Origin of the sequence: Spirosoma endophyticum, assembly GCF_900112365.1 — a bacterium.
GTDB lineage: Bacteria > Bacteroidota > Bacteroidia > Cytophagales > Spirosomataceae > Spirosoma > Spirosoma endophyticum.
Window position 1 is genome coordinate 1 of record NZ_FOLQ01000026.1, and the last position, 57,671, is coordinate 57,671.

Genomic DNA, 57,671 nt, shown 5'->3' on the forward strand with positions numbered 1-57,671 from the left:
TGAGTATCCTAAAAAGCTGGCTTGCCATGCGGGCGTAGCTCCCTTTGAGCACTCTTCAGGCAGTAGTGTACGGGGCAAGACCCGCGTGAATCATCATGCCCGAAAATCACTTAAAACGTTACTCCATATGGCAGCCATGTCGGCCCTACAGGTGAAAGGAGAGTTACAGGATTATTATCAACGTAAAGTCGCCGACGGTAAAAATAAGATGTTGGTCATCAACGCATTACGAAATAAACTCATCCATCGGGTCTATGCAGTGGTCAAGCGAGGCAAAAAATATGACAAAACTTATGCCCTCCCCCTTGCTTGATCCATAGAAATCGGCCCGGTCTCGCTCATTTTTTTGCCCATGAACAAATTCATCCGCAGCATAATCACCTTCGCGCTCACGAACCGCTTTGCCGTCTTTTTCGGTATTGCGCTGATCGTTGTCGGGGGCGTAGTCGCTTTTCTGAACACGCCCGTCGAGACATTCCCCGACGTAACGAACACAAACGTGGTTGTCATCACGCAGTGGCCTGGTCGTTCGGCCGAAGAAGTCGAACGGTTCGTTACGTTACCCCTCGAAACGGAACTCAACTCGGTGCCGCGAAAGAGCACCCTACGTTCCGTTTCGCTGTTTGGCCTATCGGTCGTAACCATGATTTTTGAGGATGGTGTCGACAATTTCACCGCCCAGACCAACGTAGCGAATCGCCTGGCTGCCGTAGACCTGCCAAACGGCGTATCGGCCGAAGTAGAGCCGCCTTACGGTCCCACAGGCGAGATTTACCGCTTCACATTAGAAAGCAAAGACAAGGACGTAACGGAACTGAAAACGATTCAGGACTGGGTAATCGAGCGGCAAATTAAAAGCGTGCCGGGCATTGCCGACGTCGTGAGTTTTGGCGGCAAAGTCAAAACCATTGAAGTTAGCCTGAATCCAACGTTGCTGGCTAATTACGGTTTCACGGCTTTAGACGTCGATCAGGCGATTCAATCGAGTAATATCAATGTTGGCGGGGATGTCATCAAGCAGGGAAATCAGGCGCTTGTTGTGCGGGGTATCGGCCTGCTGACCAAGCCCGAGGACGTAGCCGGAATTATCATCGACAACGTCAATGGCGTGCCCATTAAAGTGCGTGACGTAGCAACGGTAAAGGAAAGCTTTCAGCCCCGATTGGGTATTGTCGGGCGCGACAAGCAGGACGACGTAGTAGAATGTATTGTGGTAATGCGCAAGGGCGAAAACCCCAACGATGTCATCCCGGCATTGAAAGCTAAAATTGATGAGTTAAACAATCAGATTCTGCCGAAAGACGTCAAAATCAAGACATTCTACGATCGTACTACGTTAAATAATTACACGTTACATACGGTTGGTGAGAACGTACTGACGGGGATATTTCTGGTTACGCTCATCCTGCTGATTTTCCTGGCCGACTGGCGTACTACACTCACGGTTGCCATTGTTATTCCGCTGGCCTTGTTGTTCGCTTTCATATGCCTTCGTCTGAAAGGTATGACGGCCAACCTGCTCAGTATCGGCGCATTGGATTTCGGGATTATCATCGACGGAGCTGTTGTAATGGTGGAGGGCTTATTTGTGATGCTGGCTCATCGAGCTCAACAAATGGGTATGACGAAGTTCAACAACCGCGCTAAACTGAGCTGGATTGTTCAGAATGCTACGGAATTGGGTAAATCCATTTTTACCTCAAAAATTATCATCATTACGGCTCTGCTGCCGATTTTTACCTTTCAGAAAGTAGAAGGCAAGCTATTCAGCCCACTGGCCTGGACCATTGGTTTTGCCTTAACGGGTTCGCTCATCGTCAGCCTTACGCTGATTCCGTTGCTGTGTAGCTTGCTGCTCAACAAGCAGGTACGTGAACGGCACAATCCGGTGGTAAATGGACTGGAACGCGCCTATGTCCCCGCGCTGAACTGGGCGATTCGCCAGCCCGTTTCCATCATTTCCATTGCGTTGGGAGCGCTGGGCTTTTCGGTCTATCTCTTTCTGTTTCACATTGGGTCAGAATTTTTGCCGCAGTTGAATGAGGGCTCTATTTACGTGCGAGCCAGCCTGCCGTATTCAGTATCACTGGATGAGAGCTATGCCTACACCCGCAAATTTCGGTCAATTTTTGAGGAGTTTCCAGAGGTACGGGGTGTCATTTCGCAGACGGGTCGTCCAAACGACGGCACTGATCCTACGGGATTCTTCAACAACGAGTTCTTTGTGGACCTTTATCCAAAAGAAGAATGGAAGCGCGACGTATCGAAAGACGAGCTAGTGGCGCAAATGCAGCAGAAGCTGGCTCGTTTTCGCGGGGTTTCCTTCAACTTTTCGCAACCCATTTCCGATAACGTAGAAGAAGCCGTGTCGGGTGTGAAAGGCTCGATGGCGATCAAAATCATTGGTCAGGATCTGAACGTACTGGACAAAGAAGCGACAAAGGTGTTCAATGTCATGAAGACTGTGCCTGGCGTGAGCGATCTGGGCGTCTTCCGTAACCTCGGCCAGCCGGAATTTCGCATTCAGCTCGATCCGCAGAAACTAGCGCTCTATAACGTGCCCACCGACGTAGCCCAATCGGTAATTGAAACCGCGATTGGCGGTAAAACCGTAACGCAGTTTTACGAGGGCGAACGTCATTTCGATATCAAAGTTCGTTACGATGAGCGGTTTCGGTATTCGCCCGAATTGATTGAGAATCTGATGGTCCCAACGCGTTCCGGTAGCAAAATTCCACTCAAGGAGCTGGCTGACATTGGCACGCGGTCAGGACCCGCTTTTGTGTACCGCGAAAACAATGCCCGCTTTATTGCCATCAAATTCTCGGTACGTGACCGCGACCTCGGCAGCACCATTGCCGACGCACAGAAACGGGTAGGGAATCAGGTGAAACTCCCCGATGGCTTTCAAATGCGTTGGGCGGGTGAGTTCGAAAATCAGACGCGGGCCGAACGGCAGTTAGCGATTGTCGTGCCAATCAGTATCACGATCATCTTCCTGATTTTGCTCTTCACCTTCGGCAGTGCGCTCGATGCTACGTTGATTATCCTGAATGTACCGTTTGCACTCATTGGCGGGATGCTTGCTCTTTGGCTAACGGGTATCAATTTTAGCATATCGGCGGGCGTGGGTTTTATTTGTCTGTTTGGTGTATCGGTGCAGGATGGGGTCATCCTGATTAACCGATTCAAGGAAAACCTGCATAACAAACTGCCCATTAGCGAAGCCATTCGGGAAGGAGCCCTAACCCGGGTACGACCGGTTGTAATGACGGCCATGATGGCCTCCCTCGGTTTATTGCCAGCCGCTTTGTCAACGGGAATTGGCTCCGAAACACAGAAGCCACTGGCTATCGTCATGATTGGCGGCCTGATGACCTGTACGGTTCTGTCGCTGCTGATTCTACCTGTTACGTACGAACTGATTCACAGTCGGCGTGCACGAAAAGAAATGGCGCGGCATGAGTCCAAGGCCGTTGAGTTACCGCATCATCCGTAACAACCGAAGCGGTCAGGTTGACTAACCTGACCGCTTCTGATTTCCAATTGAGTTCTGTACCTATCGCCAGTAACCCGGCACCCAAACATAGCCTCGTCGGCGGGTTGCCCAGTAACCGGGTACCCATACCGCTCGCGGTCGGGGAGGAGCTACCCAGTAACCGCCGTGCCAACGATAACTGTTGCGGTAGGGTCTCCATTCTTCGGCTACCCATCTGTGACGCGGAGAAGGGGCAGGCGGGTGGGCAATTACTACGTGCGGTCTGGGTACAACGAGTCGTTGTCGTACATACACCTGAGCATTCGTATACGCAACTGAACCGATGAACAGACTAGCGAAAAGCAGACTTTTAAGGGCGGTTTTCATAACGTTTTAGAGGTAAAGTTAAAACTGTTATTAGGTTGCCAATTGACATGCTGAGCATCCACGTCAGCATTGTATATAGAGTAACTATTCTATGCTGCTTAGAGTTAAAAACTGTCATTGAGTTTAAAGTAGAAAACCTTAAACGTGAATGTTACAGTTCAACGTGTCATAGATTATGCCGAGCAGCTTATACTTTTTCCGTAACCTGCTTCTGATTCGCCCGCAACTCCTTCGTTGTTTTTCTGGAGCCGTCGTGACTCCAGCCGGGAGGGCCGAAAATATAGCCCAGCGCAGCCCGGAATGAGTTTGCCCGGCGAACGTCCTGCCCAATAGCGATCCACTCATGAAAAGCAATACGTACTGGATTGTGGGAGCCAACATTTGTGGTTAATCCGTAGGTCGGACGATTGCGTTCCAGCTCGAAAGTGCCGAATAGTCGATCCCAGATGATAAGTACGCCCGCGTGATTTTTGTCTAAATAATTCAGATCAGAACCGTGATGTACCCGATGATGTGACGGTGTGTTGAAAATATACTCAATCGGTGCCGGAAACTTATAGATGTGTTCGGTATGTATCCAGAATTGATATAACAAACTGATAGCCTGCATGGTCATGACGGCAACCGGCGAAAACCCGATCAGGGGTAACCAGATCCAGAAAATAAATGCCCCGGAGATATTGCCTGTCCATGTCTGACGAAGCGCTGTACCCAGGTTGTATTTCATGGATGAATGGTGCACTACGTGCGAGGCCCAGAAGTAGCGGCTGCTGTGACTAATTCGATGGAACCAGTAGTAGCTTAAATCGTCGGCAAAAAACAGAATAACCCATGTCCACCACTGGGTCATATCGGCGGTGAAAAGCCGAAATTGGTAAACCAGCGAATACGTACCCAATACGATAGCTTTCCCGACAACTCCGACAAGTACGTTGCCAATCCCCATCGCCAAACTGCTGGCCGTGTCTTTGGCGTCGTAGTAATCTTTTTGCTGAATCGCTGTGACAATAACCTCTGCAATTAGCAGAATGACAAAGCCGGGAATAGCATACTGAATCAGATCTCTCATAGTTTTTCTGATTTTTGTGCAAATTAATACCTTTTAAACGCAGAGCGCACAAAGAATTATACAAGGCCACAGGTTTTACGTCTCTGTGGACACTGCGTAATCCTTTGTGCGCTCTGTGTTTAACTATATGAATTCTACCGATTCATCGAAATCAGGAACTCTTCATTGCTACGTGTCCCTTTCATATGGCCAAGCAGAAAGTCCATGCTTTCCATCGGATTCATATCCGACATATGCTTGCGTAGAATCCAGACGCGTTGCAGGGTTTCCTTGTCTAACAGCAGATCTTCGCGCCGTGTACCCGATGCCATAACATCGATGGCCGGATAAACCCGCTTGTTCGCCAGCTTACGGTCGAGTTGAAGTTCCATGTTGCCGGTACCTTTGAATTCTTCAAAGATTACCTCATCCATTTTCGAACCCGTGTCGATCAGGGCGGTAGCGATAATGGTCAGCGAACCACCATTCTCCACGTTCCGGGCTGCGCCAAAAAAGCGTTTGGGGCGGTGAAGGGCGTTTGCGTCCACACCACCTGACAAGATCTTGCCCGACGATGGTACGACCGTATTGTAAGCCCGCGCCAGACGTGTAATGGAATCCAACAGAATCACTACGTCGTGACCGCATTCAACCATTCGCTTTGCTTTTTCGAGAACCATGCTCGACACCTTCACGTGCCGGTCCGCCTGCTCATCGAATGTTGATGAGATTACTTCAGCATTGACGCTACGGGCCATATCGGTCACCTCTTCCGGACGTTCGTCAATCAGCAACACGATCAGGTACACCTCCGGATGATTCTTCGTGATGGCGTTGGCAATCTCTTTCAGTAAGACGGTCTTACCGGTTTTTGGCTGGGCAACGATCATACCGCGTTGTCCTTTGCCAATAGGGGCAAACAAATCCAGTACGCGCGACGAGTAATTATCGGGGCGGTTGCTCAGATGAAGTTGCTCTTCAGGGAAAAGAGGAGTGAGGTATTCGAACGGAATCCGATCCCGGATTTCTTCGGTTGTTTTACCATTTACAGTCGAAACACGTAGCAGCGCAAAATATTTTTCACCTTCCTTGGGTGGACGGATAGCACCCCGCACGGTATCGCCTGTTTTCAGGCCGAACAGTTTAATTTGTGAAGGCGATACATAAATATCGTCCGGGCTGGCTAAATAGTTGTAATCAGCTGATCGAAGGAAGCCATAACCACCATCCTGCATAATTTCCAGAACACCTTCATTGTCAATGATACCATCGAACTCACGAATGTGTTGATTATACTGGCGACGGATGCGGTTTTGATATTCCTGCGCTTCCCGAGCCGCTGGTTGCTGAGGTTGAGCTGGTTGCTCAGATTGCTCAGTTTCGGGCTGGGGTTGCTGAGTTCTCTGTGTTTCGGCTGGTGAACTAACAGCTTCAACCTCCGAATTGACAACAGAAACCGGCGTTTCACCCGAAGACTGCATATTAGCTGCGTTGTCTTCCGTTACAACTGTTGGCGTCATGAACTCCTCATCAGCTTGGCCGCCGTAGTTTAGCCCTGTTTCGTCGGTTACTATGCGTTGGGTACGCGGCCGTTGATCACGTCGTTGGGCGTTATCACGCTGACCTGAACTTGCCTCACGGTTAGTGTCTAAACGTTGCCGATTATTGTCCGGCCGAGCGTTCACATCGCGTGATCCTGATTGAGTATTTTCGGGCCGTTGTATCCGTTGCCGGTTATTATCTGGCCGAGCGTTCACATCGCGTGGCCCGGATGGGTTTCCATTCGTACGATTTCGGTCGTTACGTGGATTCCCGGATTGGAATGGCCGTTCCGGACGATCTGTTGCGGGTAAGTTACTACCATTGCGGTTAGGCCGATTCTCCGCACCATTCTGGGCTGGTTGGCTTGCTTCGCTTGGGCGCTCTTCTGGAGCTGTGGTGGGTTCCGTTATGACCGGTGCAGACGTATTTTCAGTCACCTCAGGGACTGCTGCGGCTGGCTGCTCAGGACTAACGGCTGCGTCGGTAGCTGCAACCTCCCGGCGAACACGCTGCCGAGGCTTGGCTGTATCTGGCGCAGCGACTACAGTTTCCACGGGTAGACTCATTTGCGCTGGATCAGACGTAGCAGCCGGTTTTATCCGACGACCACGCTTGGGCGCTTCATCAACAGCCGCGGTTGCCTCGGGTATTTCGGGCCCGGGTTTCTCAGACTGTTGTTTTATAATTTCATAAACAAGTTTTTCTTTCGTGAATTTGGCAATGTTGCGGATGCCAAATTGCTCGGCAATGGGGTGAAGCTCCGAGAGAAGCTTCATATCTAATTCTTCTTTCTTAAACATACAGGTCAGGTTAGCAATAAACCTTGAAAGGACCGCTGGAGCGGCAAGGATGGAAATTGGGGATTGTTGAAATATGAAACAGCCAGTTTGACAGGCAGGCTATCAGGCCATAATATAGGCTCGTGGGGCTTTATGATTGATAAATCAAAGTAACCTCAACTAATTCAAGTAATTACGTGATGAAAATAAAACTATACTATAAACTGGGATGATTTACCTGATCCAAACACAAAGGTCTGGTGGGGCCAGACACGGTGGTTATCAAAACGTTTGGAAAACTGCGGTGCGACGTTTTGTTGGTTCGCCGTTGCGACGGTTTGCCGTAATAGATACAGGCTGTTGCTTTGATGAAAGAACTACCTGTCGACCGGATTGATAGTGACAAAGGTAGTAGTTTGATCTGGTTTTGTCAATAGAACGTTATTCCCTAATAAATGTTTCCAGTTCTGAAATAAAATAATGGAAACAAGAAAAAGGTCGCTTTGATGACAGCTATTCTGGTCTTTTGCTATTTGTCGATCCAAATAGGGACAATTGCGTCGTTAAAAAACCTTAAAACACTAGGTGAGTATAAATTTTGCCTTTAAACCAACGTTCACTCTTTCGTATGGGAATAAATAGGAGCCCTACCCAACTGCCAACTACACTGAATCTGGTTGTAGACTGGGGTAATTCTAGTCTGAAAACAGGTTGGTTCGATGGCCCAATGTTAATTGAAACCGGTCGGTATGGATCGCCGGATGAATTGGCAGGCGATCTTGAAAGTCGTTCAGTGGGCCACATGCTGGTGTCATCAACCAGTCGGCCTGCTGATGAGATCCGTACTCAATTACTAGGTTTAAAAACCAATTTTTGGTTGTTGGATAGCCAAACAGCGGTGCCTATACGTAAAGCCTATGATACGCCCACCACGCTTGGAACTGACCGAATTGCGGCCGCAACAGGTGCGGTAAGCTTATTTCCAGGACAAGATTGTTTGGTACTTGATTTGGGTACGTGTCTGACAGCTGACTTCGTCGATCAGGATGCCGTCTTCCAGGGCGGGCTAATTTCGCCGGGCTTACGCATGCGTTTCCGAGCTATGCATGAACAAACGGCCCGACTGCCGTTGGTTGATATGGCCAGTGAGTGGCCTGGGCTGACCGCGAGGAATACGAAGCAGGCCATGCAGAGTGGCGCAATGAATGGCCTGCTGTTTGAGATACATGGCATCATTGCCATGTATCGTCAGCAAAGGCCGGGTATTGTGGTGCTGGTATGTGGTGGTGATGCGGCTTCCTTTGAAAGTCGTCTTAAACAGCCGATATTTGCAGTGCCTGAATTGGTGCTGATTGGATTGAATCGAATTTTACGCTATAATGTTGAAAATATACAAGCGAATACGCCAGACGTTAACGCATAGTTTGCTGGCCGTTGCCGCGACATCGCCGATTGTGTTGGCACAGGGGTTGGGTAATTCACCTTATTCAGCTCTGGGCGTCGGAGAATTATACAGCCCGGCTAATGTAACGAACATGGGCATGGGCGAAGTGGGTATTAGTAATGCCAGTGCCTTCTACCTGAATCTGCAAAACCCTGCATTACTGGCCCGTCGCACCCGTTTTACGGTATTTGAGGTGGGTCTAATCGGGCAATCGACCGCTATTAGCCAGAACATGAGCAATACGGTCAAAAAACAAAACAACTTTGCTGGTAATTTAGGCTATCTGGCTCTTTCGTTTCCCGCTAATTCGCGTTGGAACATGTCGATTAGTCTGAAGCCGTACACCTACGTTAACTACAGTATTCAGCAAACGGCTGACTTACAAGGTACTACCAACAGCGCGGTGTATAATTATACAGGCCGCGGTGGTTTGAATAAAGCGACGTTTGCGAATGGGGTTCGCGTTACCAAAAATATTTACGCCGGCGCAGAGGCTTCATTCCTTTTTGGTAACATCACGCACTCGTCGTCTGCGCTCACATACGATAAATTCAATCCAAACGCTGATAACGTAACGATAACCCGATTGGGCCGCACAAACTACAGCGATATCGTCTTTAAGTTAGGCGCAGCCTGGCGTCCTAAATTAAGCGACACATGGACACTTAACGTGGGAGCTACGTATGACCCCAAAATGAATATTAATGCGAATCAGACTGATATCTATCAGCAATCCTATGTAGGTGCCGTTCCTGATACGTTGCGATTAAACTCTAAAGGGAAGGCAACGTTACCAGAGCAAATGCGCGTTGGTATTAGCCTCGAAAAGGGCAATTCATTATTGTTTGGTGTGGATGTAGGTATGCAGAAATGGTCACAATATCGCACTGCCGATAACCAATCCGGAGGCTTTGCGGACGCAATGAATATCGCAGCTGGACTGGAATATACGCCTAAACCTACATCCAATCGGTATCGTGATTTAATTACCTATCGGGTTGGGTTCCAGTACAATCGCCTTCCATACCAGGTGAATGGCGCACAAATAAATGATATTAACGGTAGCTTAGGTTTGTCGCTGCCGCTGGGTGCTTATTTCGTAAACCACGTAACGCTCTCACTTGTGGGTGGCCAGCGGGGTGTATTGACAGGTACCCAGATTCGGGAGCAATATGTGCGTATCGCGCTGGGCTTCTCATTGAATGACTGGTGGTTCCGGAAACAGGTTGTTGATTAACTAGTTATTAAAGAATGGAGAATATAGCGTGTAGAATAAAGAATAGAGAAGTGACGAGGATAAAGGCTGTTTTTTATTCTACACTTTTCATTCTTCATTCTTCATATCTATTATTGGCCTGTGAAGAGCCTAAGCAGACGAGAAAAGTAGTCCCCTATAGCGGACCGATTGAAGAAATTAATGATGTGAAACTGCTGTATAGCGAGGCCGCCAAGTTGAAGGTGCGCTTAACAACCCCCAAGCAGTTTCGGTACATTAATGATGATCGGAAGTATCCCAAACCCGTAAATATTGTTTTCTACAGCCCCACAGGTGAGGAAGTAACGACGATACGTTCCGACTCGGGTCGCTACGATAAAGGCAAAGATTTATACGTAGTGATGGGTCACGTGGTTGTTATCAATAAGCAGAAACAGGAAAAACTGCTCACTCCCGAACTATACTGGAAGCCACAGACAAAGAAAGTCTATACAGACAAACGAGTGACGATACTAAGCCAGTTAACAGGCGAAAAACTTTACGGAATTGGGTTGGATGCCAATCAGGATTTTTCGCAGTATTCAATCCGAAAACCATCAGGGGTGTTCAACGTTGAACCAGGAATTTGATCTGCTGGTTGTCAGTTGCTGGCCAGGCGGTAAAACTAGTGACTGACGGCTAAAGACTATTTTACACATGTATCTAAAATGGGTGTGACTTCTTTAACGCCGATTAGTTTTTTCTCTCCTCCCCATTCATTGTAGATATACGTAACTAATTCTGCTACTTCGAGGTCGCTAAGTTGTGGTTGAGCGGGCATAGGGCGGTTGTAAGGCTTGCCATTAACAATAATTGGTCCTTTCTGGCCGTACCGTATCAAACAAATTACACTGTTTTTATTGGCTAAATAATCCGATCCGGCCAGCGGTGGATACAGAGCCGCCAGACCTTCACCTTTATTTTGATGGCAGTTTGCACAATTGTTTTTATAAACCAGAATGCCTTCGGTAATGTATTTCTGCCGCTTAATTTCTTCATCACTCTGACAGGAAACAAGGACAAAAAGGGTAACGAACACAGATAAAATTCCTGTAAAGCGCATCATTGAGTATACTCGGCAAGCAGCCGGTTCATGTCGTTCATTAGTTTGTCAACACCGGCTTCGGTCGTACCGTCGTAGATGCCCCGAATATGTTTGGCTTTATCGACCAGAATGAATGCACCACTGTGGACAACGCCCCCTGGTGCCGATGAATCAGCCTGTGCCGTGACCATATAACTATTCTGGCCAATGTCGTAGATTTTGTCACGGTCTCCCGTGACAAACAGCCATTGGCGACCCGTTACACCCAGGTTTTTAGCAAATTCGTTTAGCACTGCCACCGAATCATGGGCAGGATCAATGGTGTGCGACAGTAACATTACGTCTGGATTCCCTTTAAATTTCTCGTAAACCCGTTTCAATTGCACCTTCATTTTTGGGCAAATGGTTGGGCAACTGGTGAAGAAAAAATCGGCTACGTAGATTTTATTATCAAGCGTTTTAGCTGTTACCGTATCGCCATACTGACTGACAAACTTAAAATCAGGAATTGTCTGATAGGTTGAATCGGTTACTGATTTCCCGTCCACCGTCTTTGTAACGGCCTCCCGCTGGCCCAAGATGGGAAGTTTATCATCTGTCGAAGAGTTACAACTCCACAGAAATGCGGCCAAACTCACCAAGAGCAGATACAGGCTATTTTTTACCAAGATACTGTTTCGCCTGTTCAATGCTGGTATTAACTTTTGTTTTAACATCGGATATTTGATCTTTTTGCGCACTTAAGTAACGCAGAGCGTCGTCGGATGAGAGTTTAGTCAACGTATCTCCATTGTAGTGACTCATCCAATCCATCATTAGGCTATCGGCAACGATAAGGTTACGGCTTAAGCGTGAAGCTTGTTCTTTTTCTTCGTCCGTCCGAACCGCAGCAGTCGCTGAGCCCGTGGTTTTCAAGCTATCGAGTAACGCAATACGTTGTTTTAGTTGCTTCTTCATTTTCATGATGTCGTCGATTTTAGGCATCACTTCATCATGGATAGCAAATACCTCATTCTCTGTTTCTTTAACAGTTTCCTTCCCCGAGTTACAGCCCCAGAGAACTCCACTAATGCCGAGCAACCCGGCCACTATAAGCGTCAATTTATACATTGAAAACGGGTGAAATTAAATGTTACTGGTGAGTCTACCTTCATTTCGCTACCGACGTAGCCCCTTGTTTCAAGATTTCACGAGCATTTTTGAGGGCGCTGGTCGATGGATTTTTACCACCGATCATCTGCGCAATCTCGTTGATACGTTCATCGAGTGTAAGTTTCCTGATTCGGCTTACGGTTTTATCGGCGGAGTGATCTTTATATACAAAATAATGTGCGGTACCCTGCCCGGCTATCTGGTGGAGGTGCGTAATAGCAATGATTTGGTGGCTATGTGCCATATCGCGCATCATGTTGCCCATTTTAATTGCAATTTCGCCTGAGACGCCCGTATCAATTTCATCAAATACAATCGTGGGCAACGATCGTTTACTGGCCAGAATGTATTTGATCGCCATCATCAATCGGGAAAACTCACCGCCCGATGCTACGTTCTTAAGTTGCTGCGGCTTGACGCCCTTGTTCGCGCTGAACAAAAATGAAATCGTGTCGGCACCCGTGGTTGTCGGTTTACTCGTTTCAGCCTGTATTTTTAGCGAAGCATTTGGCATACCAAGCTCCTGAAGCAAGCCACCAATCTCGGTCTCGATGAAGGATAGAACGGCTTGGCGCGAGGCCGATAAAGCGTCGGCACTGGTTTGAAGTTGAGCACGGGCCGTTTCTGTTTGTGCTTTTGCGTCGGCTAAAGCATCATCCAGATTAAGCACTTTACTCACCTTTAGGCCAAGATCATTACGTAGCGCAAGTAAGCCTGCTACGTCTTTAAGCTGGTGTTTGGCCTGAAGTTGGTAAATTAGATTCAGCCGTTCCCGAATGGTTTCAGCCCGCGTATCGTCAATCTCCACGCGATCCTGCTCCGTGCTAATCTCGTCCGCTAAATCACGAAGTTCAATCAAACTACTTTGGGCGCGTTGCAGCAACTGCTCATATTGGTCCGACAACTTACTGATGTAAGCGAGATTGCTAACCGTACCTTTTAAAAAGTCAATAACTGATTGTTCCGTGTTATCTAAATATTCATACGCCAATTGCAAGCGTTCTTTTATTTCTTCCGCATTTTCAAGAATTGTTAACTCTTGTTCGAGCGATTCCTGCTCGTCGGGCTGCAACTGGGCTTTAACCAGTTCTTCGTAAAGAAAATTGTTGTAATCAAACTCCTTACGCATGGCTGACGCTTCAACCTTCAATTGGTCATAATGCGTCTTTTTCAAGCGGTAGGACTGATAATCAACTCGGTAGAGACGTAGCAGATTGTCGTTTTGCGCGTAGACATCCACAATCTCCAGTTGATATTCGTTTGAGCCAAGTAGTACCGAGTCGTGCTGTGAATGGATATCCATCATCTGACTCGTTACGCGTCGGAGCGTTTCAAGATTCACCGGTGTATCGTTGACAAACGCCCGCGACTTACCGCTGACACTAATTTCCCGTCGAACGATGCACGTACTGGAATAATCTAATTCTTCTTCCTCAAAAATTCGTTCGATACTATACCCTGATACGCCGAATGTACCTTCAATTATGCACTTCTTCTCCGGGTTATATAACACACGCGTATCAGCCCGGTTGCCCAACAGCAAGCCGATAGCGCCCAGCATGATTGATTTCCCCGCCCCGGTTTCGCCAGTGATGATATTCAGTTCACGGTCGGGCATGAGTTCGACTTCGTCAATCAGCGCGTAGTTTTTAATTAATAAATGCGATAGCAAAATCAGTGAGTAGTTAGCCGTAAATAGTTATCAGTCGATAGCCGTCAGTCAATAACAATACGCCTGGAGCTGGTTTGTTGCTGACGACTAACAACGGATGACTATTTACTGTCCATCCGTAATTAATTTCCGGTAGTTTTCGGTTTTAGCCGGGTCTAAATAGGAAAGCAGCTCGAACGCTTGTTTACGCTCAGTCGGGGTTCCTTCAAACATAATATTATACAATTCCTGCGACTTAGCATCGAAGAAAGAGTTGAGTAATACTGAATTCGGTAACTGCAGGCCAATGGTGCGAATCGTCGACAACAGATCGAGGGTTTGTTTCCGCACCTGTACCGGGTTAGTCGCAAAAACATCTAATCCCTGGCGATAATAGGTATAGAGGCCGTCGCGAAATGGAATCAATTGCTGATTCTGTAAATTCTCAATGAGCCAGTATCGATTACGGCGATCACCGCCCGTTTGCCAGGCCCCATTGGGCGATCCCTGTTGAGCCAGGTTGACAATCGAATACGCCCGTTGCACAAATGGATTGCCACCCTGCTTACTGAACGTATCATAATCTACAGCCAATATAACATTGGCATAGAATCCCAGCAGAGAGGTAAGATCATCGGAGAACTGGTTTTCCCGAAAATAAACGGGTGTTGTTGGTAAATAGACAAAGTTGAAGGAACGATCAACGTAGCTGAAAGTCGTTGATTCATAAGTAGTTCCATAAACGGGTCTGGTTACCGTAATCTGGGCCGTTGCTTCGAAAGCCCCTTGGGCCAATGACTTGACCAGGTTGATATTCATCGAGCAGTTAATACGCTCAGCAACCGTAAACTGGTCATTGCTCCACCGCCGATTATTCATGAAATCGGTAATAATGCCTTTTAACTGGTTTACATAAGAGAAATCAGTCTTCTGCTGAGCAAACAACTGGTCTGAGTTGATTGTCACCTGGCAGTTCAGTTCCTGCGCCCGTACTGCGCTGGTCAGACAACATAACAGGACTATTACTTGTATCGATTTCATTGGATTTTCTCGGTAGTACTCTACGCTCTGGCACTGACTCTTCTGTAAGCAGGACAACTAATTCACACCGATTTTAAGGCATTCTCAATTAACATTACCAGATCCTGTGCTACGTCCTCTTTCGATTTTAGGGCAAATTCATGGGTTTGCTCATCTTTGTCAATAACGGTAATTTTATTCGTATCGTGCCCGAAGCCCGCACCCGCGTCACGCAGTGAATTTAACACAATCCAGTCTAAATTCTTTGCGTAAAGTTTTTTTAATGCGTTCTCATGTTCATTGTCTGTTTCAAGAGCAAAGCCCATTATTAGTTGCCCACGTCGTTTCTGAGCCCCTAGCGTAGCGGCAATGTCGGCCGTTTTGGTTAACTCAATGGCGAACGTAGTTTCTTTTTTCTTGATCTTGCGGTCTGCGGGATGAGCGGGTGTGTAGTCAGCAACGGCTGCACTCCAAACGGCAATATCGACATCGGCAAAAATGGCCTGTGTGGCTTCGAACATTTCCTGTGCCGACCGAACGTCAATACGTCGAATAGACGGATCTGGAACCGGTAGTGCTGTTGGTCCGCTCACTAATGTGACGTCTGCGCCTGCTTTGGCAAACGCTCTGGCAATGGCATAGCCCATTTTACCGGTCGAATGGTTACTGATATAACGTACTGGATCAATTGATTCCTGCGTTGGTCCTGCCGTAATCAATACTTTCTTTCCAGTCAGTTCTCCAGGCCCCATGCCCGATGCTTCATGCTCAAAGAACGTATCGAGTACCTGTAGAATCGTTTCTGGCTCGGCCAGACGACCTTCGCCAACCAGGCCGCTGGCCAGTTCGCCGTATTCAGCCTGGATAATGTGATTACCGAACGATTTAAGCCGACGTATATTTTCAGCAGTGGTGGGATGAAGGTACATATCCACATCCATGGCCGGAGCAAAAAATACCGGACATCGTGCCGACAGATAAACCGCTGACAATAGGTTATTGCAGAGGCCAGTAGCGCAACGAGCCAGTGTGTGCGCTGAAGCGGGTGCTATCACAACAGCATCAGCCCAGAGGCCCAGTTCAACATGGTTGTTCCAACTGCCATTATCCGTATTAACGAAGCTAGACAGCACTGTTTTCTTCGATAACGTAGCCAGCGTTAGCGGTGTAATGAACATCTGTGCCGATTCTGTCATAACGACCTGCACCTCGGCTCCGGCTTTTAGGAGAAGCCGCACTAATAATGCGGCTTTATAAGCCGAAATACTTCCCGTTACACCAAGAAGAATTCGTTTGCCCGCTACTGACATATGGCGCTGGGAGTAGGCGTATTTGTGAAAGTATGAAGGGACTAAAACACCAAAACCGCATGGTAAAAGCTATACCATGCGGTCCTGAAAATGATGAAAGACTCACATTACTGCTGAGCTTCCTCGTCGTTGTAGCGCCAGTATACTTTGCCTTCCAGAAACTCATCCGTTGCAATGGAGGTTGGTTTGGGCATACGCTCGTAGAATTTCGAAATTTCGATTTGCTCCCGGTTTTCAAATACTTCTTCCAGGTTGTCAACCGCAGAAACAAACTCCGACAATTTGTTGCTCAGCTCTTCTTTATTCTTCGACGCAATTTGTCGGGCGCGTTTCGATATGATCGATACCGATTCGTATAAATTTCCGGTGTGAGCCGCAATTTTGTCGTTGTTGCGGGTAATAATGGATTGATTCGTTGCCATATACTTGGTTTTCAGTACTTGGTTTGTTGTTTACGATTGTGTGTCAGAAGCTATACAATCGTAAATCAGAAACGGTAAACTATTGATTTGCTGCGGTTACTTTTGCCGGGCGAGTGGCGTCTTTAAGCCGTTCTTTTTCCTTCTCGCGCTCCTGTTCCAGTTTGTACAGCCGTTCAATCTCTTTCTGGCTGGTTTCGTACATCTTCTCCGACTGTTTTAAGAATCGGCTACTGGGGTACTTATCAACAAATGCCTGGTGATAACTAATCGCTTCCTGATAGCGTTCCTTCTGCTTGCCTTCCAGGCTATTTTGCGCCAGACTAAATTCGGCATCTACTTTTAGGAAGGCTAGTTCTTCATTGTATTCCGAATCCGGAAAATCTTTCTGGAAGTTGTTAATAGAAATTACAGCCGATTTATAGGAAGCAATGTTAAAACCACTGGTTTTATAATACAACTTCGCTTTCTCGTAGGATTTTCGTTCCAGCTTGGCGCGTAAGTCCAGAATCAATTTGGTACCTTCTTCTTTGTATTTGCTATCAGGATAGGTATTGATGAAATCCTGAAGCGCCGAAGTAGCAGTGAGTGTATTGGATTGATCCAGGTTAAACGAGGGCGTGTCTTTGTATAGCGAGTAGGCATACATATACATCGCTTCCTGAGCGTAATCAGATCGGGCGAAAGTCTCGTAAAACTTCTTGAATAACGTAGCACTCAACAAATATTGCTGTTGCTGATATTGCGTGTAGGCATAATAAAACTGAGCCATTTCAGACTCTGTGCTGCCTTTAAGTACGGGAATCAACTCCTCGAACAGTAAGCCAGCACGGTACCAGTCCCCTTTTTTATAGTATTCAACAGCTCCTTTGTATTTTTCATCGTCGCTTCCGCTTTTCTGTAATTTAGAGAACGGACTACACGATTCAAGGAGAAATAAGACCCAAATACCAAGGAGGGCCTTAACAATATGACGGTGTTGCATAGGGTTGCAAAGATACAAAAAAAATACAGGCTACACCGTTTTAACGACGATGTAGCCTGGCATAGTGCCGGGAATGACCAACCACTGGCGGTATTTATGCTATTTTAACAAACAGAGCCAACTCTTATTGATGGCGAACAAGAAGCCGTTTGGTGGCGACCTTTTTGCCATCGACCGAAAGTTGATACAGGTAATAACCTGTATCCAGATGACGTGTCGCAATACGAACTTTTCGCTCGCCACGATCCAGTTCGTGAGCGGCCACAGATTCACCTAATACGTTCAATAAAACTAATTTAGCTTCATTAACCGGAGCGTTAAACTGATAATCCAGTTCCGCAACGTCGTCGGCTGGGTTTGGGTAGGCATTGGAAACCCATAACTTCTCACTCGAATACAGGCCTCCTTCTTTTTCTTTATTTTCCTGTGTGACCCCCACGCGCGCTTCGCTGGAAACAGCGGGTGTAACCTCGTTGGAAACTGCCCGTGCCGTTGGTTTAGTACCTGACTGGGCCATAAGTAGCGACCGATAGTGCGCGTTGATTGTCGTATTCTTGTTTACCGACATTGCCCGGTCCAACCCCGATAAGGTCGGATTTGGCGCGATCGAAAACCGCTGGGAAGAAAGGCCAGTCGAGCCCGTTTTGCCTGGTGGAGACGTACGACCCAATTCAAGTCGACTTCCTTTACGAGCATCCGAATCCCGCTGGGCGACCTGCGCCTGGAGAGGGATCGTTGCCGCTAGCAAGCCCGTCAATACACCAATAAGTATAATTTGTTTCATGAAAGTCCTCTATGTACACAAATATTCAACACAAACCTATTCAAGATAAAAGACAAAGTCAACGGTTGGTTATCTAAAAAATTGTTAAAAGGGTTAATTAATACCTCTTGGAACCCCTTTTTTAGCTAATGGTTTAATTGTCGATCTATTTTTTAATGGTTTTCTAGTTACTGGCTTCTCCGTTGGTGGTGTTTCTAGCCACAAAACCTGATTCTTGGTTGGTTTTTCTTCCTTCCGCCAACGAAAACCATCCAGTTCTTTAGCATCGTCTGTTATTTCTTTTGGTGGAATCAACTCCGAATCAGGATGTCCATAAAACCGAATTTGCCCGACTTTGTTATCGACAAATTCAATATTCATTTTGCTGGATTCGACGTGATTTAAACCAATCATCTTATTTTTTTCGTCAAGCGCGTAATAAAGACTTTGCCCGTTCCCATCAACGAGTACGCGGTCCAGTACAGTTTGCTCCTGAATCGGAGCAGTGGTTGAACCGGGTTTAGTATCCAATACGCGTTGTGGCGGGGCATTCGTTGCAATCGCCGAAACACTACGTACTGCCGAAGCCATTGTCGACGTTTGTTTACTACCCTTGGGCTTAGACGTTTTGGCGGGAATTGTGTCACTAACAACCGCTTTGGTGGTGAAGTAAGCCGTTATGGTACGGCCCTTTATTTGGTTGAAATTATTGAGCGTATCAAGCGAAATGACGAACGATTTAGTCTTCAAATACATGGTATTGATTCGATTGTTTTTGAGAAATGCCTTCATCGAATCGGCTTCCATCTGGTACTTATTCTGACTCCAGACGATGGGTTTTTTATAGAAATAAATCGTTGAATCGGCCGTATCATAAATGAGCGAGTCGCATTTACTTTGCAGATCCGATTTGTAAATAAATACGTTTTTCTGGCCCAGGAGCCGACGGGTGTTAGTCAATTTATTATCGAAAGAAAATAAGGTATCGGCCCGCATATATAGGGTATCATTCGTGGTTTCATTGGCCAGACTTTTAGCCACCGCATGGCCTGTTACCCGCGAAATACCCGCTTTCCCATTGTATCGAACGTGGTCGCCGGTAATGACGGCTTTTCGGTCTTTAGCAACCATGATGACATTACCCTTTGCAATGCCCAATTCTAATATGTTATCGTAATAGAGCGAATCGCCGGTAAGTCGATATTTGGGTGTATCGATAGTGGCTCGTCGCTGGAAATTTGAGATGCCGGTGATGGTATTGTATTGACCTTCGATAGACGTCAAGACGCCATCTTTATTGACAATGCGCGTCGGTCCCTGGAACGTCGCCATACGAGTCAGTGAGTTATAGAGCAGTGAATCGGCGGTAAGCGTACCTTTGGGATTTACCAGCTTAACGTTCTGGCGGAAAGTAAAGAGTTTAGATCGGGTATCGTAAAAACCTTCGCGGCTGGTCAGTACGTTTTCTTTATCGACAATTCGGCCGGGCACGGGGTAATGCGCTATGCCCGACAGCATGTCGTAGTCAAGCTGGGCCGTGGTCAATGTCATTTTACGGTCGCGCATGATAACGCGGCCCCGAAGATTCGCCTGACGGGTATTGCCGTAGTAAAACATGGTATCGCCCTGAACGTTGATGGTATCTCCCTGTACCAACCGGACGTTACCATAGGCTTCGATCACGTTGGTCGTTACGTTTTGTATGGCGAGATTGCAATACATTAGTACGCCCTTGTGTCGCAATCGAACGTTATTGTATAATTTCCGAACAGCCTGTCCAGGGATGTTCATTACGACCAAACTGTCGGCATGGAACAATTCCACTTTATCTGATGCACCACCAGTTGCCGACGGGCGAGCAGGCGTTGGGCTGCTAACCTGCGCTGAGGCAGAGGTAGATACCAACAGAAAACCAAGCCCTATGGTAATGACAAGAAAGCGGGCAATGAGACGAATCATAGTGACAAAACTACGGCTTCGAGCCGACACCGTATGCTGGAACGGGATTTTTTAGGATTTATTAACGACAGAAAGCTATTCAAACCGACCGATTGTGTATTGTTGGCCGTCAGTGGCGGTATCGATTCAATTGTAATGGCTGAGCTGTTTCATCGTCTTGGCCAACTGTTTGCCATAGCTCATGTTAACTTTGGATTACGCGGCCCAGAGTCAGAAACCGATGCCCTTTTCGTTAAAAACAAGGCTGAAGCGTACGGGGTTCCGTTCCACCTGACTCAGTTCGATACAACTGAGTTTGCGGCAGAGCGCGGCATTTCTATTCAGATGGCCGCCCGCGACCTCCGTTATGCCTGGTTTGCGCAACTTGTTGCGGAACACCATTACGTCGGTGTGGCAACCGCCCACCACCAGAACGACGTGCTGGAAACCATTTTATTTAATCTGACACGTGGCACGGGCTTAGCGGGTTTGCACGGCATTGCTGCCAGTCAGAACGGCATCATCCGACCGCTGCTGTTTGCTACTCGGGCGAGTATTGCTACGTATGCTGACGAGCGAAAGCTAGCCTACCGGGAAGATAGCTCTAACGCCAATGACAAGTACGCCCGTAACCGACTGCGCCACCATGTGGTGCCGGTGTTGGTCGATTTAAATCCGGGTTTGTGGCAAACATTGCCGCGTACGGTTGAGCGATTACGGGCAGCCGACGTATTGGTTCGACTCGAACTTGACCGTTCCTGGCAGGAGATAGCTGAACCAATTGGTGGGGAAACATTCCTGCCGATTGAAAAATTAGTAGCCTTGCCGGAGTTGCCATTCCGATTGGGGGAGTGGCTGAAACCGTTTGGCTTTACAAGTGATCAGGCTGTTCAGCTAGTTGCGTCATTGACACAGGAAATAGGGCAGAGGTTTGAGTCGCCAACGCATCGAATTATCCATGAACGATTATCGTCTGGCGCGACCGGCTTGTTGCTGGAAGAACTTTCAGCAGCACCTGATTACGAAATCAAACTGACAGACTGGCCAAAAGTGCCATTAGACGTAACAGGGCAGTTTACAGTGACTATGGATCGATTTCATAAACCCGAGAACTTCCGGCCGGATACCAATCCTAAGGTAGCGTGTTTGGATGCTGACCGACTAGTATTTCCACTTACCATTCGGCCCTGGCGGCAGGGTGACCGCTTCCGGCCATTGGGATTGAATGGCCATAAATTAGTCAGCGATTTATTGAATGATCTCAAGCTGAGCCGTTCTGAACGAGAACAAACGTGTGTGCTTCTATCTGGTGAGCAGATTGCCTGGGTTATCAGCCGACGGATTGACCACCGCTTCCGGGTAACGAACGAAACGAAGTCTGTAGTGACGCTCAGCGTAATCGTTAAGTCGTAAATTGGACAATAAAAAAGCGAATCGGTTCTCGATTCGCTTTTTTATTGATTCCAAGATTGATCATCCAGCTTTCTTAACGTGCTTGCTATGAGTCGATTTAGTCGATGACGTAGTGGCTTTAACCGGCGTCGATTTCTTCGTTGTTGTCGTCGTTGTTGATACTGGCTTATCCTGCGAAGGAGAGTTGGCCAGCGCGGCATTTCCTGTTAATACGGTTACTGCAATGGCAGCCATCCAAATTAGCTTTTTCATGAGATTAGATTTTATGTAGTGAAACAACTCGCCTAACTAGCGGCCTTTTCGTAGAAAAGGTCAGATGCTATTGTTAAAAGCACATGAACTATAACTTAAAAAAAGGTTAATCTGTTATGAGCCTCGTCGTTACCGATAACTGACCCACATGGCGCATAGTATGCTCGGCCGAGTGAACCAGTAAACCAATGACGGTTGAAGGCAACTGCGCCCGCCCAACCCCCCGCACCTCTGTAAGCGTCTGCTCGTTGGTGATACGTAGCTGAGCCAGCGCCAGGTCAACCTGCTCATCGAACCGATCAATCAATTCCTGAATCGACGGAAATGGTTCGGTCGGCTTTCCTTCAGCGGCTAGGGCAGTCAGTTGGTTGGGTGAAAGAGTCTCTCCACGAGCGTAGGTAAGGAGACGATCCAATACGCCAGTCAAATGCTGTAAATGAAAACCAACTGAAGCGAGCGCTACGTTGCTTCGATCCAGGGGGCGTTTCCAAAGCAGATTTTCCGGGAAGTCCTGCAACAAGGCATTCACTTCTTCGCGGGCTTGCAGTAGCGCATGAGCAACCGGTTGTACCAGAGCCGGTACGTCGGGTAACGGGCCACGTAGCCAGACTTCGCGGGTGTCGAGAGGAGGCATAGGAATGGGTTAGATTACGGTTCCACCATCGGCATAAAACAGACTGCCGGTGCTATAGGTGGATGCATTGGAGGCCAGGTATAAGGCCAACGGGCTAATTTCATCGGTAGTACCCATGCGGGCAATGGGCAGTCTCTTCGTGAAATGATCCAGCATCTTTTCATCCTGCCAGAGGGCCTGGCTGAATTTGGTTTTAATCAGACCCGGACAAATAGCATTGACGCGGATACCGTCTGGTCCCCATTCTTTCGCCAGCACCTTGGTGAGCATGTTGAGTGACGCCTTACTCACGCTGTATATACCCAAGCCGGGATCGGGCGTGTGACCGGCAATGCTGCTCATCATGATGATGCTGCCTCCGCCCCGGGCTTTCATGATGGGGTAACATAGTTTGCTTAACTCAAAAGGAGCCTTCACGTTGGCCTGCATGATCTTATCGAAGGCCAGGCCGTCGCAATCAAGTGAGGGGCCAAAGACGGGATTGGAGGCTGCGTTGTTGACCAGAATGTCAATGCCGCCGTATGCTTCGATGGATTTATCGACTAGCCGCTGAAGCTGGTTCATGTCACCCACGTGGGCGGCAATACCCGTAGCATCACCACCCTGTGCTTTGATGTCATTCGCCAGGGCATCGCAGGCATCCTGTTTACGACTACTAACGACGACTTTCGCCCCAAATCGAGCGAATACTCTGGCCATGTCTTCGCCCATGCCTTTGCTGGCTCCGGTGATAATGGCCACTTTTCCTGTGAGATCGAATAGCGCTTTTTCCGCTGCTGGATTCATAACGTCGAAACGGTCTTGGTGATCGGTGAAAGGTGCTGCGAAGTTAACCGATCCCGGCGTATATAAACGCGTACATTATCAAGCGTTGCGACTAACGAATACTGATTTTGAATAATGGCATTAACGCTGGCAAATTGTTCGTGTTGCTGACTCCGTTTGGTCAGAATCAAGCTGGAAGGACCAACCGCATCCAAAAAGACAACAGGCTTGTTCGTTTCTAACTCATGCGTATATCGACTCAGGTACTGGTCACGCATCCCGTTGGGAACAATGCTACGTTGCGTGTGATTTTCGCTAACCCCCTGCGCCAATTGAGCTTCCACATAATACCGGCAGTTCCATCCCCAAACGGCCATTTTGTCTGAATCTTTTACGTACTGTTTTATGATGTGAGCAACGGGCGATAGTACAACTTCTGTTCTGGTTGGAAACCAATACAAAGGTGGATTTCGAGTCAGCAAACTGGTTGGATCAGGTTGGGCAGACAAAGCGATGGTTGGCTTTACTGAGCGGTAAGCAAGCTGCTTGATATGGGGCAACAAAACGTGGTTTGACAGAGTGATGTCGCCTATCAATAACCCGAGGACAATTGCTGCCAGACGAGTTTGAAATTGAGCTGGCTGATGGTTTAGCACAAATTGAAGACATAATCCAATGACCCACCCAAAAGGAAACACGAGTAACAGTAAGTGATGACCAAATTCGGTGCCCGGCGTGACAACGGCCCAGAAGGCACTCAGAGCGGTCAATAATACCAGCGCGGTTGTCCAGGAAGGTTTTTTCCATATACTTTCTCTCTTTCGGATCGACCAGCTAAAAATGATTGCGGCCAGTATAATGAAAAAACTGTTGGACAAAATAAAAATACTGAAATCGGGGTGATGTAGCGTAAAAATTGGGAATTGCAGCAGCTTAATAAAGAAATTCCGATGGATTAATGGTTCATCAGCATAAATCTGGGCATAGGTTGTTAAGTTGCCAATGAAGTAGTAATCAATGAAATACCGCTCAACATTAAACCAATACGCCAGACTGAACACACCTATCGTGGGCAGCAAAAACGCTATAGACAAGGTGATGAATGGCCTAATTGCCTGTTGCCGTTTTGTCTGGAATAAATACCCCGCGACTAGAGCGAGCATCATTCCTATAAGTGGCAAAGTCTGTAGTTTACAGTAGGGCGTTAGGCCCGCCACGATGCCTAATCCCCACAATAGGCCTGTCGATACGTTTGTCGATTGAAGTATCCTGATAGCAAAATAGAAACAGGCCGTAATGATGGGTAACGAGCTTAGTTCACTACTATAATGCAGGTAATCGTTTTCAGTAGCCCAGGCGAAAAAGACGAGGATAATGACTAAACTTAACCGACTGGCGGCTGGTAAGATCAGCCTGATAAGGCCAAAATAAAAAAATGCGAGGGCCAGGCCAATCAGTATTAGGCTGGTAAGATGGGCTGCTATATAGTCGGTAGGTAAGCCAATCAGGTGAGGTAACAACAATAAGTAACTGTTAATTGGGCCGATGGACGTGCCATCCACCGATCGGCCGAATACCGGGTCCTGTAGGAGTGTGATAGCCTGAGTTACTAGCTGGCCTTCGTCGGGATTGAGTTCTTCATTGTGAAATAAACTCGGTAACCGCATGAATGTGAGCGTAATGAGCGACAGACTCACAAAGAAAAAATCAGATTGGAACCAATGTTTAACCGCTTTTGGGTGATCTTCAGGTTGGCACTGAAGGATAAGTATCACCAGTAATCCTAACGAGATAACGTAGTAAAACCAGGGAAACATGATGTATGTTTATTTTATAAATGTTTCATGTATATCTATTATGTGGTTAATATAAATTAAAAAGAGATACGTAGTTAATCGTATTTAGCGTACGGCTATCTTTTTTGTTAGGCTAATAAGGTTGAATAATATACTATAGATGCGTTCCTGCAAGTTAGTTTCGAAGGCTAATGTCCCAAAAATAGTTCACGCAACTTGTTGCATGTCTGGTAGTTAGATCATGCCGCAAGTTGCGTGAAAGAGTTAGTTTATATTGGTTTATAGCTTTATTTGAATTAATATATGATTATCTATTTCTCAAAAAAGCAAACAGAGCCGCCAACCCAGTCTTTGTTTTTATTAAAATTGACTCCGATCATTTCGCCCCGACTCAGGCGGCTGAGGTTAGTCAGAAGGGTAGGTTTAGCATCACCTTTTGGCCAGATAAACAGCATTCGTATCTCGCATTTAACCAATCCATCGGGCGATTGAATAACCGGCTCATATTTAACCTTGCGCTGAAGTAAATAACCCGCGCGCTGGTCGGTCGGAATGATGTCGAGATCAGCAGCGTTGATCGTCAGTTTAACGCCACTACCGGCAAACGAAAACAGCGGTTTTAGTACGTAGTTTTCCAGATCGGCCGGGTATTCCGTCAAATCGGACAGGTAATAACTAGCCGGAACGAATGGACTTTTCAATAGGGGCAGCGTGTACTTGCTGATTCGGAAAAACCAGTTTGGATGGCCGATCCACTCAACATCTACATCGTCGGTCAGGTGGAAATCGGTTCTAAGGTCTGGAAAGTTTTGTAAATCGTCGAAAATCAGCCGATTGTATAACCGTTTGATACGTATCTGACGGCCATCTTTTTCGTAAAATAAAGCTCGTCCCTCTTTTTTTATTTTGGTCAGGCAAACGGGTGTAATACCAAAGTATTTTTCCGTCAGGACAAAGTCGATACGAGTTTTTTGTTTTTCTGGATAAATTTCCAGTAAGACAACTTCTTCGGGCTGACAATCGCCCACCAGCATCTGACGCAATTGCTCTATGTACTCGGCGTTGGAATCAACCGTGAACAAGTGCGAAAGATTATCGGGAATTGGATATGTAGTACGGAAGAGATTCGCTACGTATGGCTGAAATCCGTAAAGCGATGGAAATCCTTGTAGTTCGATCAACTGTGGCTTTAATTCGCCGTGCGACGGACCGCCAGACTCATCCGTGCAGACCGCAAAATCTACCGCCATAAACTGCGTGTGATCATCTTCATTTGGCACACGCTGCCCAGCCGGAATCGCCTGCTCTGTCAACGTTTTAAAATCCGCCTGAGTAATGACCTCTATAATATCATCGCAGGCTTGCAGAATCTTATCCGTCAGCACTTTCGGCACAAAAATGGGCGTTTCGGCCACGCGAAAGTCTAACTGACCCGGAAAGTCAGCATCAATTTTAGCTAGAAAAGTCTGATAGCCTTCTGGGCTAAAAGCTTGGTTATAGGTTTGGCGGGCGGGCTGGATCATAAATGGTTCGGGAACTCCCGGTAATGAAAGATCACCGGGAATTCACTTATTGTCTGACTGCTATCGGAACGACGTTAAAAGCTAGTATAAAAGTTCTGACTCTTCGGCAGTAACGGGAGAGGCTAATGCCTGAATGGCCTGCCGCAGGAAACCGGGCAAAATTACCGATTCAGTCAGGGCAATTTTGGTTGGATCTTGTAGATACGCCACCATGTCGTCATACTTTTCCTGACCGAAATTCCTGACAATGTGGTCTCGCTTTTCCTGCGTCATAAAGTAACGTAGCATGCCCTGATTGTCGGCTTCGGGGTGAAACTGCGTGCCAATAATTTCAGGAGAAAAGCGCATCGCCATAATGGCCCGGTCGAGGGCTACATGCGGCCGGATTTTCTCCAGACACAAAATGGATGCACCCATAGCCTCCATACGTTCAACGGTGGGTTCCGTGATCTGATAACTCCGCGAATCAACGGCATAGAAAGGGTCTGGCAAGCCTTGAAGAAGGGGTTCCGAATAGCCTTCGTCCGTTTTATGGACCGGAAAAATTCCGAAGGAAGTCGATCTCCGCAAGCTCAACGTACCCAAATCCAGATGCCGGACAACTAACTGGAACGAGTGGCAGATCAGGAAGACAAATTTCTTACGTTCGTTATGGCGGTTCCAGTCGAAAAGCTGATCGATCAACTCGAAATAGCGTTGTTCCCATTCGTCGGATGAAGCCATCGGACTGCCGGGACCTCCCGAGGAAATATAAACGTCGTAGTCTAAATCAGGAACTTCATTGTTGGCACGAACATTAAATACGTCGAACGACAGTTCAGCGTGATCATTGCCCTGTACGTTCCGAATCAACTGTATAATACAGCGCATGCCTTCGTTGGCATGCCCGTTGTTCATATCCAGAACGGCAATTTTTAGTAAGCTCATAGAGTGTAGAGCGGCTGGGGAGCCGCGGATAATTAATAGAAATAGCGGCTTCTCAGCCGCTCTACTTTTAACTATACGATACCGAAAGAAGTTTCCTCGATAATGTAATCCATGACACGTTTTAAATCGTTGTGCTGCTGGAATACAGCTAATTGACGATCGGCACCGGTACCCATTTCCAGAATTTTCAGTACGTATTCACACTCGGCACGGCTATCGAGTTCGTCCACTACGTCATCAATGAAACTGAGTAGTTCCAGAATCAACTGGTGTGTCGGTACTTCCTCTTCTTTACCGAAATCGATCAGTTTTCCTTCAATACCGTAGCGAGCCGCCCGCCACTTGTTTTCGTTGATAAGAATACGTCGGTAGGGGCGGAAATTCAGATTCTGCTTATGTAATTTATAAATTTTCGCGACCAACGCCTGCATGATGGCAGCCAGACAAATCGTCTCGTCTACACGCATGGGCACGTCACAAATGCGGAACTCAATCGTGTCGAAGAAAGGGTGCAGTCGAATGTCCCACCAGATTTTTTTTCCGTTATCAATACAGCCAGTTTTGACCAGCAAATTGATGTATTCATCATATTCATTGGCCGACGAAAAGAAGTCAGGAATACCAGTGCGTGGAAATTTATCGAATACCTTCGAGCGATACGATTTGAATCCTGTATTGCGACCCCGCCAGAACGGCGAATTAGTAGAAAGGGCGTAAATATGGGGCAGGAAATACCGCACGGCGTTCATGATCTGAACGCCCTCGTTGCGATTTTCAATGCCAACGTGTACATGTAAACCAAAAATCAGGTTCGAGCGAGCTACATCACGCAACTCTTCAATGAGCTGATCATACCGTTCGTTGGGCGTAATCAACTGATCCTGCCAATCGGAGAAGGGGTGCGTACCGGCAGCGGCAATCTTCAGATTCTGCTTCTCGGCCAGTTCAATGATCATCTTGCGGAGGTACGTAACCTCTTGGCGTGCTTCGTGGATGTTATGGCAGATGTTTGTACCCACTTCCACAACAGCCTGGTGCATTTCGGCCTTTACACGTTCGTGAAGGACAATTTGACCCCCATCAACGATCTTGGACATGTGCGAACGTAGCTCGCCCGTGTTTGGGTCAATAGTCTGAAACTCTTCTTCTATACCAAGGGTGAAAACGGGCATCGGCGTTCTAAGTTAGATAAGTGCGGGTTCGTATTAGTTGATAAACGAAAGGGGAATATACTTGTTTTTGGCTTGGCGCACTACGGGTTGCCCAGGTAAGTAACTTTTTTTGTTGGTTGGACCGAAACGAATTTGATTACTCAGGTGATTGGAGGAGGCATTAAATCAGACCAATGGAAACAATCATTACCAGAAAGAACGTCACTTATGAGAAGGGTAATTGCTTCAGAACAAGGGAATTAATTTATACGTCTTATCAAGCGCGTATCGCACCGTATCGTCGGTCTTTACGTTGCCATTCGTTGCTTTGACGTATGTTTTTGAATAATAATAGTCTTGTGGATCTCGCCATCTGTTCGTGATTTGCAACGTAGTAAGCGAATCCAGTTTCATGTAATAGTCAGCCGAGTCTCCATACGCTTTGGCGTTTGCTCCAGCGGTCTGCTGAAGACGTATGAAAGACGCTATCTTTTTAGTGTAATACTCCTTACTCATTGAGTCGATCCGCCCTGCACCGATCATGTCAAAGTCGGTTGTTTTCAATGCATCGATCGTCAGTTCCTTCTGCTCTTTATCGGCTTTACGTTCCATATAGTGACGAATACTATCGTCGATTTTTCCGCAAACCTTCTCTTTATAAGGCTTGCAGGAAAACAGGGTAAAGAAAAAAGAGGTAAGCAAAATATACTTCATAATAGTCTGTGAATCAGTAAGCCGATTTGCGTGTTGAAATGATTTGAAACAGATAAATGTAGCGAAAATCCAGTACGGCGAATTGTACAATGGATTGGTAAAGCGCAGGGTGAAAAGGACATTTCTTCACATCCAAATGCTCATCAAATGAGAGAATAAATACCTTTAAAGGGTACAACTATGGGGTAAGGTACAGTTTTTTTGTGAACCGGATGCCGCTAGTATAGTTTTCTCTGAAGAATAAGAAATCAAACTATAAGCACAATGAGAACACAACGTGAAAAAAAACTGATTACCAAATATTGGCTGTTTGGTGGGGGAGGGGCCATGCTGCTGGGAAGCGGACTGGCTGTATTGCTGCATGGTTCGAAACTCAAAGAAATTAATGCTGATTCCTGGTTCTGGGTGAGTACAGGCGGGTTTTCCTTAATTATGTCGGGCTTGAGTTTTATTGGCGATGCCAACCGTTTTCGTACATTGGCTGACGTATTACAGGAGTTGGATAACCGCGCCCGACTGTAACGTAGTGCTGATACTACGGCTGTTCAGTTAAGCTGGCATTACATAGTGAGCACCGATAGCTCACTTTTTTTGTTCCCAAACGCAGATAGATTTGACCGACTGAACAACATAGAGGATGACAGCAAAACAGGATTGATAAGCTAACTCATGCTAGCTACGTATTGCTGTTACAATAGCTTAAGTATTCAAGTCTTTTCCTGGTAAAAATGAGCGTATTATTGTTTAGATCTGTGACTCACCCGACTTGTTATTGTCTATATCTCTAAGCTCATTCGCTTTGCGTCAGGGAGCCCAGGCGCGTATGTTCGATGACTAGTATAAGCACTACAAAAAACGATTTTATAAGGATCAAGTGTAGCGATGGCCCGGCAAAACACTCCAGACTTATTGACAGGAATTTACCGGACAGCACTCATTAGTCAACGCAACAACACGAGTATAGTCAGGATATTTGACACTTTCAACCGTCTGACATCGGGCCAGCAGGGTGGAAAACCCTAATGGAATCTCCAAATGGCTGAATTGCCCAAACGAAATATAATCGAGACAGTTAAGCAGTACGGAAATCGGCTGTCGCGGTTTATTCGTGGACAAGTAAAATCAGACGAAGATGCCGAAGATATTTTGCAGGACGTTTGGTTCCAGCTCAGTAAAGTAGTGGATCTCGACGGCATCGAAAGTATGAGCGGGTGGCTTTTTCAGGTGGCGAAAAATCGAATAACCGATACGTATCGCAAGAAAAAGGAAGACAGCCTTTCCGATTTGATGATCGAAGATGAAGAAGGCGAAACGCGCTTTCGGGATATTCTGATGTCGGATGCCGAAACGCCGGAAGATCAGTTTTTTAAGGATATTTTTTGGGAAGAACTGATGCGTGCGCTGGATGAATTACCTGAAAATCAACGAACGGTTTTTGTTCAGAATGAACTGGACGATCTAACCTTGCAGGAAATTGCCGACCAGACCGGCGAGAATCTAAAAACTATCATTTCCCGAAAACGATACGCTGTTCAGCATTTGCGCAGGCGATTACAAAATTTGTACGACGAACTCGATAAACTATAACGCTATGAGAAATTCCTACGGTCGAAGACGATTCTTCTTCCCGTTTTTTATCCTGATGGCATTGTTTGCCTTTTCGTTTGCGGTGTATTGGCTGTGGAACAACGTATTGGTGGCGGTCGTACCGGTCAAGGCTGTAACGTTCTGGCAAGCGATGGGTTTACTGATCCTGTCGCGAATTCTGTTGGGCGGTTTTAAAGCGGGCGGACCCGCTGGCCGTCCAAATTTTGGGGGACCAGGGAGACCGCCCTGGCGGGAAAAATGGCGTCAGATGAGCGAAGAGGAACGGGCGAAGTTTAAAAATGAATGGCGCCGACGGGGTGGTGATAATTCTTAGTCATTGACTTTCTGAAACTTATAGCCAATCCAAACCTCATGGGCCTTGTCCCGTGAGGTTTTTTTGTGAAATGCTACGTGTAGTGAAGACGCGCACAGATTTTTCGAAAAATTTTCGCTATTCGTAAAGTAATTTTTCCGCTTGCCCGTCATCCTTTATAGAACAACAGTAAACTATAAAGACAATGAACAACAATCTTTTAAGATCCATTTTAGCCGGTCTGCTTCTGGGTGTCGCTTTATTCGTCATGCCCTTTTTTCTTATCCGATTGGTCTTCTTCTTCGTGATCATCGGCGTCCTGTTCCGGCTTTTCGGGGGTGGACGCTTCCGGGGCCGCTGGGGTCGTGGCCGGAGATTCGGCTACATGCCCGCTTTTGCTGACCGAATTCGCCAGATGAGTGACGAAGAGTACACCACTTTCAAGCAACGGTACGATCAGGGCCCTGGCCAAACGGGCGGTGCACAGAAACCGACTGAAACTACCGACACAACTAAACAACAGAACTAATGAGAAGACGCTTAAACCCCTGGGTCGTGGTTCTTACGGCGGCCCTTACCTTCGGTAGCCTGATGGCTTTCGTTGGTCCCCGTTCCTTCGGACATCACCGTGGCTATTGGGGCCACAGACACGGTTATTATCATGGTTACGGCCATAATCGGGATGGTGCATACGACGGTGATGGTCCGCATGGCAGGAGGCTGGTGCCCCAATCCGATTCGGCTGACAGTCAATAATACTAGCTTAGTCATAATTTGATAATACAAAAGAAGGCGATCCAATACGTTGGGTTGCCTTCTTTTGTATTATCTGTGAATATCGATTTGCAAGTAGACAAACTTCATTTCCGCTCTTTAAAAAGACGTATCGATAATTAGTAATCATGCGAAACCAAATCTTTCTGGTGAAGACCGCCGTGCTGTTGTTTATGGTTGGCTCTGTGCAGTCCTTGAATGGGCAGGCATTGCATCAATTACCCATAAAGACGGTTCAGAATCTACACGCATTTTTCAAATGGTCTGCTCAGAAAAAACCTATTATCAGCGGGCATCGGGGCGGAATAGTCAAAGGGTTTCCCGAAAATTCTATCGCTACGTTTGAAAATACGCTTAGGTACACCCCCGCTTTTTACGAAATTGATCCACGACTGACAGAAGACAGTGTGATCGTGCTGATGCACGACGAGACGTTGGACCGCACGACAACCGGACATGGAAAAGTGGGTGACTACACCTGGGCTGAGCTAAAAACGTTACGGCTGAAAGATGGCCAGGGGAACGTAACGGATCATCGGATTCCGACGCTGACCGAAGCTATTGACTGGGCGCGTGGAAAAACCGTTTTAAATCTCGATAAAAAAGACGTGCCTTTTTCGATGATTACTGCCATCATCAGGCAGCATAAAGCGGATGCTTTTGTGATGCTCACGGTACATACCGCCGAGCAGGCCCTTTACTATTACAAGGATAACAAAGATCGCATGTTCTCGGCTTTCGTGAAAACTCCGCAAGCCATGGCAGACTACGAAAAGGCGGGTATTCCCTGGGGACAAATGATTGCCTATATCGGGCCGGATATAAAGCCGGAAAATCAGGAAATGTATCGGCTATTGCATGCGAAAGGTGTCATGTGTATGATTTCGGCGGCTCCAACCTACGACAAACTCGGTAGCAGCAACGAACGGGCAGCTGCCTATCGGGCTATTATTAAAGACGGAGCCAGTGTGCTGGAATCGGATTTACCAATCGACGTGGCCGAAGCATTACGTTCGTCAACCAGTACCAAACAGTAGGCGCGTGTATTAAGAAAGTTTTATCAATGTAATTGGCCGGTAAAGTGAGCGGTTCCGCCCCTTAACTTTGGCGAATGTAATTCTCCTGTTTTATTCATGAAATCGATTACTATTCTAGCTGCCAGCCTTGTTACTGCCTTTTGGGGTATTGCACCTGCCTGGGCTCAATCTGCTTTTTCGCTCACAAATTATACGTACACGCCCACTAAATTAACCATCGGCACCCTACAGGCAGAAGAGACTGCCAGTCGCTACACGTTGCAGGGGCCAAATGCTAAATTATTCTCGCTGGATAAGACGAATCAGCTTTCGATCAAAGCTGATGCCGCTCGTTCCGACAAACCCTGGTACGATATTGTGGTGGCCGGTGGCACGAAGCGAGATACGTTTCGGGTGGTGAATGATACGTTTATTCGTAATCAGGTGATTGCGCACCGGGGGGCCTGGAAGCAGTCGGGAACGAGCGAAAATTCGATCACTTCGTTACAAAATGCGGTCAAGTTAGGCTGCATGGGGAGCGAGTTCGACGTGCATATGTCGGCCGACTCGGTACTTTTTGTCAATCATGATGGGACGATTCAGGGGCTGGCGATTGAGAAAACGCCCGCTGCCGAACTGGCAAAAATCAAATTGAGTAATGGGGAAGCGTTTCCTACATTAGCCGCTTATTTGCAGGAAGGTATGAAGCAGACCAAAACACGCCTGATCCTGGAAATAAAAACCTCGACGTTGGGCAAAGAGCGGTCACTAGCGCTAACAGAGCGGGTCGTGAACATGGTACACCACCTGAAAGCTCAGGCATGGGTCGATTACATTGCCTTTGACTATGATGTCTGTAAAAAAGTAAAAAGCCTGAGTCCCGAGGCTGCCGTTACGTATCTGACCGGAGACAAATCACCGGCTCAGTTAGCTGAAGATCACCTGAATGGACTTGACTACCACCTTAGCATCGTCAAGAAAAATGAAGCCTGGATTCGGGAAGCCCAGCAACTCAAACTCACCACGAACGTCTGGACAGTAAACAGCAAAGATGATTTAAGCTGGCTGTTGGGTCAGCATGTAGATTTTATCACGACGAATGAGCCTGAATTGCTATTAACGATGGTACGTCAGTAGGAGGCTAGAGCCGTGCCACGGTTCCAACCCGTGGCACGGCTCTTTCATTAAAATCGTTCGTCTATTGAATTTTAGGCTCTACCCAAAGGGCCGTGAAACAGGCGATTATAATCAGTAGCCAGGCCCAGTTTGGTAATTGGGCCGTGACGTTTCGTTCAAGTCGTTCCTGCATCAACTGATTTTGCGAGTGCGTCAATAGAAACCGACTAACGATCGCCTGACCTGCCATAGGATCGGTCGGCTTTAATGCATTAACATACATAGCGAGCGAATCCTGAATCGGTTGCCAGCCCGCTTGTCCGAATGAAGATATCCCCTCTGCTGACCGGGCGTTAATGGGTGAGTAACTTAACCGGAGCGTGTCCTTGCCGACCCGTATAGTCCGCGCTCGCGTATCGGCATTGTTGACGTAAATCCGTTGCTGAAGACCACTATATACGGGTGCGTTCACCTGAACTGTATTCTTGTCTGACTGAGATAATTGGGCCAGAACAGCCATCCACACTCGGTTATACGTAAGACTATCACCACTGAGCGAAAGGGGAAAGGTTTCGCTCAGCAAACTGACGCCGATACGTCCGGTGGTGCGCTGAACAGCCATCGGATAGCCCGAAACGGGAAACTGGTTCAGGTTGTCAACCAGCCGATAGGGTAGGGCGTTTAGTCCGTTACTAATTGGCACCAGGGCTTCGTTTGCTGTTTTCCGGGCCTGCCATTTACTCCCCAGCGCTTGGTTGATAGCCCGCAACTCAATTTCAGGATTGGTCAGGTTAATGAACAGCACGGCCTTCCCATCGGCAACGGCTTTTCGAACGATAGCATTACCGGCATTGGCGGGCTCAGCCACAATAAGATCTGGCGTAGACGTCGCTGACTTACCAGCTTTATTAATATTGACACTGCTGCTTACATTCTTCGAAAGCGTTGCTGATAACTGAACTGTATGCCCATGTTTGCCCAACCAGTCGGCGAGGGTTTTACTTTCAAAATCAGGGTTGCTGAGCACAAATTGCACTTTGAGTGGCTCGGTGGCTCGGGTAAAAAAACGAATTGTATCAAGTGTTGTCGACGCGCCGAGCACTAAATCGGTCTGACTACGTCCTCGCGCAAAGGCTGGAAATTGGAGATCAAACGTATTATTTCCTTCATGCAACGCAACGCTGTCCAGGGTTTGGCGACCAAACCGAATTTTGAGCAATTGTTCCTTCGCTGATCGAATACGGCCCGTTACGTGTTGCATCTCCCCTTGCCGAACGATTCCTTTCCATTGAATTTCCTCCAAGTGATCGGGTTGATTGTAGGGCACCCACTGCACGGCTGAATTACTCAATTGGGTAAGTGTTTCCGTTGGGAAATCCTGTCCCAAGAGCGTTACTGAATCATAGGCAGCGGTCAGCGCACGACTTGTGAAGCTGTCTTTAATATGTAAGCTATCTTTTATTTGCCGGGCAAACGTAGCAGGAACCTCATCGCCAATTAGTAATGCGTGGTTAGTCGGTTGAGCTATTGGCCAATGAATTTGCAGGAAGTAGCCAGTCACAACCAGCCACAGAAGTACATTTAATCCACCTTTGACCCATTTTCTTCCAATCGACAGCGATTGATTGCGCGCAAGAAGCCAGAGTTGAGTGATCAGTAAAATCAGCAACGCAAGCGCGATAAGCCAGGTAATCGAATTGGTCCAGTTTACAGTTGTTTGCATGAGAAGTGTTAATGGGCACGTACCGGGCTGGCGCATCAGTCAGAGACTATGCCGAACAAGGCCGAGCTGTCTATTTCAACTTCCGCCAGAAGGTCTGTTGCAGCGTGCGGTCACTGACGTAGGCCGGACCAGTACGTTCCGCTGCACCCGCCAGGGCATATAATTTCGTTTTCAATTGTGTTTTTTCTGTAACCGAAAGCGACTTGCCGCCCGCCAATTTTTGCAGTGAGGCCAGCACCGCCCAGTTTTGAAGGCCACTATTCACTACGTTATTCGCCAGCGCGTTACCAAGTTGTTGTAGCGTAAGTCGTTGCCTGTTGTTGAGGGTAGGCAAATCCACATATCCCAAAGATTCGGCAGCCAATAACTCGATTTGATGCTGGCTGAACGTCCGCTCCTGACTAAACGTCGGGCTTACGTTAGTCAACTCACCCGTAAGCCGTGTTTCCAATTCCTTGATTGGCGGGGGATCGAAGCCGGTTTTCTTGACATACGACCGGGCTTTCTGCTGCGATAATTTCAAGTATTCCAGGGCTTTCTGCTCAAACGGAAGGGCTTTTTCCGGTTCGTACATCCGCAGATTTAACTCCGATTGCCACATATTTTCGAGCGCCATTTTCAATAATGATCGTGTAGACTGCTCATGGAACGTATTTGTTTCGGCGTCATCGTGCGAGTGAATGTATTGCTCCATCAGAGCTGCCACAGGATCTTTGCCATCATTTGAGCCTCCTCCGCTCCCGTGGCTATGACCAGCATGGTCGTGTCCTCCCGTGGTTGCAGCAGCCCTTGTACTTGGGTCACCTTCGCCTTCATCGTGCTTGTGCATATACTGTTGCATAGCCGCAAAACCCACCACGGGGTCTCCGTCCCGGTCGGTTGGGAGCGCATCCCCTCCACCAATTGATTTCTCAAACTCTTCACCCAGGAATTGTCCGTACCGTAGGCGCAGCGCTTTCTGGTCGAAACCAATTTCGTTCGATTGACTCTTGAAGGCATGAGTGGTATTGCCTCCCTTCTCGGTCATTTTTTTACGGCCCGCGATCAGTTTCTCCGTATCAATAATTATCTGGCGCTGGCTTCGGAAGTACTCGGGCATGATGTTCACGGCCATTGTTGCCAACTCACTTTCTTCAACCTGCGTCGTGTCTTTGTATACCACGAAATACGTATCCGATTTCGTGAAATTTGGCTCGGGCTGGCGGTTATCGAACGCGGCCCAGTAGTAATACAGCTCGTCGCCGGGAGCAAATTTCAGCTCTTTCAGATCAAGGGTTTTGGTAACCCGGGATTCTTTGAAATTTGCCTGACTTAAGGGCATTTTGATTTCCCGAAACTTGACATTCTCGCCTGAGCCACGTGCTACAGTGGCTACAATAAAGCACTGCGAGACGCTGAAATCGTCGGACATCTTAGCTGCGATATTTAACGTCTTTGGGTCTTTCAGGTAATGGTAACGGTATAACTCCTTCGACTCCGGTTCAATTTTAGGCGCTAGATCAGGTTTGGCTTCTAGTCGGTAAAAGTCTGACTGATAGACGACTGAATCTTTTTCGTTCTTTCGATGCCAATACGCTTTGATGGCATACAGCCCGGAGTTAATCAGCTTGTCCTGATACGTAAAGCCATCGCCTGTTGACCGAAAGGCTAATTCCTGCCCCTTGCTATTCACTAACCGCACCAGCACCTGCTGATTGGTATTGAACCGCACGTTCCACGAAAGATCCGAGCCAACAATAGTCGACGCATTTAAATTGGCCGAATTAATGACCGGAAGACGTGTGTAGGCCGGCGGTTGAACTTTTAACTCCGCCGATTGGAAAACTGGAGCCTGAGGTTTCGCTTCCGGGATAAATGCCGCCAGAAAACCTTTCTTTTTGGGACTTTCCAACGTATCGTTTTGCAGCAGAGGATACCCGTAATGAATCCCCAGTGCAGCCAGCAGAACCAGACTATATAAGCCCACTTTCGATAGGAAAACGAGCGGAATACTGACATGACTTATCTGGTCATTCAGCCGGTCGAGTTGTAATTGTTCTGCCAGATTGAGTTGCGGCTTCGTCAGTAGGGGCAAGCTGTATTCCACATCGCCAACGGTTTTGTGGATAAGTTGAATGGCCTGCGGTTTTTTGTCCTGATAAAGCCGGTTCAAAAAGGCAACTAGTCCAAACCCAAGCAAACCCGCAACAATCGGCCAGATGGAGGGGCCTGTAAATGTTGCGGTTAACAGGTATAATGATGCAGCTACCAATACGCAGCGCAGCAGCGCGTTGGCGTAGAGTTGATACGTAACCGACGATATAAGGCGCTTCAGTTCGTTCATGCGTTTTTAGTTAAAGCAAGCCAGCGTTCGAGTACTAATAAAACGACAAATGCCAGCAACAGCGCATTGTTCAACCCCGCCTGTTGCTGCGTAGTGGGTTTCGTTGAGGTCACAAATAAGGTTTTTAACCCTTGCTGACTCAGCGGTTGGTAGATTGTTTTCAGGCCGTAATGGCGGATGAGCTGTTCGCCCAGCCACTCCGGCAACTGCCCGCTTTCAACACGTTCCGATGTTTGGGGCGTCAACGTTTCGTTGGTGAAAATGACGTTGGAACTAGCCAGCGGTTGCTTAACGCCCGAAACAACATAAAGAGTTTTTGCAGAGGTTTTTGTGGGTAGTTGATCCGTTAAAACCCAGCTATATTGCTGATCTGGCGACGATTTTTCGCCACTAGTTAGGTCGAGATCATATACATCCGTTAAGGCTGCGAGCGCTGCTTTAACGGTTTGTCGCTCCTGAGTGTTTTTGTATGCGAGCGACGTAGGGATCGGGCCCATTTGTACTGGGGCAGACTGAAACTTAAGTGCTGGGTCTAATGCAACACTACTCGTCAGCTTACCTGCCTGATTAACAAAAAGTTTTTTGTTGTTTTTTACGGCCAGGTAGGGGCGTGGCTGCTGGGTTGAATCCAGTAACGTATGAAGCTGGAATCGCGCAGGCACCGTGATGGCCGGTACGTTGGCTAATGCCTGATTATTGATGAGGTACAGATGCAGATCCGTGTTTTTCGTATCCAGCGTATTGATTGCCGTTTGTAAGCTGAGCGCGTTAAACGTAGCAGAATTCTGGCCAGGCGTAAATTGATCAGTTACCGGCTCCATTTGATTATCAGCCCAAATAACACGGTCGCCTTTTTTGAGGGCTTCAGCTAGCTCAAACCTGAAGTTATTGGCAACGGACGTACTGGGCTGCACCAAGTGCACTTTCTGAATCGTGGGTGGTTTATTGAACCAGTTCAGGATGGGTTGAGCGAGTAAAATCGCGAGTAACACCAGCAGCAAGCACCGAACAAGTAACAGGAAAATATTATCAAGTCGCAAACCACGGCTCTGCTGCTGTTGCTTTTCGATGAGCCATTGAGTAGCTGCCCAGGGCAGGAGTTTTCCCTGCTTCTGGTGCCAGAAGTGAATGACCACTGGAACTATTACGGCCAGGGTACCCCACAACAATAAAGGCTCGATAAATTGCATATTAACTCAACAAAAACTTTTTCAAAACAAGGGCCATCGGGTCGCTCAGGCGTGTCCGAATGAGCCGTACATGCGGGATACGTAAATTTTCTTCTAACGTAGCCAGATAATCCGTTGCCCGTTGCCGAACCGTATCCCGAATAGCCTCGGCCTGTAATTCAATTTCCTTGCCGGTTTCCAGATCCTGAAACCGGTAGAATCCATTCATCGAGAAATCCATTTCCTGATCACCCAATAGTTGGAAAATAACGATTTCGCGTCGCGGACCGGCTATACTCTGAATGAGATTTACCCATTCGTCGTTGACCTGTAGAAAATCGGATGCGATAACGAGCATTTCGGCCTGCTTGCGGCTAAACTCCGGAACAGCCGCTCGTTGACTCGTCCAGGCACCAGACGCCTGGGCATTTTCCAGCGTAGCCACGATCTTCTGAAAAGCTTGTTTTCCCGCTGGTACGGCCGTTTGTACCGCTCCATCTTGCAAGGTATACAGGCTCAACTGATCGCTTTGACGATTGCCCAGATAGGCCAGCGATGCTAGCAAAATCTTGGCATACTGCAACCGGCTAACACCCGCTTCGGTGTAGTTCATTGAACCTGACAAATCGAGCAGAAACCGAATCTGCTGGTTGCTTTCGGTGGCCGATTCACGTACCAGATAGTGGCTGGTTTTGGCAAATAATTTCCAGTCAATACGTTTCGGATCGTCGCCCGGTGCGTAGTGCCGGAACTGCTCAAACTCCGTCCCGATGCCCGACCGCCGACTGGTTTGAATGCCCAACAACGACTCATCGCTGACCAGTTTACCAGCCAGTTGCAGGTTGTTGAGTTTGATTAGTTCAGTGATGAGCATAAGCTTCGTGGTGACTGGTTCTCAGTGAACTGATGCTACGGTAGATCTCCGTAAACCAACTACCGAAAATGAATACAGTAAACCTATTTCACCGTATTGAGTAACTCCTGGATCACCCGATCAGTCGTGATGCCCTCGGCTTCTGCCCGGAAATTGAGCGCAATCCGGTGCCGTAAAATCGGGTACGCCAGCGTCTGGATGTCTTCAGGAATAACCGAGAACCGTTCGCTTAATACGGCACGGGCTTTGGCGCATAATACCAACGCCTGCCCGGCACGGGGTCCCGCTCCCCACTCGCCCCATTGCTTGACAAAGGCTGAGGGTGAACCATCCGGGCGCGATGCCCGAACAAGCCGGTTGATGTAGTCAATCAACTCTTCGCTGATGTGAACCTGCCGGGTCAAGGATTGCAGTTCGATAATGTCCTTATCTGAAAGGATAGTTTCCAACACCGGCCGCGACGTACCCGTTGTGCTTTTCAGTACGTTAAGTTCTTCCTCCTGCGATGGGTAACTGAGCTTGATATACAGCAGAAAACGGTCTAGCTGCGCTTCGGGCAGCGGATACGTACCGGCCTGCTCGATGGGGTTCTGCGTGGCGATAATCAGGAAAGGTTTGGGCAGGGCGTAGTCATTTCCGCCGTAGGTAACCTTGTACTCCTGCATGGCTTCGAGCATGGCGGCCTGCGTTTTGGGCGGAGTCCGGTTAATCTCATCGGCCAGCACGACGTTTGCAAAGATTGGTCCCTGGTTAAAAACGAAGACTTTACGACCTGTTTCATGATCATCTTCCAGAATCTCCGTTCCAACGATGTCGCCCGGCATAAGATCGGGGGTGAACTGAATGCGTTTGAAACGCATGGCCAGCGCATCCGACATGGTCTTCACCATCAGGGTTTTAGCAAGGCCAGGCACCCCTTCGAGCAGGCAATGGCCACCGGCCAGGAGCGAAATAAGCACCTCATTGATAGCCTCCTGCTGCCCGACGATTACTTTGCCAATCTCTTTCCGTAGCTGGGGCAATTTCGCTACCAGCGCTTTGTAGTGGGTTAAATCTGTTGATTCCAAACGTGTAATTTTTCAGGTTGTAGATGTTGATATGTGAAGTAGGATATATGAAGTGTGTATTACTGACCAAATCATACATCTTATATCATACTTCATATATTAAGCTGTGAGCGCATACGTTACAATGTTGACGCCGAATTTGGTGTTGTCCTCGGCGAGAAATCGTTTATTTCGGAAATCGTAGTCCCACTCGCAGCCATAGTCTTTATTGCTGTAGAGCACACCAATACGGCCATTCACCATGATTGCTTTCAGATAGTCATGCACAAGGTCGTCGCCCCAGCCGTTCAACTCAAATGAGGTAGTCGGCGGACCTTCGTCAAACTTGAAAAAGCAGGTATAAATCGGGTGGTTATTCGGGATTTTCTGTAGTGCTTTCGGGCCAAAGGTGCGGGCCATTTCCTGCTCGAACGATTTGGCGAATAAGCCGTCAACATCGTGGTTACAGTCATCCACGAATACGAAGCCACCATTCTGAACGTAGCGTTTGAAATGATCGCGCTCCTGCCCCGAAAATTCAACTAATTTATGTCCGCTGAGGTAGCAGAATGGACTCTTGAACAGATCGGGGCTGTTCAATTGCACTACTTTTTCCTTCTGATCAATGGGTAGGGTGGTATACTCCACCAGTGAATGCAGGATGTTCGCTGGCATCCGCTGGTCAGTGTCCCAGTCGCCGGAAGTATATTGGATTCGAGTGAAAATAAATGGTTTCAAAAGAGGTTCGTTGAGAAGTGTTACTTGCGTACTGCACGCAAAACGTCAGGTCACGTTCAATGGTTTCTCCATGACGAAGTCTTCCATTAAGAAGCCATCACCAATATCAATTGTTTCATTATCAATCACGTTGAATCCCATACGTTCGTAAAACTGAATCGCTTTATTATACCGGTTTACGTTCAGGGAAACTGTTGAATTTCTGTGCTCAGCGGCTAACTCGGCCACTTTGTCAATCAATAACCGACCAACCCCTTTTCCCTGGCTGGCGGGCAGCAGGTATATCTTGTGTATCTTGGTTTTAGACTGACTTTTATAATCGAACTCGTACGAAACATAGCCTAAATACGCCTTACTATCGGTTTCCTGAGCCAATAGGAACACGTGTTTTTGCTCACTAATCTGCCTTTTCAACGAATCAAGACTATACATCATGTCCAGCATATAACGAATCTGTGCAGGCGACAGAATTTCCCCGAACGTAGTAGGCCAGGTTTGGTACGCTATATCCCGAATAATCGGTAACTCCTGGTCAGTAGCTTGGATAACTGTAATCATTGATTGTTACTCAATAACGTATCGGAATCAGCTGCTGTAGCCAAAACCGGGCTTGGTCCAGGCCATGAGCAGGCTATTCTCAAAGGAGCCGTCCACATTCCTGGTTTTATTTTTCATTCGACCTTCCTGTACAAACCCCAGGCTATGATAAAGCCCAATTGATTTTTGATTGGATGCTCTTGATTCAAGTTCTATTCGGCCTACCTCTGGAAACGTTTGCTGCACTTCTTCCAGAAATGAACGAAAGAGCATTTTGCCGACGCCTTTCCCTTGATAGTCAGGATGAACGGCAATCGTTAGTCCTGTCAATACGTGGTCGAAAATGAGTAACCCATATTTCGAAGCATGTATTCCGGCAACGATTTGATTCGTCACATCCATCGCAACCAGCATCAATCCCTGACTCTCGATTGTACAGAACAGGTTGTCAACGTATTGCTCTGTTATTTCAGGTTCTGTACGGGCAATCCCCTGACTAACCCGAGCAACGTGCCGATGTAATTCAATAATCGCTTTTTTGTCTTCAACGACTGCCTTCCGAATAATGACCATATCAATTCGCAATTATTGCCATGGCACGTTTTATAGGGAAAAACATTGCAGAGAAAAGCTTCATTAGCTGACTGCTTGCTAGACTTTTAGACCTAAAAATTCATGTTATTTTGGAATATGGCCTTTTTGTTTAGCTAAAGTCAAACTCATTGTTAACAAATCTTATTCCGCCAGAACTCAATTTTAGCCAATAAACAAGCACTGAAAGGACCTGAACCCTAAGTTAAATATTCCTTATGTGGTAATTTTATATTTGCATTAATATTATAAAACTTTATTAAAATCATCCATAAAGTAAGACATATCCAATACTGCTTAAATTCATGGATGATTGTATCGCTATTCCTTACACCGCATCGGATAAGCTGGTGAATGTAAATTCCCTAATCTTCATGGGCGGAATCAGGTAATTCTGATCCGACTCAGTGCTAACGACTCGCTCTGATTTTCCCAGGGCTTCAAGGTTATTGAGCATGATAATCGGGCTTTCGTTGAAGCGAAAATTCTTCACCGGGTGCTTAATCTTGCCATTCTCAATGTAGAACGTACCATCGCGGGTAAGGCCTGTGAGAAGGATGGTCTGTGGGTCGACTTCCCGGATATACCAGAGTTTAGTGACCAGGATTCCACGTTGCGTGCTTTTGATCATGTCCTCCAGCGAAGATGTACCACCCATAACGATTACATTGTTAGGGTTTGGAGTCGCCTTTTTACCTTGCTTTTGAGCCCAATACCGGGAATAGGCCAGGTTTTTTACAACACCCTTCTCAATCCACATCGTCTTTTCCTGCGGGCGCCCATCGCCCGACCAGGGTGATGCTGGTAATTCGGGGTTAGTTGGATCGGAGTAGATGGTAATACGTTCATCCACGATCTTGTCGCCCAGCCGCGATTTGCCTCCCGACTTGCTAAAATAGGAGCGGCCTTCGTCGGCCGAGCGGGCATCCATGTTGAAGAAGATGTTTTCGAGCAGTACAGCAGCCGCTGTGGGCTCCAGAATAACGGTGTATTTACCTGGCTCGATGGCGCGGGCCTCCGCCGATCCCTGCGCTTTCTGAAGTGCAATGCGGGTAGCCGCGGCCGTATCTAATTTGGAGAAATCGCTGTAGCCCCGTGCTACGTAGCCCGAGCCTTTTCCATCGTTCGTGCGGACGGTCAGGGAGAAGTTGACGTTGGTGCTGGGGTGATAGGCAAAGAGTCCCTTTGAATTCATCATGGCCGAATAGCCATACGTATCTTGCAGGAATCCGGCACCCACCAGATTCTGTTCCCGCGAAAGCTGTAGACTTTTGATAACGGCATCAGCCCGGATATCGGGTGTGATTTTAGCCGTGGAATCAAAAAAACCGTTCGATTTTAGATACTGTTGTGGGCCCAATACACCCACATGCTCAGGGTTTTCTGGAGCCAGTTGAGCCAACTCTTCCGCCCGGCGCACTACCTTTTCGAGCGATGCATCGTCGAACTCGTCAATGGTGGCAATGCCGACTTTTTTGCCAAATGATGATTGAACCTGTAAGTTCTTATTAATCAACGAGCCACTGGTTGATACTTCGTTACGAGCGTAGCGGAGGTTACCACCTGCCTGGCCTGAAAGGTTAACTTCACATTCGTCGGCTTTAGAATAGGAGATAACCTTTGTAAGCAGTGCTTTGGCCTCTGCTTCGGTGAGTATGATTGCCATAATTTATAGTCAATAGTCAACGGTCGATAGGTAACAGGTAGTAGTTGCCAGCACGCTTACTGATGATTACTACCTGTTACCTATCGACTAATTTCTATATTTTTCTTGCCGTATTGATTACATTGACGCCATTAAATCGGGCGGTAGAGCTGCCGTGGGAAACCGCGCTCGACTGCGAAGGCTGGCCTTTACCGTCGAAGAACGAACCGCCAAGCCGATAGTCTTTCTCATCGCAGACCTGCACACACGAATTCCAGAACTCCTGGGTATTTGACTGATAGGCAACGTCTTTGAGCATACCGGCAATCTGACCGTCCTTGATTTCGTAGAACAATTGCCCACCAAACTGGAAATTGTAGCGTTGCTGGTCAATCGAGAACGAGCCGTCGCCGATGATATAAATGCCTTTTTTGACATCCTTGATCATATCCTGCACCGACAGGGGTGTTTTGCCCGCTTCCAGCGATACGTTGGCCATGCGCTGGAACTGCACCGAACTCCAGTTGTCGGCATAGCAGCAGCCTTGGGATTCTTTCTCGCCGATGATGTGGACCTGATCGCGGATGGCCTGATAGTTCACCAGTGTACCATCCCGTACCAAATCCCATTTCTTGGTTTTTACCCCCTCGTCGTCGTAACCAACAGCACCTAGTGAGCCTACCTGCGTTTTGTCGGCAATGAGGTTCACCTGCTTGCTGCCATAATTAAAGTTTTTCGACTGCCATTTATCGAGCGTTGCGAAGCTGGTTCCGGCAAAGTTGGCTTCATAGCCCAGCACGCGGTCGAGTTCGAGGGGGTGCCCCACTGATTCGTGGATGGTGAGCCACAGGTGTGAGGGGTCAAGAACAAGATCGTATTTACCAGCTTCCACCGATTTTGCGCTGTGCTTGGCACGGGCTTGTTTAGCGGCTGCTGTTACGTCCTCCAGCATGTCGTAACCCATGTTGTAGCGAGTCGTGACCCCGGTTATTTTATCAGAAGGATTTGCCTGGAGATATTCATAGCCCATGCCCATGGGCGCGCTCAAAGCGTTGCGGGTTTCAAACTTTCCCGTCTTGGGATCAATGGCCGTTACGTTGAAAATTGGCCAGATCCGGTGAATATCCTGATCGGCATATGTCCCATCAGTCGAGGCAAAATATTTCTGCTCGTTCACCATGAACAGCACCGAATTAACGTAGTTAGCGCCGTTTTTCATAGCCGCCCCGTTTACCGACATCAGCAGATCTACTTTCTCTTTGATGGGTACCTCGAAGGCATTTTTCTTGATCGGCGCTTTCCAGCTCACTTCACCAAAGCCTTTCTGTGGAGCCAGTTGTACCGGCTCTTTCATCAGTTTAGCATTCGCTTTGGCAATGGCCACAGCCGTTTCGGCAGCTTTGGCCAGATCAGCTTCACTTTTGGCATCAACCACAGCGGCAAATCCCCAGCAACCATCGGCAATCACTCGAACACCAACCCCATAGGACTCGGTATTGACAATATTCTGGACTTTGTCTTCGCGCGTAATGACAAACTGGTTCAGGTAGCGGCCAATACGTACATCGGTGTAGGTTGCTCCTTTGCTTTTAGCTGCGTTCATAGCGGCATCAGCCAGTCGTTTTTTTAGTGCTACGTCCATACCCTTTTCGAGCAGGGCTTCGGGGGCAACGTTACGGGAAAAAGCGGGGAGATTTGGCAATAGGATACCAGCGGTACCCATGCCTATGAGTTGATTAAAATTGCGACGATTCATGAAAATTAGTCCATAGTGGTGGGAAGTCACTAGTCGTTAGTCAGGAGTCGATAGTTGTTATATGCTATCGACTCCTGACTAACGACTAGCGACTATTAAACTGCATCTGACAAACTCGTGAACGTAAAGTCCCGAATCTTCATAGGTGGGATCATATTGCCACCTGCCCGAACCGGTTTTCCCAATGCTTCAACATTGTTAAGCATGATGACCGGACTTTCGTTGAAACGGAAGTTTTTAATAGGGAATTTGATCTGACCGTTTTCGATATAGAACGTACCATCGCGGGTCAGGCCGGTGTACAACTGCGTTTGTGGGTCAACGGCACGGATATACCAGAAGCGAGTGACCAGGATGCCTTTGTCCGTACTTTTGATCAGATCGGCCAGTGATTGGGTACCGCCCATCATAATGAATCCACCAGCAGGAGGTATTGGCTTAACGCCTTTTTTGTCAGCCCAGAAGCGAGAATAGAACATATTTTTGACCACGCCATTCTCGATCCAGGTTCGTTTTTCTTGTGGCAAGCCCAGGCCATCGCCCCCTCCACCGAAGCGGCCACCGCCACCTCCTCCGCCCCCGCCACCAAAGGGCGACAACGGTAAATCGGCATTCATTGGGTCCGTTATGATGGTTACCCGTTCGTCGAATAACTTCTCGCCAAGACGCGTACCGCCCCCTTTTTTGCTCAGGAAGCTACGTCCTTCGTCGGCATTACGGGCGTCCATACTGCGCATCATATTTTGCAGTAGCTCGACAGACGCCGTCGGTTCCAGAATGACAGTGTATTTGCCGGGTTCAATAGCCCGTGCACTCGCCGATGCCTGCGCTTTTTGCATGGCAATCTGCGTGGTGGCTTTGGTATCGAGTTTGCTAACGTCGTTTACGTCCGGATTGGCGTAGCCTGATCCCAGGCCGTCGGCTGTACGGACGGTGATCGAAAAATCAACGTTTGTCTCCCGATTATAGCCGAATAATCCTTTACTATTGCCGATGGCTACGAAGCCCGTAGTGTCTTCCATATAGCCAGCCGCCGTCAGATTATTTTTCCGGCAGGGATCGATGCTATCGAAAGCCGCATTTGCCCGAAATTCCGGGTCGATTTTAGCTGTACTTTCCGAATACGTATTGGTTTGAAGGTAATTTTGCGGCCCCAGCATCGGCATGTACTCCGAATTCTCGGGAGCCAGCCGGGCAATTTCCTCCGCGCGTCGAACGGTTTTTTCCAGCGCTGCGTCGTCAAACTCGTTGATCGTTGCCGTACCGGATTTTTTGCCGAAAACAGCTGTCACGGACAATCCAAGGTTATTGGATTCGCCACTGGTTGACACCGAGTTACGAGCGTATCGGATATTTCCTGTGCGATTTCCCGATAGACTGGCGCTCATCTCATCGGCTTTCGAATAGGACAGTACTTTGTCGAGTATCTTCTTTGCTTCTTCTTTGGTTAAGATTGCCATTTTTTTAGTCGTTGATTGGCAGAAGTCGACAGTCGTTAGTCACTAGAAATTTACAGATGACTAACAACTGTTGACCAACTCTTATATTTTTCTTGCTGTATTGATCACATTAACACCGTTGAAGCGGGCTGTTGCACTACCGTGAGAAACCGCGCTCGACTGCCCAGGCTGGCCCTTGCCATCATTAAAGGCACCGCCCAGACGGTAATCGCTCTGATCACAAACGGCTACGCAGGAATTCCAGAATTCTTTCGTGTTGGCCTGGTACGCTACGTCCTTGAGCATGCCCGCAATCTGACCGTCCTTGATCTCGTAGAACAATTGCCCACCAAACTGGAAATTATAGCGTTGCTGGTCAATCGAGAACGAGCCATCGCCAATGATGTAAATGCCTTTTTTGACATCCTTGATCATGTTCTGCACCGACAGGGGTGTTTTGCCCGCTTCCAGCGATACGTTGGCCATGCGCTGGAACTGCACCGAACTCCAGTTGTCAGCATAGCAGCAGCCCTGGGATTCTTTCTCGCCGATGATGTGGACCTGATCGCGGATGGCCTGATAGTTCACCAGGATGCCGTCTCTAACAAGATCCCATTTCTTGGTTTTCACACCTTCATCGTCCCAGCCAACGGCCCCAAGTGAATCGACCTGCGTTTTATCGGCTACGATATTGACTTCTTTACTGCCATAGGCAAAATTCTTCGACTGCAATTTATCGAGTGTAACAAACGACGTACCGGCATAATTGGCTTCATAGCCCAGCACGCGGTCGAGTTCGAGGGGGTGCCCCACTGATTCATGGATGGTGAGCCAAAGGTGCGACGGATCGAGAACGAGGTCGTATTTGCCTCCTTCCACCGACTTCGCAGATAATTTCTCTTTGGCTTGTTTAGCCGCTGACGTAATGTCTTCCAGCATATCGTACCCTTTGTTATAGCGGGTAGTAATACCAGTCGATTTGTCTTTCGGATTGACCTGCAGGTAATCGTAGCCCATACCCATAGGCGAACTCAGCGAGTTACGCGTAGCAAAGCGTCCGTTCCCCGGATCAACGGCTGTTACAGTGAAGCTTGGCCCGATGCGGTGAATATCCTGATCAGCATACGTACCGTCAGTTGAGGCAAAATACTTTTGCTCGTTAATCTGGAACAATACGTTGTTCACGAAATTGGCGCCGTTTTGCATAGCTGCCGAATTGGCCGACAATAGCAAATCCACCTTTTCTTTGACGGGTACTTCAAACGCATTGCGTTTGATAGGTGCTTTCCAGCTCACTTCACCAAAGCCTTTCTGCGGAGCCAGTTGTACCGGCTCCGTTAATAAGCGGGAGTTCGCTTTCGCGATCGTTACGGCCGTTTCGGCCGCTTTCGCAACCACGGATTCATCCCGGGCATCGCCCACGGAAGCGAAACCCCAGCAACCATTGGCAATCACCCGAACGCCGACACCGTACGATTCGGAGTTGATGATAGCCTGCACTTTGTTTTCGCGCGTGAGGATGAATTGATTCAAATATCGGCCAATACGGACATCGGCATACGTAGCGCCTTTCGATTTAGCTGCGTTCAGGGCAGCATCGGCCAGGCGTTTTTTCATGGACACATCCAGACCGGGCTCCAGCAGGGCTTCGGGCGTGACAGTCCGGGAAAAGGCAGGGAGGGCGGGCATCATGATCCCGGCGGCTCCCATGCTTATAAGTTGATTAAAATCGCGACGATTCATGAAAATTGGTCAATAATGATTAGTCGATAGCCAAGAGTCGTCAATTGATAGTCAAAAGTCGTCAGTCGATAACTTGTTGTGTTACTGACTCTTGACTATCAGCTGACGACTATCGACTTTTATACTGCGTCTGATAAGCTCGTAAAGGTAAAGTCCCGGATTTTCAGGGGCGGAACAAGGTTACCACCGATGCGGACGGGTTTACCCATCGCTTCGAGGTTGTTGAGCATGATGATTGGACTTTCGTTGAAACGGAAGTTCTTCACCGGAAATTTAATCTGACCGTTTTCGATGTAGAACGTCCCGTCGCGGGTCAGGCCGGTATAGAGCAGCGTTTGTGGATCAACGGGTCGGATGTACCAGAACCTCGTTACTAAAATGCCTTTCTCTGTGCTCTTGATCATGTCAGCGAGCGATTGAGTTCCGCCTTCCATGATAAAATTCGCTGGTGGGGGAGTCGCTTTTACACCTTTCTTATCCGCCCAATAGCGCGAGTAATACATATTCTTGATGACGCCTTTTTCAATCCAGGTTATTTTTTCCTGAGGGCGTCCATCAGCACCGCCACCACCAAAACGACCACCGCCCCCGCCACCAAAGGGTGAAGTTGGGATTTCGGGGTTCGTCGGGTCCGAATAAATGGTTACACGCTCATCCATTAACTTTTCACCCAGACGTGTGCCACCCCCTTTTTTACTTAAAAAGCTACGGCCTTCTTCAGCATTGCGGGCATCCATCGAACCCATCATGGCCAGCAGGAGTGAGGCATCGGTATTGGCAACGAGCGCGGCTGGCTCCAGAATAACGGTGTATTTACCGGGCTCAATAGCGCGCGCACCAACCGATGCCTGCGCTTTTTGCATCGCAATTTCAGTTGCTTCCCGCGTGTTAAGTTTCGACGTATCTGTTACGTCGCGGGTGGCATAACCCGATCCCATACCATCGGCTGTGCGAACGGTAACGGAGAATTCAACACTTGTCTCCCGGTTATAGGCGAACAGTTCTTTACTATTGCCAATTGCCGTAAAACCGGTTGAATCTTCCATATATCCTGCGGCTGTTAGGTTTTGCTTGCGGCAGGGGTCAAGACTATCAAAGGCAGCCTGCGCCCGATAGTCAGGCGTAATGTTCTCGGTGTTACGTGAAAAAGGATCAATGGGCAAATAGGTTTGCGGGCCCAGCATCGGCATGTACTCTGAATTTTCGGGAGCCAGCCGGGCAATTTCCTCCGCGCGTCGAACGGTTTTTTCCAGCGCTGCGTCGTCAAACTCGTTGATCGTTGCCGTACCGGATTTTTTGCCGAAAACAGCTGTCACGGCTAGGGAGAGGTTTGTCGATTCGCCACTGGTCGAAACCGCGTTCCGGGCATATCGGATGTTCCCTCTGCGGCCACCCGTAAGACTGACGCTGGTTTCGTCGGCTTTCGCGTAGCTGAGCACTTTATCGATAATCTTTTTTGCTTCTGCTTTGGTTAAAATAGCCATTTTTTTGAGGTTCATGGTTTAGGGTATTCGGCAGGCTGACGCATCAGTAAGTTTATGCGTCAGCCTGCCGAATACCCTAAACTATTTTAAATCTTCCGTCCGGTATTAATAACGTTCACGCCGTTGAAGCGAGTGGTAGCACTGCCATGCGAGACGGCGCTAACCTGCGAGGGTTGACCTTTGCCGTCGAAGAACGAACCGAACGTTCGGTAATCGTCTTTGTCGCAAAGCTGAGCGCAGGAGTTCCAGAATTCCTGAGTGTTCGACTGGTAGGCTACGTCGTCGAGCATGCCCACGATTTCGCCGTTCTTGATTTCGTAGAACAATTGTCCACCAAACTGGAAGTTATACCGTTGCTGATCAATAGAGTAGGAGCCACGACCGATGATGTAAATGCCTTTGTCAACGCCTTTGATCATATCGGTAACAGAGCGTTTTTCTGTGCCGTGTTTCAGTGATACGTTCGGCATCCGCTGGAATTGAACCGAGTCCCAGTTGTCAGCATAGCAGCAGCCGTTCGACTCCTTTTCGCCCAGAATGGCCACCTGATCGCGGATAGCCTGGTAGTTGACCAGAATCCCGTCCTTAATCAGATCCCACTGCTTGGCCGGCACACCTTCGTCGTCGTAACCGACTGTGCCAAGCGTGTAAGGTTGGGTTTTATCCGCCACGATGTTCACCAGCTTGCTGCCATAGTTGAAGCTCTTAGTCTTCCACTTGTCAAGCGTCGCAAAACTGGTTCCGGCGTAGTTGGCTTCGTAGCCCAATACACGGTCGAGTTCGAGGGGGTGCCCCACCGATTCGTGGATAGTCAGGCCGAGGTGATTTGGGTCGAGTACCAGATCATACTTACCTGGTTGAACTGTTTTGGCCGTAAGTTTTTCCTTGGCCTGCTTGGCCGCCAATATGGCATCTTCGACCATGTCGTACGAATTACGATAGCCGATCAGCCCATTCAGAGCCATAATTTTTTCGGATGCCAGTCCGTCAAGGTATTCATACCCCATGCCCATCGGCGAGCTGAGCGCGTCGCGGGTTTTGAATTTCCCTACTGCCCGATCAACGGCCGATACGGTGAAGGTAGGCCAGACACGGTGGATGTCCTGATCGGCATACGTGCCATCAGTTGAGGCAAAGTACTTCTGTTCGTTTACGAAGAACAGGTTCGAGGTAACGAATGTAGCTCCGTTTTTCATCGCTTCGCCATTCACTTTCATCAGCAGGTCAATCTTCTGCTGAACCGGAATCTCGAAGGCATTTTTCTTGATAGGTGTTTTCCAGACTACTTCTCCGACTCCCTTTTGTGGAGCCAGGACAACTGGCTCCGTTAGAAGTTTAGAGTTGGCTTTGGCAATGGCTACGGCGGTTTCGGCACATTTGGCAATGGCGTCGGGCGTTACGTCGCTGGTCGCCGAAAATCCCCAGCAACCGTTGGCCAACACTCGGATACCTACCCCATAGGATTCGGCGCTTACGATGTTCTGCACCTTGGTTTCACGAGTAAACATGAACTGTTGCAGATACCGGCCAATGCGAACGTCGGTGTAGGTGGCGCCTTTACTTTTGGCTGCATTCAGCGCAACGTCGGCCAGCCGTTTCTTGGCGGCTGTATCAATACCTACACCCCGGCCGGCTGCGTCAATGAGGTATTCGGGCGATACAGAGTTGCCTAATACTGGAATTCCAGCCGTCAACAGGCCACCAATGCCCAGACTCGACAACTGGATAAAATCTCTTCTTTGCATGTACTGATTAAGTAGTTAATGAAGTTACTGGTTGATGATCGGGTAATTGTATTGATTGGAAAATACGAAGATGGCCAAAAATAGTGGATACACCAGCAAGGGTATTTTTTTTTGTGACGAATGGTAAATTGGTATTTAAGGATAAATACCCAATATTATTTTGGCTAGGTAGCCAGTCGCAGTTGACTCTGTAGGGCAATTAACCATGAAAATAGGCCGATATATCGCTACTGTACTAGGTAGTTTATACAGAACGTGCTGATTCTCATTCCTACCATTATGTATAAAGAAATAGTATTGGAGAGGATGATTCAAGACGACTTGGCATGAATCGTCTTGAGAGACTATCTCAGAACTCTGAATGCTGATGCTCCGAAAACACAACTGCCGTGATGGATTATTTCTCCATCACGGCAGTTCAATATATAGAAAAACAGCCGTTCCTATTTCTTGGCTTTTTTGGGATTAGCTTCCTTCGTTTCCTCCTTTTTTGCAGGCGCAGTTTTTGGGGCTTTTTCAGCCTTATCCGCAACGGCCGCTTTGGTCGCAGGTATTTCTTTTTCTGGAGCCGGTGTCGTATTCGCCACAGAACCTTGCACGAATGTCCCCCAGGTCAGGTTAACTTTTCCCGGCTGTGCTGTTTTAGCACGCTCAATGGCCATGTTAGCCGCGGCTTCAACAACCCAATCGAAATTCTCCTGACCAACCGAATGCACATCAGCGTCGGGGGCCGGGTTGCAGAAGTCAATGGCAATGGGGATACCATCGCGTACGGCAAACTCTACTGTATTAAAATCGTAGCCGAGACCGTGGTTCAGTTTCAGTACGTAGTCTTTAATGGTATCCAGCAGTTTTTTACCTGCGTCGCCGGTCGCTTTTAGCTCAGATGCGTAGCGGAGATGATGCGGATTGCGGGGCTCGTAGGGCATAATGAGCACATCTTTGCCGCCAATGCAGTAGCAACGAACGTAATCCGTGAAATCAATAGCTTCCTGATAAAGCATCACCAGTTGGCCCGTCTCATCATACGCATTGAACATTTGTTCCGGATTGTCCACTTTATAAACACTTTTCCAGCCACCTCCCGCATGGGGTTTCATAAACGCGGGGAAGCCGATGTGCGCAAAAATGCCTTCCCAGTTCATGTGGTTCAGGTTGCGGAACGAATTGTGCGTCGTGTCGTCGGGTCGTTCTTTAGAGGGAAGCAGAATAGTTTTCGGCACCGGAACGCCCAGTTGAACGGCCAGGGCATTGTTAAAAAACTTTTCGTCGGCACTCCACCAGAAGGGGTTGTTGATAACGGCTGTGCCGGTCAAGGCCGCATTTTTTAGAAATGCCTTATAAAAAGGTACATCCTGCGAAATACGGTCAATAATGACCGCGTAGTCGGTTGGTACACTTTGTTCGACCTGATCGATACTTACAAACTCAGCCTTAAACTTACTTTGTTTCTCATTGACCCGGTCTACAAATGCCTGAGGAAATGTATTTTCCTGCCCGAATAGAATGCCTATTTTTGTTTGTTTGCTCATAATGAGGGAGTTAAGTGTCGAGTAAAATAGCCTATGACAACAGGCTGCTAGTCTCCTGGTAAATTTATAGGAGCAAGTTGCAGTCCATTTTTAACTAAAACAAAAAAAGCCCGGCTTTAGTCGGGCTTTTGTCGTGGGCAGGAACGATTATACTACCGTCCGGTCAAGAAGGCGGATATGCGCCGTACAGGACGTGATACTGTTGATCCCGTTCCCAGCAATCGTGAACGCTCAATACGTAGCACGGTTCGGATGTGTTGTGTGGATTTCATCGTATTTGTTGTGTAGATAGTCAATGGAATGAGTGATGGATTAAAACTTTGCCGTTAAGCCCAGTTTCAGGGCTGATACGCCATAGCCTAACTCGGCAAAAGCGCCGACTTTAGGGCTAAATAGGACGCGTGCACCGGCATGGATACCAATAAATAAGCCACTATTATAGGAACTTGAGTAACCGTCGTAATAACTATAGCCGTACGAGTCACTATAACCTGCATGACGGAATCCCAACGTAGCCCCTACATATGGATCAAAACTACTGTTCTGTACATTTAAGGCTTCACCTAAGTGATAGGAGGCTCGTGCCCCCGCGTAAACGAATGTATAACCACTTGAATAATAACCATTGTTGTAGCGGAAATAATCGATTGAGCCACCTACTGAAAAGTTATTTTTACCCGCTACTTCTACGGATATTCCTATGGGTACACCGCCACCGTAGTAGGTTGCCAGGCCAATACCGGCATTCAGATACACATCGTGTTTCCCTGTAGTCCGGTGGCGTGTCATTGGAATTGGTCTCGTAACGGGCTGTGCTTGAGGCTGTGACTGATGAGCAGCCGTCGGGGCTGAGTTTGCTACAGGAGCTGGTTCTTGTGTCTGAGTTTTTAGGGTGGCTGTAGCAGCAGCGACTGGTTTTCTGACTGGTGTTGTTGCGACTTTGCCCGTTGATGCGTGGGGCCGGGGAGCTGCCTTTACGGCTGTTTTTCGAACAGGTTGTTGTGCCAGCGTTGTGCTGATCGTTAGGGCAAAGGTGAGGGCAAAAGCGCCTAATTTGGTAATGGTTTGCATAGATGACATTGTAGTTGTTGTTTATGGTTGTTTCTGAGGAACGGGACAAACCTACGGATGGAAGGGTAGGGTAGAACAGACTGTCCTACATGAATTGCATAAAGCACTACCTGAATTGTGAAGGTAGTCGGGTGAAGCGACTTCATTGAACATATAATGGAAGCTGACAAGAAGCATATGAGTGACGTAGCGCCGTTACGGTCGCCACTCAACCAAACCTTGGTGGTACCACGGTATGTATGCAACTAATCTGATAAAAGTGTACGACGATCTTAATTCCGGCCACAAACAGGACGTTGTACTGTAGTGGTACGGACGGAATCGGTACGCAAACTACTGTGAGTTTTGATTCGGCTAAATTGACACTCAATCCAGCAATGAGCGCTACCGCATGGGGTAGTAGGAACTTTTCCTGATCCAACGGTTGCCTACTCAATGTTAGACAACACAAGTATTTCTTTAAGTCCGGTTAGGGTTCTATTCGGTTATGATTCTATTACAGTGGAATTCCTAACTGTGATTATATACATTATATATATGCGCTATTAACCAACCTATATGGTACGTCTATTTCACCCTGATCGCCGATGTGTTTATCTAATACCGCCCACTTCCACAAAAGGGGTATGCGAACCAAAGATTCACTGGTGGGTGTAAGCTTCACGCCTGGCTCGGTCTTTGTTGAAGTAAGTTGGGTGAATTACATCTAGACACAAACGATAAGCTTTACAACTGAAGTGATTGTAGGGAGAAGTATAAGTCGTTTGGACTAACGAGAATGTTAACACCGGACAATACAGGAAGGAACGTTACCCCCATCATCGTGGGCAGCAGTGGAGTCGAAGTTCGGATCGATAACAACTCGTATGCTAACAGTATAAATTATTTTAATAAACAAGCTCAAGCTATTGCGAGTTTAGTAAGATAAAATCCACAAATGGATCGAGTTCGTTTATTATTTCCTCAACTTAAAGCAAGTTTGTCTGTAGCCATCTCACTGTGTATCAAGGGATGTTATGAGCATAACAATATAATAGGCTTTGGGGAGAAATAAAAGTGAAATTCGGATTGACAGGAATTCGAATGCAGAAAAAATTAGATTATTATAAAAAATAATGCTTATCATTGCAGTCGTGGATTAAGTAAGATGAAATCCTCGACCGCTTTAGCATTTATCGTTGCATCCATAAACTTTACTATCTTCCATTTATGAACATGAAAAAATTTACTTTTCTCTGGGCCCTAATCTTAATGGCTGCCTTGAGGAGCTATGGACAGCCTGATCCGGCGGTCACTGCAGCTAGTGTGTTGCCCAATCCAGCCGCAGGTGTTGGCGGTCCCATAACTATCAGTTTCTCCATTGGTAATAATGGCTCAGTGCCCATCACCGGCGCTGATGACATTAACCAGATGGGTTTTTCCATCTCGCTGGGGAAAGCGGGTGCTGTACCTAATAACGTAAGTGCCTTGTCGGGTAGTATCCTGACCTATTTCAATGTCTCATATGTAGCGTCAGGTAATGGCTACTATGCCTTTGTCGGTCAGCAGAAAACGGGGGTTGCTATCCCCGCTAACACCTTGCTGAGCGCGGTAATCTCAGCAACCGTGGCGGTAGCAACGGATTATTCAGGTCCTAATTCAGCGGTGGCTGATATTGGAGCTTCCTGCAACATTGCGCCTAGTCCAACTTCGTTAGGAGTTCAAGTACCAGGAAACGATTTTCTGTCTAGCTACACCCGCACGGCGGCTCCTATGCCAGTCTCGTTGGTGTATTTCAAGGCGGATGCCCAAGCCAACAAGACAGTGGATGTGAGCTGGCAGACCTCCATGGAGAGCGGTAACAAAGGGTATGTAGTCGAACGAAGCAAGGATCTGAAGAGTTTCGAGCCTATTGGGGAGGTAAATGATGTGGCGGTGAACAGCACCAGTCTGAACACCTACAAGTTCACGGATGCCAATCCCTATCGGGGTACCAGCTATTACCGCTTGAAGCAGTTGGATTTATCGGGTACTAGCCGGACCTACTCAGCCGTACCGGTTACGCTTGATGGGGTGTAT

At 47.8% G+C, this 57,671-nt stretch carries 51 protein-coding genes (1 of these 51 running past the window's edge); 14 read left to right on the forward strand and 37 right to left on the reverse strand.

Annotation, left to right across the window (positions count from 1 at the left end; translation table 11 throughout):
* Both BM202_RS31560 and BM202_RS31565 read left to right on the forward strand, forming a co-directional pair.
* Nucleotides 1-313: transposase (locus tag BM202_RS31560; RefSeq protein ID WP_143100701.1), on the forward strand; the 313-nt coding region annotated here is incomplete at its 5' end.
* 39 nt (nt 314-352) lie between these two features.
* Nucleotides 353-3,499, forward strand: coding sequence for an efflux RND transporter permease subunit (locus tag BM202_RS31565; RefSeq protein ID WP_093833775.1), 3,147 nt, complete (start codon nt 353-355; stop codon nt 3,497-3,499).
* A gap of 60 nt (nt 3,500-3,559) precedes the next feature.
* Here the strand turns inward: BM202_RS31565 and BM202_RS31570 are convergent, their stop codons facing one another.
* The 3 genes from BM202_RS31570 to rho form a co-directional block, all read right to left on the reverse strand.
* Nucleotides 3,560-3,865: a YXWGXW repeat-containing protein gene (locus tag BM202_RS31570; RefSeq protein ID WP_093833777.1), complete on the reverse strand. Its 306-nt coding sequence runs from the start codon at nt 3,863-3,865 to the stop codon at nt 3,560-3,562.
* A 187-nt stretch (nt 3,866-4,052) separates the two neighbouring features.
* Nucleotides 4,053-4,934 (reverse strand): sterol desaturase family protein, encoded by an 882-nt coding sequence (locus BM202_RS31575; RefSeq protein ID WP_093833779.1) that lies wholly within the window; start codon nt 4,932-4,934, stop codon nt 4,053-4,055.
* 134 nt (nt 4,935-5,068) lie between these two features.
* Nucleotides 5,069-7,255 carry a transcription termination factor Rho gene (gene rho / locus BM202_RS31580; RefSeq protein WP_093833781.1) on the reverse strand — a complete coding sequence of 729 codons (2,187 nt, stop codon included), beginning with the start codon at nt 7,253-7,255 and terminating at the stop codon, nt 5,069-5,071.
* Nucleotides 7,256-7,862: 607 nt separating this feature from the next.
* Between rho and BM202_RS31585 the strand changes: the two genes are divergently transcribed.
* From BM202_RS31585 to lptC, 3 genes are read left to right on the forward strand one after another with little or no spacing between them, the layout of a single operon-like run.
* Entirely contained in the window at nt 7,863-8,657 is a 795-nt protein-coding gene (locus tag BM202_RS31585) for a type III pantothenate kinase (protein WP_177236761.1), read from the forward strand.
* Nucleotides 8,614-9,915 carry a BamG family beta-barrel-assembly machinery protein gene (locus tag BM202_RS31590; RefSeq protein WP_245776871.1) on the forward strand — a complete coding sequence of 434 codons (1,302 nt, stop codon included), beginning with the start codon at nt 8,614-8,616 and terminating at the stop codon, nt 9,913-9,915. The genes BM202_RS31585 and BM202_RS31590 overlap by 44 nt, the downstream gene beginning before the upstream one ends.
* Before the next feature lie 14 nt (nt 9,916-9,929).
* A complete protein-coding gene (gene lptC / locus BM202_RS31595; protein WP_093833783.1) occupies nt 9,930-10,523 on the forward strand; it encodes an LPS export ABC transporter periplasmic protein LptC in 594 nt (197 codons plus the stop codon).
* Nucleotides 10,524-10,579: 56 nt separating this feature from the next.
* Here the strand turns inward: lptC and BM202_RS31600 are convergent, their stop codons facing one another.
* From BM202_RS31600 to BM202_RS31645, 10 genes are all read right to left on the reverse strand, one after another.
* Entirely contained in the window at nt 10,580-10,999 is a 420-nt protein-coding gene (locus BM202_RS31600) for a c-type cytochrome (protein WP_245776873.1), read from the reverse strand.
* Nucleotides 10,996-11,694, reverse strand: coding sequence for an SCO family protein (locus tag BM202_RS31605; RefSeq protein WP_093833785.1), 699 nt, complete (start codon nt 11,692-11,694; stop codon nt 10,996-10,998). Before BM202_RS31605 ends, BM202_RS31600 begins: the two co-directional genes overlap by 4 nt.
* Nucleotides 11,633-12,088 (reverse strand): viral A-type inclusion protein, encoded by a 456-nt coding sequence (locus tag BM202_RS31610; RefSeq protein WP_093833787.1) that lies wholly within the window; start codon nt 12,086-12,088, stop codon nt 11,633-11,635. The genes BM202_RS31605 and BM202_RS31610 overlap by 62 nt, the downstream gene beginning before the upstream one ends.
* Before the next feature lie 40 nt (nt 12,089-12,128).
* Complete coding sequence (recN, locus tag BM202_RS31615; RefSeq protein ID WP_093833789.1) at nt 12,129-13,802, reverse strand: DNA repair protein RecN; 1,674 nt, start codon at nt 13,800-13,802, stop codon at nt 12,129-12,131.
* A gap of 105 nt (nt 13,803-13,907) precedes the next feature.
* The gene (gene porD, locus BM202_RS31620) at nt 13,908-14,822 is read right to left on the reverse strand and encodes a type IX secretion system protein PorD (RefSeq protein ID WP_093833791.1); all 915 of its coding nucleotides are present in this window, start codon (nt 14,820-14,822) and stop codon (nt 13,908-13,910) included.
* A 62-nt stretch (nt 14,823-14,884) separates the two neighbouring features.
* A complete protein-coding gene (coaBC, locus tag BM202_RS31625; RefSeq protein ID WP_093833793.1) occupies nt 14,885-16,111 on the reverse strand; it encodes a bifunctional phosphopantothenoylcysteine decarboxylase/phosphopantothenate--cysteine ligase CoaBC in 1,227 nt (408 codons plus the stop codon).
* Nucleotides 16,112-16,218: 107 nt separating this feature from the next.
* A complete protein-coding gene (locus tag BM202_RS31630) occupies nt 16,219-16,533 on the reverse strand; it encodes a DNA-directed RNA polymerase subunit omega (protein ID WP_093833795.1) in 315 nt (104 codons plus the stop codon).
* 79 nt (nt 16,534-16,612) lie between these two features.
* Nucleotides 16,613-17,515: an outer membrane protein assembly factor BamD gene (locus tag BM202_RS31635; protein WP_093833796.1), complete on the reverse strand. Its 903-nt coding sequence runs from the start codon at nt 17,513-17,515 to the stop codon at nt 16,613-16,615.
* Nucleotides 17,516-17,639: 124 nt separating this feature from the next.
* On the reverse strand, nt 17,640-18,299 hold the full coding sequence (locus BM202_RS31640; RefSeq protein WP_093833798.1) for a T9SS type A sorting domain-containing protein: 660 nt from the start codon (nt 18,297-18,299) through the stop codon (nt 17,640-17,642).
* 93 nt (nt 18,300-18,392) lie between these two features.
* Nucleotides 18,393-20,237, reverse strand: coding sequence for an OstA-like protein (locus BM202_RS31645; RefSeq protein ID WP_093833800.1), 1,845 nt, complete (start codon nt 20,235-20,237; stop codon nt 18,393-18,395).
* A 33-nt stretch (nt 20,238-20,270) separates the two neighbouring features.
* Here BM202_RS31645 and tilS point away from each other — a divergent pair, with 33 nt between their 5' ends.
* Entirely contained in the window at nt 20,271-21,629 is a 1,359-nt protein-coding gene (tilS, locus tag BM202_RS31650; protein WP_093833802.1) for a tRNA lysidine(34) synthetase TilS, read from the forward strand.
* Nucleotides 21,630-21,689: 60 nt separating this feature from the next.
* On the opposite strand, the gene BM202_RS31655 is transcribed toward tilS, so the two are convergent.
* From BM202_RS31655 to BM202_RS31690, 8 genes are all read right to left on the reverse strand, one after another.
* Nucleotides 21,690-21,881, reverse strand: coding sequence for a hypothetical protein (locus BM202_RS31655; protein WP_093833804.1), 192 nt, complete (start codon nt 21,879-21,881; stop codon nt 21,690-21,692).
* 106 nt (nt 21,882-21,987) lie between these two features.
* Nucleotides 21,988-22,515 carry a DinB family protein gene (locus tag BM202_RS31660; protein ID WP_093833806.1) on the reverse strand — a complete coding sequence of 176 codons (528 nt, stop codon included), beginning with the start codon at nt 22,513-22,515 and terminating at the stop codon, nt 21,988-21,990.
* Between the two features lie 9 nt (nt 22,516-22,524).
* On the reverse strand, nt 22,525-23,301 hold the full coding sequence (locus BM202_RS31665) for a glucose 1-dehydrogenase (RefSeq protein WP_093833808.1): 777 nt from the start codon (nt 23,299-23,301) through the stop codon (nt 22,525-22,527).
* On the reverse strand, nt 23,298-25,097 hold the full coding sequence (locus BM202_RS31670) for a hypothetical protein (protein WP_093833810.1): 1,800 nt from the start codon (nt 25,095-25,097) through the stop codon (nt 23,298-23,300). The genes BM202_RS31665 and BM202_RS31670 overlap by 4 nt, the downstream gene beginning before the upstream one ends.
* A gap of 290 nt (nt 25,098-25,387) precedes the next feature.
* A complete protein-coding gene (locus BM202_RS31675) occupies nt 25,388-26,599 on the reverse strand; it encodes a hypothetical protein (RefSeq protein WP_093833812.1) in 1,212 nt (403 codons plus the stop codon).
* 81 nt (nt 26,600-26,680) lie between these two features.
* Nucleotides 26,681-27,526 (reverse strand): type 1 glutamine amidotransferase, encoded by an 846-nt coding sequence (locus tag BM202_RS31680; RefSeq protein WP_093833814.1) that lies wholly within the window; start codon nt 27,524-27,526, stop codon nt 26,681-26,683.
* Between the two features lie 71 nt (nt 27,527-27,597).
* On the reverse strand, nt 27,598-28,698 hold the full coding sequence (locus BM202_RS31685) for a carboxylate-amine ligase (protein WP_093833816.1): 1,101 nt from the start codon (nt 28,696-28,698) through the stop codon (nt 27,598-27,600).
* A 225-nt stretch (nt 28,699-28,923) separates the two neighbouring features.
* Nucleotides 28,924-29,391 (reverse strand): hypothetical protein, encoded by a 468-nt coding sequence (locus BM202_RS31690; RefSeq protein WP_093833818.1) that lies wholly within the window; start codon nt 29,389-29,391, stop codon nt 28,924-28,926.
* A 264-nt stretch (nt 29,392-29,655) separates the two neighbouring features.
* Between BM202_RS31690 and BM202_RS31695 the strand changes: the two genes are divergently transcribed.
* The 7 genes from BM202_RS31695 to BM202_RS31720 all read left to right on the forward strand — a co-directional run bounded on the left by BM202_RS31695 (nt 29,656) and on the right by BM202_RS31720 (nt 34,218).
* The gene (locus tag BM202_RS31695) at nt 29,656-29,913 is read left to right on the forward strand and encodes a hypothetical protein (RefSeq protein WP_093833820.1); all 258 of its coding nucleotides are present in this window, start codon (nt 29,656-29,658) and stop codon (nt 29,911-29,913) included.
* A 513-nt stretch (nt 29,914-30,426) separates the two neighbouring features.
* Entirely contained in the window at nt 30,427-30,978 is a 552-nt protein-coding gene (locus BM202_RS31700) for an RNA polymerase sigma factor (RefSeq protein WP_093833822.1), read from the forward strand.
* A 4-nt stretch (nt 30,979-30,982) separates the two neighbouring features.
* On the forward strand, nt 30,983-31,312 hold the full coding sequence (locus BM202_RS31705; protein WP_093833824.1) for a hypothetical protein: 330 nt from the start codon (nt 30,983-30,985) through the stop codon (nt 31,310-31,312).
* A 184-nt stretch (nt 31,313-31,496) separates the two neighbouring features.
* Complete coding sequence (locus BM202_RS31710) at nt 31,497-31,820, forward strand: hypothetical protein (protein WP_093833826.1); 324 nt, start codon at nt 31,497-31,499, stop codon at nt 31,818-31,820.
* Complete coding sequence (locus BM202_RS37575) at nt 31,820-32,047, forward strand: hypothetical protein (protein ID WP_177236762.1); 228 nt, start codon at nt 31,820-31,822, stop codon at nt 32,045-32,047. The genes BM202_RS31710 and BM202_RS37575 overlap by 1 nt, the downstream gene beginning before the upstream one ends.
* A gap of 146 nt (nt 32,048-32,193) precedes the next feature.
* On the forward strand, nt 32,194-33,102 hold the full coding sequence (locus tag BM202_RS31715; protein WP_093833828.1) for a glycerophosphodiester phosphodiesterase family protein: 909 nt from the start codon (nt 32,194-32,196) through the stop codon (nt 33,100-33,102).
* Nucleotides 33,103-33,198: 96 nt separating this feature from the next.
* Nucleotides 33,199-34,218 carry a glycerophosphodiester phosphodiesterase gene (locus BM202_RS31720; RefSeq protein ID WP_093833830.1) on the forward strand — a complete coding sequence of 340 codons (1,020 nt, stop codon included), beginning with the start codon at nt 33,199-33,201 and terminating at the stop codon, nt 34,216-34,218.
* Nucleotides 34,219-34,279: 61 nt separating this feature from the next.
* On the opposite strand, the gene BM202_RS31725 is transcribed toward BM202_RS31720, so the two are convergent.
* The 16 genes from BM202_RS31725 to BM202_RS31800 all read right to left on the reverse strand — a co-directional run bounded on the left by BM202_RS31725 (nt 34,280) and on the right by BM202_RS31800 (nt 55,622).
* Nucleotides 34,280-35,920 carry a hypothetical protein gene (locus BM202_RS31725; protein WP_093833832.1) on the reverse strand — a complete coding sequence of 547 codons (1,641 nt, stop codon included), beginning with the start codon at nt 35,918-35,920 and terminating at the stop codon, nt 34,280-34,282.
* A 70-nt stretch (nt 35,921-35,990) separates the two neighbouring features.
* Complete coding sequence (locus BM202_RS31730; protein ID WP_093833834.1) at nt 35,991-38,243, reverse strand: DUF4175 family protein; 2,253 nt, start codon at nt 38,241-38,243, stop codon at nt 35,991-35,993.
* The gene (locus BM202_RS31735) at nt 38,240-39,433 is read right to left on the reverse strand and encodes a BatA domain-containing protein (RefSeq protein WP_093833836.1); all 1,194 of its coding nucleotides are present in this window, start codon (nt 39,431-39,433) and stop codon (nt 38,240-38,242) included. Before BM202_RS31735 ends, BM202_RS31730 begins: the two co-directional genes overlap by 4 nt.
* A 1-nt stretch (nt 39,434) precedes the next feature.
* Nucleotides 39,435-40,286 carry a DUF58 domain-containing protein gene (locus tag BM202_RS31740; protein WP_093833838.1) on the reverse strand — a complete coding sequence of 284 codons (852 nt, stop codon included), beginning with the start codon at nt 40,284-40,286 and terminating at the stop codon, nt 39,435-39,437.
* A gap of 83 nt (nt 40,287-40,369) precedes the next feature.
* Nucleotides 40,370-41,353 carry an AAA family ATPase gene (locus BM202_RS31745; protein ID WP_093833840.1) on the reverse strand — a complete coding sequence of 328 codons (984 nt, stop codon included), beginning with the start codon at nt 41,351-41,353 and terminating at the stop codon, nt 40,370-40,372.
* 99 nt (nt 41,354-41,452) lie between these two features.
* On the reverse strand, nt 41,453-42,070 hold the full coding sequence (locus tag BM202_RS31750) for a DUF4159 domain-containing protein (protein ID WP_093833842.1): 618 nt from the start codon (nt 42,068-42,070) through the stop codon (nt 41,453-41,455).
* Between the two features lie 45 nt (nt 42,071-42,115).
* Nucleotides 42,116-42,628: a GNAT family N-acetyltransferase gene (locus tag BM202_RS31755; protein WP_177236763.1), complete on the reverse strand. Its 513-nt coding sequence runs from the start codon at nt 42,626-42,628 to the stop codon at nt 42,116-42,118.
* A gap of 27 nt (nt 42,629-42,655) precedes the next feature.
* Nucleotides 42,656-43,180, reverse strand: coding sequence for a GNAT family N-acetyltransferase (locus tag BM202_RS31760; RefSeq protein WP_093833844.1), 525 nt, complete (start codon nt 43,178-43,180; stop codon nt 42,656-42,658).
* 346 nt (nt 43,181-43,526) lie between these two features.
* A complete protein-coding gene (locus BM202_RS31765) occupies nt 43,527-44,864 on the reverse strand; it encodes a TldD/PmbA family protein (protein ID WP_093833845.1) in 1,338 nt (445 codons plus the stop codon).
* A gap of 94 nt (nt 44,865-44,958) precedes the next feature.
* Nucleotides 44,959-46,599 (reverse strand): TldD/PmbA family protein, encoded by a 1,641-nt coding sequence (locus BM202_RS31770; RefSeq protein WP_093833847.1) that lies wholly within the window; start codon nt 46,597-46,599, stop codon nt 44,959-44,961.
* 95 nt (nt 46,600-46,694) lie between these two features.
* Entirely contained in the window at nt 46,695-48,059 is a 1,365-nt protein-coding gene (locus BM202_RS31775; RefSeq protein WP_093833849.1) for a TldD/PmbA family protein, read from the reverse strand.
* An 81-nt stretch (nt 48,060-48,140) separates the two neighbouring features.
* Nucleotides 48,141-49,781 (reverse strand): TldD/PmbA family protein, encoded by a 1,641-nt coding sequence (locus BM202_RS31780; RefSeq protein WP_093833851.1) that lies wholly within the window; start codon nt 49,779-49,781, stop codon nt 48,141-48,143.
* Nucleotides 49,782-49,900: 119 nt separating this feature from the next.
* Nucleotides 49,901-51,265, reverse strand: coding sequence for a TldD/PmbA family protein (locus tag BM202_RS31785; RefSeq protein ID WP_093833869.1), 1,365 nt, complete (start codon nt 51,263-51,265; stop codon nt 49,901-49,903).
* Nucleotides 51,266-51,351: 86 nt separating this feature from the next.
* A complete protein-coding gene (locus BM202_RS31790) occupies nt 51,352-53,010 on the reverse strand; it encodes a TldD/PmbA family protein (RefSeq protein WP_093833853.1) in 1,659 nt (552 codons plus the stop codon).
* A 443-nt stretch (nt 53,011-53,453) separates the two neighbouring features.
* Entirely contained in the window at nt 53,454-54,542 is a 1,089-nt protein-coding gene (locus BM202_RS31795) for an ATP-grasp domain-containing protein (RefSeq protein WP_093833855.1), read from the reverse strand.
* A gap of 312 nt (nt 54,543-54,854) precedes the next feature.
* Nucleotides 54,855-55,622, reverse strand: coding sequence for a hypothetical protein (locus tag BM202_RS31800; RefSeq protein ID WP_245776874.1), 768 nt, complete (start codon nt 55,620-55,622; stop codon nt 54,855-54,857).
* Nucleotides 55,623-56,828: 1,206 nt separating this feature from the next.
* Here BM202_RS31800 and BM202_RS31805 point away from each other — a divergent pair.
* On the forward strand, nt 56,829-57,671 hold part of the coding region annotated (locus BM202_RS31805) for a fibronectin type III domain-containing protein (protein WP_143100816.1) (this coding region is incomplete at its 3' end). Its footprint extends 56 nt past the window's final position; 843 of 899 annotated nt are visible.

Coding starts and splice junctions, on each gene's coding strand:
- BM202_RS31715 (WP_093833828.1), top strand. CDS start 32,194: ATGCGAAACCAAATCTTTCTGGTGAAGACCGCCGTGCTGTTGTTTATG.
- BM202_RS31705 (WP_093833824.1), top strand. CDS start 30,983: ATGAGAAATTCCTACGGTCGAAGACGATTCTTCTTCCCGTTTTTTATC.
- BM202_RS31690 (WP_093833818.1), bottom strand. CDS start 29,391: ATGAAGTATATTTTGCTTACCTCTTTTTTCTTTACCCTGTTTTCCTGC.
- BM202_RS37575 (WP_177236762.1), top strand. CDS start 31,820: ATGAGAAGACGCTTAAACCCCTGGGTCGTGGTTCTTACGGCGGCCCTT.
- BM202_RS31565 (WP_093833775.1), top strand. CDS start 353: ATGAACAAATTCATCCGCAGCATAATCACCTTCGCGCTCACGAACCGC.
- BM202_RS31635 (WP_093833796.1), bottom strand. CDS start 17,515: ATGCAACACCGTCATATTGTTAAGGCCCTCCTTGGTATTTGGGTCTTA.
- BM202_RS31710 (WP_093833826.1), top strand. CDS start 31,497: ATGAACAACAATCTTTTAAGATCCATTTTAGCCGGTCTGCTTCTGGGT.
- porD (WP_093833791.1), bottom strand. CDS start 14,822: ATGAAATCGATACAAGTAATAGTCCTGTTATGTTGTCTGACCAGCGCA.
- BM202_RS31685 (WP_093833816.1), bottom strand. CDS start 28,698: ATGCCCGTTTTCACCCTTGGTATAGAAGAAGAGTTTCAGACTATTGAC.
- BM202_RS31725 (WP_093833832.1), bottom strand. CDS start 35,920: ATGCAAACAACTGTAAACTGGACCAATTCGATTACCTGGCTTATCGCG.
- BM202_RS31660 (WP_093833806.1), bottom strand. CDS start 22,515: ATGCCTCCTCTCGACACCCGCGAAGTCTGGCTACGTGGCCCGTTACCC.
- BM202_RS31765 (WP_093833845.1), bottom strand. CDS start 44,864: ATGGCAATCATACTCACCGAAGCAGAGGCCAAAGCACTGCTTACAAAG.
- BM202_RS31570 (WP_093833777.1), bottom strand. CDS start 3,865: ATGAAAACCGCCCTTAAAAGTCTGCTTTTCGCTAGTCTGTTCATCGGT.
- BM202_RS31640 (WP_093833798.1), bottom strand. CDS start 18,299: ATGAAACAAATTATACTTATTGGTGTATTGACGGGCTTGCTAGCGGCA.
- BM202_RS31730 (WP_093833834.1), bottom strand. CDS start 38,243: ATGAACGAACTGAAGCGCCTTATATCGTCGGTTACGTATCAACTCTAC.
- BM202_RS31655 (WP_093833804.1), bottom strand. CDS start 21,881: ATGAAAAAGCTAATTTGGATGGCTGCCATTGCAGTAACCGTATTAACA.
- BM202_RS31695 (WP_093833820.1), top strand. CDS start 29,656: ATGAGAACACAACGTGAAAAAAAACTGATTACCAAATATTGGCTGTTT.
- rho (WP_093833781.1), bottom strand. CDS start 7,255: ATGTTTAAGAAAGAAGAATTAGATATGAAGCTTCTCTCGGAGCTTCAC.
- BM202_RS31770 (WP_093833847.1), bottom strand. CDS start 46,599: ATGAATCGTCGCAATTTTAATCAACTCATAGGCATGGGTACCGCTGGT.
- BM202_RS31630 (WP_093833795.1), bottom strand. CDS start 16,533: ATGGCAACGAATCAATCCATTATTACCCGCAACAACGACAAAATTGCG.
- BM202_RS31785 (WP_093833869.1), bottom strand. CDS start 51,265: ATGGCTATTTTAACCAAAGCAGAAGCAAAAAAGATTATCGATAAAGTG.
- BM202_RS31780 (WP_093833851.1), bottom strand. CDS start 49,781: ATGAATCGTCGCGATTTTAATCAACTTATAAGCATGGGAGCCGCCGGG.
- BM202_RS31735 (WP_093833836.1), bottom strand. CDS start 39,433: ATGCAATTTATCGAGCCTTTATTGTTGTGGGGTACCCTGGCCGTAATA.
- BM202_RS31575 (WP_093833779.1), bottom strand. CDS start 4,934: ATGAGAGATCTGATTCAGTATGCTATTCCCGGCTTTGTCATTCTGCTA.
- BM202_RS31800 (WP_245776874.1), bottom strand. CDS start 55,622: ATGTCATCTATGCAAACCATTACCAAATTAGGCGCTTTTGCCCTCACC.
- BM202_RS31720 (WP_093833830.1), top strand. CDS start 33,199: ATGAAATCGATTACTATTCTAGCTGCCAGCCTTGTTACTGCCTTTTGG.
- BM202_RS31665 (WP_093833808.1), bottom strand. CDS start 23,301: ATGAATCCAGCAGCGGAAAAAGCGCTATTCGATCTCACAGGAAAAGTG.
- BM202_RS31645 (WP_093833800.1), bottom strand. CDS start 20,237: ATGATTCGTCTCATTGCCCGCTTTCTTGTCATTACCATAGGGCTTGGT.
- BM202_RS31795 (WP_093833855.1), bottom strand. CDS start 54,542: ATGAGCAAACAAACAAAAATAGGCATTCTATTCGGGCAGGAAAATACA.
- BM202_RS31675 (WP_093833812.1), bottom strand. CDS start 26,599: ATGATCCAGCCCGCCCGCCAAACCTATAACCAAGCTTTTAGCCCAGAA.
- BM202_RS31740 (WP_093833838.1), bottom strand. CDS start 40,286: ATGCTCATCACTGAACTAATCAAACTCAACAACCTGCAACTGGCTGGT.
- BM202_RS31605 (WP_093833785.1), bottom strand. CDS start 11,694: ATGTTAAAACAAAAGTTAATACCAGCATTGAACAGGCGAAACAGTATC.
- BM202_RS31755 (WP_177236763.1), bottom strand. CDS start 42,628: ATGATTACAGTTATCCAAGCTACTGACCAGGAGTTACCGATTATTCGG.
- BM202_RS31585 (WP_177236761.1), top strand. CDS start 7,863: ATGGGAATAAATAGGAGCCCTACCCAACTGCCAACTACACTGAATCTG.
- BM202_RS31700 (WP_093833822.1), top strand. CDS start 30,427: ATGGCTGAATTGCCCAAACGAAATATAATCGAGACAGTTAAGCAGTAC.
- BM202_RS31610 (WP_093833787.1), bottom strand. CDS start 12,088: ATGTATAAATTGACGCTTATAGTGGCCGGGTTGCTCGGCATTAGTGGA.
- BM202_RS31760 (WP_093833844.1), bottom strand. CDS start 43,180: ATGGTCATTATTCGGAAGGCAGTCGTTGAAGACAAAAAAGCGATTATT.
- BM202_RS31775 (WP_093833849.1), bottom strand. CDS start 48,059: ATGGCAATCTTAACCAAAGAAGAAGCAAAGAAGATACTCGACAAAGTA.
- coaBC (WP_093833793.1), bottom strand. CDS start 16,111: ATGTCAGTAGCGGGCAAACGAATTCTTCTTGGTGTAACGGGAAGTATT.
- BM202_RS31680 (WP_093833814.1), bottom strand. CDS start 27,526: ATGAGCTTACTAAAAATTGCCGTTCTGGATATGAACAACGGGCATGCC.
- lptC (WP_093833783.1), top strand. CDS start 9,930: ATGGAGAATATAGCGTGTAGAATAAAGAATAGAGAAGTGACGAGGATA.
- tilS (WP_093833802.1), top strand. CDS start 20,271: ATGCTGGAACGGGATTTTTTAGGATTTATTAACGACAGAAAGCTATTC.
- BM202_RS31670 (WP_093833810.1), bottom strand. CDS start 25,097: ATGTTTCCCTGGTTTTACTACGTTATCTCGTTAGGATTACTGGTGATA.
- BM202_RS31590 (WP_245776871.1), top strand. CDS start 8,614: ATGTTGAAAATATACAAGCGAATACGCCAGACGTTAACGCATAGTTTG.
- BM202_RS31600 (WP_245776873.1), bottom strand. CDS start 10,999: ATGATGCGCTTTACAGGAATTTTATCTGTGTTCGTTACCCTTTTTGTC.
- BM202_RS31790 (WP_093833853.1), bottom strand. CDS start 53,010: ATGCAAAGAAGAGATTTTATCCAGTTGTCGAGTCTGGGCATTGGTGGC.